We start from the raw sequence: 57,671 nt of genomic DNA, 5'->3' as shown, positions 1-57,671 counted from the left end.
TTCGCCAGGCACACGAAACGCTGGCCGTCAGCTTTGCACCGGAGGAAGAGCCCCCCGCTGCCTTGTTCGACTCCATCATGGACAAGATCGCGCAGTCCTCAACCGCAATGCCGTCCTCTGCGGAGCCTGTTGCTCCGTCCGCCGGAGAGCCGTCCGGAGGTGCGGCCGTCGCCGATCTCGCCAGTGCGCGGCTCAAGCGTAAGGAACGTCGCGGGATGGCAGGAGCGCGGGCATGGATCATCGGCGCTGCCGCCGCGGCCGCGATCGCGGTGGCAGGCGTCGGCGTCGGCGCCTATGTTTCTGCCCAGAACGATCCCATCAACCAGGTCCTGCAGGCACAGGACGTCCAGAAGAAGACTGCGGACGTTCCCGGAGGCGGCACCGCCACGATCTCCGCTTCCTCGGCAAAGGACTCGTTCGTGGTGCTCATGAACGGTGTGTCTCCTGCCCCGAGTGGCAAGGTCTATCAGTTGTGGACCCTACCGAAGGATGGTTCCGCGCCGGTTTCGCAGGGCACCATGGATGCCGAAAGCCTTTCAAAGCCTGCCGTTGTGAAGGGATTGTCATCGGCCTCATCGGTAGCCATCACGGTTGAGCCCGCGGGCGGATCCAAGGAGCCCACCTCCGCTCCTGTCGTGGTGGTTCCCTTGGGCGCCGCCTGAGTCCACCCGCGTTAAAGCCCGACGGCGGCCGTCCCAGCCACGGGACGGCCGCCGTCGTACTCTGCGTTGCGAAGGGCGTCGCTACAAAACGAGCGACAACAGCATCACGAAGCCGAAACCCACAACAGAGATCAGGGTCTCCATCACGGACCAGGTCTTGAAGGTTTGACCAACCGTCAGACCGAAGAGTTCCTTGACCAGCCAGAAGCCGGCGTCGTTCACGTGGGACAGGAACAGCGAGCCGGCACCGATCGCCAAAGCCAACAAGGCCGCGTGCGTCGGACTAAGGCTGCCTGCCAGGGGCGCCACGATTCCGGCGGCGGTCACGGTGGCCACTGTTGCCGATCCTGTGGCGAGGCGGAGCGCCACTGCGACGATGAAGCCCAGGACCAACACGGACATATTGGCACCTTCGGCCCATTTCTTGACGGCGTCCCCCACGCCCGCGCCGATCAGGGTCTGCTTGAAACCACCACCTGCACCCACGATCAGGAGGATGGCCGCGATCGGTCCCAGGCTGTCGCCAAGCTTGGCAGTGATCTTGCTGCCCGTGAAACCCACCGCGTACCCGAAGGTGACGATTGCCGCCAGCACGGCCAGCGTCATGGCAACAAGGGGCTGGCCCACGAAGTCGAAGAAGATCCTGATGGCCGGTGCAGTGGCAGCATCCGGCCAGATGATGCCGCCCAAGGCCTTCAACAGCATGAGGACCACAGGGAAGATGATGGTCAGCAGCGTTACAAGGAACGATGGCTGCCGTTTGACGTCGCTGAGGTCGGCACTGTGTTGGGTGTCGATGCCGCCGGCGACAGCGGGCGCGTCCACAGGTACCCATCGGGCAGCCAACCGGGAGAACAACGGACCACAAATAATCACCGTGGGGATCGCCACCAGGATGCCCAGGGCCAGGGTGGTCCCCAATTCGGCCTTCACGGCACTGATCGCGATCAGGGGTCCCGGGTGCGGCGGCACGAGTCCATGCAGCACCGACAGGCCGGCCAGGGCGGGGATGGCGATGCGCATCAGCTTCATCTGTGAACGCTGCGTCACCAGCACGATCACCGGGAGGAGGAGCACCAGGCCGATCTCGAAGAACATGGGCAGGCCGATGATGACCGCAACCAAGGTGATCATCCAGACCAGCTTGTTGCCGCTCGCCTTGGCGATGAGCGTGTCCACCACGCGGTTCGCTCCCCCGGAGTCGGCCAGGAGCTTGCCGAGCATCGCGCCCAAGGCAATCAGGAGCCCCACTTCCTTGAGGACCCCGCCCACGCCGTCTTCGAAGTTGGTGATGACCTTTCCGAGCTCAACGCCGGAGGCAAGGCCAACGAAGGCCGAACCCAGCACCAAGGCCAGGAAGGGGTGCAGTTTCAGTTTCGCGATCAGGACGACGATGAGCGCAATTCCCAGGGCCGCCACCACCAGGAGCTGTGTGTCGTGGCCGGTCCATCCCTGGACCTCTGCGGGCACCAGCGTTGCCGTCTTCAGCGCAATCATAGGGCAGTCGTTTCATTGCCCTTGGCGGCGGGCAGAAGCCCCAGCCGTTCGATCACTTCCTCCGCTTCCTCAGCGGGCGACGCCGAGACACACAGGGAGATGTAACTCTCCTCCTCGGTGGGCTCTTCGAGAGCCTCAAACTGGGATTCCAGGAGCGACGGCGGCATGAAATGGCCGTGGCGGGAGGCCAGGCGGTCCGAGATCTTGTCCTTGCTGCCTTGGAGGAACACAAAGACGACGCCTTCTCCGCGAAGCACGTCGCGGTACTTCTTCTTCAGGGCCGAGCACGTAATGATCGCCGGCGTTCCGCTTTCCGTGCGCTTCCGGATCCATGCGGCAATGATCTCGAGCCAAGGCCAACGGTCCTCGTCCGTGAGTGCCTGTCCGGAGTGCATCTTGGCTACGTTTGCCTCGGGGTGGAGATCGTCACCTTCGGCAAGGTCCCATCCGAGTTTTCCCGCCAGGACCCCGGCAACGGTTGATTTTCCCGAGCCGGAAACTCCCATGATTACAAGGACCGGCTGCTGTGCAGTCTTCGCCATCAAAGTCTGCCTTCCTCAAATAAATATGATTTAACCGAGGTCAAGCATATGGCAGGGGTTACAGGAGGGCAATACTAGAAGCCTGCGATGGTGGTGGAACCGTTGATCGCCACCACGTGGAACCTCTCCGCGCTCCGTCCTTCCGGAAGCCCTGCACGTTGTCCGTTGGCCAGCAGGTTTCCACGGACCACGCGCTCCATCCCCTCGATGTCCGGGTGCTGGCTCGCATGGATCCTGATGGCGTCCAGCTTGGCGTCAACGTGTTCAGTGATGTCTACTGCGTGATTCTCGAGGGCCTCCGGGCTGGAGATGAACCACAGCCACGGCAGCTTGAAAGCCCCCAGTCCGGCCTCTGCGAGTTCGGGGTAGGCGAAGGGGTTTTCCACGGCCGGGTAGACGGCGCGGGTCACGGCCTCTCCCGCTGCAAGGTGGTCCGGGTGGCTCTTCTGGATCCGGTCCCAGTTCCTTTCCGGATGCATGGTCAGCACAATATCCGGACGGATCTCGCGGATCAGCTTGACCACTTGCTTGATGACCTCGTGGGTGGGTTCCAGGTAGCCGTCACGTTCGTGGAGGTAGTGGATGTCATGCACGCCCACCAGCGCGGCCGCACGCTGCTGTTCTTCGGCCCGGAGCTCGATGATTCTTTCCCGGTCCACCGGATCGAAGCCACCGGCGTCGCCGTCGGTCATGATGCAGTAGCTGACCTGGACTCCCGCGGCAGTCCACGCAGCGATAGTCCCTGCCGCTCCAAAATCGATGTCGTCAGGATGGGCAGTAAAACAAAGCACCCGCTCAACACGCTCCGTGGAGGTGTTGAACGGGCTCTGTGCTGACGAAACGCCAGAAGTCAAAGGATCAGCCTTTCCGCTTCTTGATCTCGGCCGTAGCCTGCGGCAAGACCTTGAAGAGGTCCCCGATAATGCCGAAGTCCGCTATCTCGAACACGGGAGACTCGGCATCCTTGTTGACGGCAACAATGACCTTGGACGTCTGCATGCCGGCCTTTTGCTGGATGGCACCGGAAATACCAGCCGAAATGTAAAGCTGCGGCGAGACCGTCACACCGGTCTGGCCTACCTGCGCGTCGTGGCCGATCCAGCCCGCATCGGTCGCTGCGCGGGAAGCGCCGACTGCGGCGCCGAGCGCATCAGCCAACTCTTCGACAGGACCGAAGTCGCCGTCAACGCCTCGGCCGCCGGCCACCACGATGCGGGCTTCGCTCAATTCCGGGCGTCCGCTGACAGGCTTGTCCGACCGTGACGAGATCCGTGCAGAACCTGCCGCGGCGTCGCCAGGTACCTCCACCGTGGCCGTGGCGGGCGTTGCAGCAGCGGCCGCCGGCTCGGGTTCGACCGTGTTCGCCTTCACCGAGTACACGGACACAGGCGTGGTCGCCTTCGCCGTGGTGGTGTAGGAGCCTGCGAGGACGGACTTGTGCGCAGTGCCGTCCGCTTCCACGTCCACGACGTCCGTGATGACACCCGCGCTGAGCTTGATGCCGAGACGGCCGGCAATTTCCTTGGCCTCGGGCGAGTTCTCAAGCAGCACGGCGGTGGCACCGGAGGCTCCCACTGCCGCAGCCAGGTAGGCGGCCTTGGGTCCGGCAAGGTACTCGCCAAGATCGTCCGACGACGGCAGGAAGATCGTGGTGACGCCGTAGGCACCCAAGGCGCCGGCGACGTCGTCGGCCACGTCACCATTGATGGCGACGGCGGTCTCCCCCAGTTTCCGGGCAAGGGTCAGGAGCTCCAGGCTGCTCTTCTTGAGCGCAGCTCCGGGGTTGTCAATGAATACAAGTGCGTTTGCCATGGTTTGGGGTCCCCTTTAGAGCAGCTTCTGTGCGGCCAGGAAGTCGACCAGCTTGATGCCGGCGTCGCCTTCGTCGGTGATGATGGTTCCGGCGCTCCGCGGCGGGCGTGCCTCAGCCGATTCCACCACCGTCCAGGAACCCGCGGCCCCCACCTGCGAGGCCTCGACGCCGATGTCCGCGAGCGACAGGGAAGCGATCTTCTTCTTCTTGGCGGCCAGGATGCCCTTGAAGTTCGGGTACCGCGGCTCGTTGATCTGGTCCGTCACGGACACCACAGCGGGCAGCTGTGCCTCGATGGTCTCCGAGTGGAGCCCGGTATCGCGGCGGGCCACCACGGTGCGGCCGTTCACCTCCAGGCTGGAGGCGAACGTCACCTGGGGCAGGGACAAGCGCTCAGCGAGCTGCGCCGGAACCAGCGACGTCTCGCCGTCCGTGGAAGCCATGCCGGTGAGAACCAGGTCAACGGGCCGGCCGTCCGCGGACAGGTGCCGGATGGCGGCGGCAAGCGCCAGCGACGTGGCGGCCGCGTCTGAGCCCGCCAAGGCCTCGTCGCTCAGGTGGACGCCAGAGAAGGCACCGATTTGAAGCGACTTCTTCACGGCATTCACCGCTCCGGATGGGCCCATGCTCAAGGCAATGACCTCGTTGCCCGCCTTTGCGCCGCCGCGTTCTTCGGCCAGCTGCAGCGCTGCCTCCAGGGCGTACTCGTCAAGTTCGGACAAGATGCTCTCGTCACGATCGGTGGTGTTGCCTGGTCCGGTGATGTGCCGGTCGAACTGCGCGTCCGGGACGTGCTTGACCAGGACCACAATCTTCAATGTGTCTTCCACTGTCTTCGAAGCAGCCTTCCATGCTTGTGGACGGCCAACCTTCAAAGCGTGGCCGTGAAATTGCCCAACACGTGGGCTTCCCCTAGCTAAGCATATTGCCCGCAAAATTCCATGGCGGCGTTAACGCCTGTTTCGTCGCCTTGGGAAGCCCACTGGCCGGTAAAGCACGACGGCGGGCCGCACCTCTTGGGGTGCGGCCCGCCGTCGTTGGTTCGTTCGTGAGGTGCGGCTGAATCCGCAGGTGCCCGTTATTGCTGGGCTGCATCCAGGGTGACGTCGACATCCTGCGACTGTCCGTTCCGGACGATCGTGACCTTCACCTTTGCCCCCGCCGACTGCTCACGCACGGCAGCGGTCAACTGGTTGGGATCGCTGATGGCGTAGTCGCCGAACTTCGTGATCACATCGCCGACCTTGATACCCGCCTTGGCTGCCGCGGAACCGCTGGTCACGGAAGCAACTTCGGCGCCAACCGAGAAGCCAGAGTCGCTTCCCGTCGAGGACTTGGCCCGGACGGAGACACCGAACTGGCCGTGGCTGGCCTTGCCCGAATCGATGATTTCCTGCGCCACCCTCTTGGCGTGGTTGATCGGGATGCTGAAGCCAACACCGATGTTGCCGCTGGACGAAGAGGCGGAGCTGCTGCCAGCCGAAGCAATGGCCACATTGACGCCGATGATTTCACCCTTGCTGTTCACCAAGGCACCACCGGAGTTGCCCGGGTTGATCGCGGCATCGGTCTGGATGACGTTGATGGAAATCGACCCCTCGTTGCTGGTGCTCTGGCTCTGCCCGCCTCCCGGAGGAGCGAACTGGAAGCCCTGGTCACCGCCCTGGGAGTTGTCCGAACCGTCCTTGGGCGCTGCGGAAGACGCCACGCTGATGGTCCTGTTGAGGGTGGAAACGATGCCGTCAGTCACCGTTCCCGTCAGGCCGAGCGGCGCGCCGATGGCCACTGCGGTGTCCCCCACGTTGACCTTGGAAGAGTCGCCCAGAGTCGCAGGAACCAGTCCCGAGGCATCCGAAACCTTGATGACAGCGAGGTCGGACAGGGGGTCGGTGCCCACCACTGTCGCCTTGAGGACCTTGCCGTCGCTGGTACGGACCTCGATTGCTGCATTGGACGTAGCACCGTCCAGCGTGACCACGTGGGTGTTGGTCAGGATGTGGCCTTGGTCGTCAATGATGATGCCGGAGCCCGTGCCACCTTCGTTGCCGCTGGTGGCCTTGATGGTCACCACGCTGGGCGACGCTTTCGCAGCGGCCGCCGTAATGGCGTTGACGTCGTCCTTGTTATTGACGATGACCGTGCTGGACTGTCCGCTGCTCGAAGACGTGGTTGTTGGTTGATCCCACAGCATGTTGCTGCCGGCCACGACGCCGCCGCCCACCAGGCCTGCCGCAAGGATGCTGGCTACCAGGGTGCCCACGCCGAAGACGGGCTTGCGCTTGGTGGCTACCGCTGTGTGCTGGCCTGGAGCCTGGTGCATGCCCTGTCCCTGCTGGGCTCCGTATGGCCCGCCTGGGATGCTGTTGAAATGTGCTTGGCCCTGGGGCCCCGGAGCCTGGCCGCCCTGGGACTGCCCGGGCGTTCCTGGGTTCTGACCGGAACCGTAGAACGGATGGTGCTGTGGATAGTCCGGGCGCTGGCTGCCCCCTTGGTACATGTGGCCTGCATACGGCGGCTGTGGCTGACCCTGGTGCGCGCTCGTATGGGGGTGGGACGCAGTTGGCTCCCCGGACGCCGCATTTTGGTTGCGGTTGGCTTCCTGGCCGCCGTTGGGGTTCGGTTCCTGAGCCTCGGCCTTCGCAGCAGCCGGCGGCTGGAATGTCGGCATCGGCGTGGTGGGCTGGGACCCCGTTCGCTGATCGGAGTTCCAGGCGGGCTGCTGCTGTGTGGGAGTTGCATCCGAAGTGCTGGCGGCAGGATCGCGCGGCTCGTTCGGCTCGCGGTTTTCCGAAGCGGCGCCCTGTGCTGGGTTCTCCGTCATGGGACTTCCTTTCGTTCTCGTCTCCCCTAACTATGGCCCTATTTACTGGAACAATTTCGGACGTTCGCTGGGAGCTTCCTGAAAGCCTGGATGGGTTCGGCGGTGGGCGTCGCTGGGACCTGGATTCCTGCTTCAACGCGCGACCCTTCGGGCTTTCTCCTTCATTTCGCTGGTGGCATATTCACCCCGGTGGACGGGGTATCAGGTGCACCATAGAATCAAGAGGAATTGCCACAGCGACCTGCGGCTTTACACACCATGCGTGGGGGCGCTGAGCATTCTGTGACGATTGGTTCGCCCTGTTCCAGTCGCAGACGTGCTGAAGGGTTGCACATGCGGTCAATAGTGAAACGTGTACTCGCCGTGATTGGCGTGGCTGGAGTGCTGGCCCTCCCGGCCGGCGCGGCGTGGGCCGCTGATCCGGTCACCATACCATCGGGCCAAAACATCGTCGATGATGCCAACGTCCTCGGCAGCCGGAAGGGCGAAGTCCAGGACGCCATCCAGAAGACGCTGAAGGACCACAAGTACAACCTCTATGTGGTGACGGTGAACTCTTTCGAGAACCCGTCGGATCCTGCGCAGTGGGGGCAGGCTGTCGCATCGAACAAGAAGATGGGACCGGCGGACGTCATCCTGGCCATCTCGACCGCCGGACAATATTACTTTGCGTCCAACTCCGCGAGTTCCATCTACTCCAAGCGGACGAACATCACCCAGAACGCCATCGCAGCGAACCTTGGCGCCGGCAAGAAGGACTATGCCCAGGCTGCCATCGACACCGCGGCTGCCATTGGTGACGCGGCCGGCGGTGGCAGCGGAACCGTGCCGAGCGGCAACGCAGGCGCAGGCGTCCTGGTGGGTGTCGGCGTCGTTGCGGCCGGTGGCGTGGGCACGTACCTGTACCTCCGCAACCGGCGGAAGAAGTCCGGGCAGGCCTCCAGCGCCAGTTACGGACCCCAGGGCGAACAGCTCGATCCCCTGGCCGGCCTCAGCATCCCGGAACTCCGGCAGAAGAGCGGCTCGCTGCTCATCGAAGCGGACGATGCCATCAAGTCCAGCGAACAGGAGCTGGGCTTCGCGCAGGCGCAGTACGGCGACGCCGCGATCGGCAACTTCACCAAGGCCCTGCAGGAAGCCAAGGGCCACATGACTGAGTCCTTTAAGCTGCAGCAGCAGCTCGATGACCACATTCCGGACACCGAGGAACAGCAGCGGAGCTGGCTCGGCGAAATCATCCGCCGCTCCGAAGCTGCCCTGGCGTCGCTACGGGACCAGAAGTCCGATTTCGATTCGCTGCGCGAACTGGAAAAGAACGCGCCCCAGGCCCTGGCCGCGGTCACGGACGGCGCACGTGAGGCAGATGCGAAAATTGCGACTGCGGAACAGTCGCTGGAGACGCTCCGGGCCAAGTATGCCGACTCGGCCGTCGCCCAGGTCTCGGACAACATCATGCAGGCCAAGGAACGCCTGGCCTTCGTGAACAACGCAGCCGCAACAGCGCAGGAGAAGCTTGGCTCGGGCGAGAACAGCCTGGCCGCCGTTGCGGTTCGCGCCGCAGAAGAGAGCCTGCACCAGACCAACGTGCTGATCGACGCCATTTCCAAGACCGCAGGAAGCCTGGACGAGGCCCGCACGTCCTTGGAGAGCGCCGTTGCCGAAACAAGCCAGGACCTGGCCCAGGCGCGGGCCATGATCCAGTCCGGCCAGCACCCGGAACTTGCCGGGCCGGTAGCCGGCGTCGAAGCGGCCTTGGCGCAGGTCAAGACAGAAATCCAAGGCGGCAGGATCGATCCCCTGGCAACGCTCAACCGCGTGGAGACAGCACACCAGGCGTTGGACCAGTCCCTCTCCGGCATTCGGGACCAGGAAGAGCAGGCGCGTCGTGCCCAGGCATCCCTGCAGCAGACCATCATGGCAGCACAGGCACAGATCAGTGCCACATCGGACTACATCACTGCACGCCGCGGAGGGGTGGGGACCGAAGCCAGGACCCGTCTGGCAGAAGCCCAGCGGAACCTCGACTACGCGTTGTCGATCTCACGCAACGATCCTGTGACTGCCCTGACCTACGCCCAGCAGGCACACTCGCTTGCGGCGCAGGCGGCTCAACTGGCTCAGGCTGACGTTGACCACTTTGGCTATGCAGACCAAGGCTACGGCCGGGGCGGCATGTTCGGTGGAGGCGGCGGAGGCGGAGGCCTCGGCGGCGCCATCCTTGGCGGTATCCTCATCAACTCCATCCTTAACGGCGGCCACGGCGGCTGGGGCGGTGGCCACAGCGACGGCGGTGGAGGCGGCGGCTTCTTCGGCGGCGACTCAGGCGGCGGAGGCGACTGGGGCGGTGGCGGAGGAGACTTCGGCGGCGGCGACTCCGGCAGCTTCTAGGCACCACACTGGTTCCGGCCAGCACAAACTAGGTGGGGTTCCCGCCCCATGTAGAAGCGGTACAACAACTGATCACTGATTTCAGTGGGCTCCACTGAGCAGGACGAAAGGCAACACCATGGTTAAGCAGTCCATTTTCGGTCGGATCGCACAACTGGCCAAGGCAAACATCAACTCTTTGCTTGACCAGGCCGAGGACCCGCAGAAGATGCTGGACCAGATGGTCCGCGACTACACGAACAACATTGCCGAGGCCGAGTCAGCCGTTGCCCAGACCATCGGCAACCTGCGAATGCTGCAGGCCGATTACAACGAGGACGTCAAGAACGCCCAGGACTGGGGCAACAAGGCTCTCGCAGCCTCCCGAAAAGCCGATGAGTACCGCGCGGCCGGCGACGCCGCAGACGCACAGAAGTTCGACAACCTGGCGAAGGTTGCCATCCAGCGCCAGATGACGGCTGAATCCGAAGCCAAGGCGGCCGAACCGAGCATCGCTTCCCAGACCGAAGTTGTGGACAAGCTCAAGAGCGGCCTCGACCAAATGAAGAACAAGCTCAACCAACTCACCGCCAAGCGCAACGAGCTTGTGGCCCGCTCCAAGACCGCTGCTGCCCAGTCCCAGGTGCACGACGCCCTCAAGAGCATCGACATCATGGACCCCACCAGCGAGGTTGGCCGTTTCGAAGAAAAGATCCGCCGGGAAGAAGCCAAGGTCCTTGGACAGCAGGAGCTGGCGGCTTCAAGCCTCGACGCCCAGTTCAACCAGCTCGAAGACCTGGGTGAGCAGACGGAAATCGAGGCCCGCCTGGCAGCGCTCAAGTCCGGTGGCAGCAAGCCTGCCCTCGGTGCCGGGGCCCCTGCAGCCTCCGGTGCCACCATCGACGAGGCAGACTTCGACAAGCTCTGACTCCGCAAGTCCCATGCGTATGGCCGGGTTCTGTTGGACCCGGCCATTCGCCGTTTAAGAGGCCTGCGCTGGCCCTGCAACCGACCGCCGGGACTAGCTCGCGGGCACTCCTGCATTGTCCGCCCCGGGGCTTGCTTCCGTGGCAACTTCAGCCCGGATCTCAAACCCCTTGGGATGGAAGTACGTCACGGTACATTCCAGGACTTCGCCATCGGGTCCCAACGTGGTCCGCTCCAGGCGCGGCACCATGGGGAAGCCCCGCACGTTGAGGGCATCAGCAAGGTGCTCAGGGGGTGCATGCATGGTCACGGTGATTTCGGCCCGCTGGAGCGGCTTCAGGGTCCTGTCCTGGATCACCTGGTAGATGGAGTTCTTCTCCGCATCGGCGAGGCTGATGTGGCGGCCAATGTGGGATGGAATGAAGATCTCTGCAATCGCATAGGGCCATCCGGCGCTGGAGTACGATCGGCGAATAACCAGGACCAGGTTGTCGTCGGATACGAGCTTGGCTGGAACGGTCCGGTCCTTTTCCATCCACTTGTATTCGATCAAGCCCTTGACCGTCTTCATTCCGGCAGCAGTAAACGTCTCCATGAAGGGTGCCAGACGGTTCAGCATCCGCACGGGCCGCTGGGCCATGACAAAGGTTCCCTTACCCTGGCGGCGGACCAACAGGCCCTTTGCCACCAAGGTTTCGATGGCCTTCCGTACGGTGGTCCTGCTGATCCCGTACTGGTCCATCAACGACTCTTCGGTAGGGATGCGCGAACCCGGCTCCAGCCGGCTCACTTGATCTGTCAAAACGTCCGCTACCTGCTGGTACACGGCCACTGGGCTGTCCCTCTGCAGAACCTGGGGTTCGGGTACGTCGTCGTAGTCTTCTTTGACCATGCGGACCTTCCTGGCGTGACATGCCCCGTTGCCGGCGGGAACATGATGCCGGCACCAAGACTGTGCGGATAAAACAAAGGCCCGGACCAGTTAATACTGATCCGGGCCTTTCCCAGTTGCGGGGACAGGATTTGAACCTGTGACCTCTGGGTTATGAGCCCAGCGAGCTACCGAACTGCTCCACCCCGCGTCGCTCAAACAACTTTACCCTATGGCGACTGCGGTTTTGACCACTTCGGCGCCATCGTGCCGCAGATCACGTTTACCATCATTCAGCCCGACGATGTTCGAGGAGCATTCTCCACGCAAACAAAAAGTCCGGATCAGCATGTGCTGATCCGGACTTTTTCTCCAGTTGCGGGGACAGGATTTGAACCTGTGACCTCTGGGTTATGAGCCCAGCGAGCTACCGAACTGCTCCACCCCGCGTCGCAAGAACAACATTACCGTCCGGTGAATGGGAGACCAAATCCTGGCTACGTGATGTGCATCTCCCCCACATGCAGCAGGTGCCCGCTCCTGAGAGGAACGGGCACCTGCCTCAGTGAATCGTTGCCGGGCTAGTTGCTCGGCGAGGGAGACGGCGTCGCGCTTGGAGTGGCGCTGGGGGTAGCCGTCGGCGCGGGCGTCACACCCAGCCGGGTTTCAGCGTCAAGGGCCTTCTTAAGGGCCGCGGACAGCTTGTTCTGCTGGTCTCCGTAGCCCGCAAAGTCACCCTTGGCGAGGGCAGCCTGGCCATCCACGATTGCCTTGTTGGCCTCATCGAGGGCTGCCTTGAGGTCTGCCTTGGCATCCGTGCTGCCTTCCGGCGGGGTGGTTGTCCCCGGCGGAGTGGCCGGGGTCTGGCCGTTGTTGTCCGAGTCGCCGGCTGTGGCACCGGAGTTGCCTCCAAACAACTGATCCAGGGCTTCATCCAATGTCGGCGCAAAGCCGATCTTGTCGCCGAACGCCACCAGGACGCGCTGCAGCGTTGGGTAGGAGGTCTCACCGGTCGACTTCAGGTAAACCGGCTGCACATACAGCAAGCCGCCGCCAACCGGCAGGGTCAGCAAGTTGCCGTTCAAGACATCCGAGGCACCCTGCCGCAGCAGGTTCAGGGCCTGCGAAACTGTGGGATCGGAGTTGAACTTGTTCTGCGCCTGGCCCGGACCCGGGACCTGCGTGTCGGTGGGCAGCTGGAGCAACCTCAACTGGCCATAACTGTCGGCCTTGACCCCCTTGACGTTACCGGCGTCGGAATCAGCGGCAAGGAATCCGTACAAGATGTTCCGTGCACTGCCGTTCACCGTCTGCGGGATGAAGGAGGACGTCAGCTGGAAAGCAGGCTTGTCCTGGTCCGGCATCTGCAGGGACATGTAGAACGGCGGCTGCTTCACTGCTTCGGACACCGTGGGATCGTTCGGAACGCTCCACGCATCGTTGTTCTGGTAGAAGCTGTCCGCATCCGTGACGTGGTAGCGTCCCAGCAGTTCACGCTGGACCTTGAAGAGGTCTTCCGGGTACCGGACGTGGCTCATAAGGTCACCGGACATCTCAGTGAACGGCTTCAACGTGGTGGGGAAGACTTTCTGCCAGGCCTTGAGGATGGGGTCCTGGTCGTCCCACGCATAGAGCGTCACCGAGCCGTCATAGGCATCCACCGTGGCCTTGACCGAGTTGCGGATGTAGTTGACCGAACTGTTGGGCAGGGCAACAGTGCGTCCGGCACTCGTCTGCGAGTCGGCAGTAGCGTTCTGGAGCTGCTGTGGCTGGGAGTACGGGAAGTACTGGCTGGTGGTGTAGCCATCAACGATCCACTTGACGCGTCCGTCAACTACGGCAGGATAGGCATTTCCATCCACGGTGAGGTACGGTGCCAGCTTCTCGACGCGGTCGCGCGGGTTGCGGTCGTAAAGGATCTGCGACTTCTCATTAACGCCGTCGGAAAGCAGCAGGTCCGAAGACTGGAACTTGATGGAGTACAGGATCCTGTTCAGCCAGTTTCCGACGTTCGGCCCGCCGTTGCCGGTGAAGGTGTACTGGGTTTCACCGCTGCCTTCCCTGCCGGCCGGACGGTCCTGCTCACGGTGCGGGGCACCTTCCGGAGCACCCACGATGGAGTATTCCGGCGAGTTTTCACCGAAGTAGATGCGCGGCTGGTAGCTGGAGTCGTTACCCAGGACACCGCTGGAAGGAATTCCCGATTGAAGGAAATCCGGCTTGCCGTCCGCGGTGAACTTGTTGCCCTTTGCGGCCACCACGCCGTAACCGTGCGTGTAGACAATGTGCCGGTTGACCCAGGTTTGCTGGTTGGCGCTCAGGCCATCCGGGTTCAGTTCGCGAACAGCGATGACAGTGTCCTGCACCTTCCCGTCGACCGTGTAGCGGTCTACGTTGAGCGTCTGCGGGAACTGGTAGTAAGGGCGGTACTGCTCAAGCTGGGAGAACGCCGACGAGATCAGGTTCGGGTCCAGGAGACGGATGTTGGCGGCCGTCTGCGCGTCCTTGGCCAAGGCACCGCTCGTTGCAGTGGTGGTGGCGTTATAGGCCGATACATCGATCTTGTCCAAGCCATAGGCAGCCCGGGTCATGTTGATGTTGCGGCCGATGAATTCCCGCTCCAGCGTGTTTTCGGACGGGCGTACCTGGAACTGCTGGATGACCCATGGATAAACGCCTCCGGCAAGGATGGCCGTGATGATCAGCATGGCCGTTCCGATAACCGGAAGGCGCCAGCGGCCGATGACCGCTGCCACGATGAACAGGATGGCTACGAGGCCGGCGGCCACTGCGAGAATCGCCTTGGTGGGAACCACGGCGTTCACATCGGTGTAGAGCGCACCAGCCCAACGTCCCGAAGCACTCTGGACCGTCGTGTAACGGTCCAGCCAGAAGTTGACGCCGAGCAGCAGCAGGAAGAACGCGCCCGTTACGGCAATGTGGATCTGCGCAGCCCGGCTGGTGAAGATTCCCCGCTCCATGAGGCGGATGCTGCCGTAGAGGTAGTGCGTCAGGATGCCCGCGATTCCGGCAACCACCGCGATACTGATGAGGAATCCGGTGATGAAGCCCAGGAAGGGCAGGGACATGAGGTAGAAACTGATGTCCATGTTGAACAGCGGGTCAGTTTGGCCAAACGGTTCCTGGTTGAAGAACAGGAGGACCTTCTGCCACTGGCTGGCTGCGGCGCTCCCGGCAAAAAGGCCGAAGAGGATGGGCAGGCCGATCATGACCACGCGGCGTACCGGCTCGAGCTGCGCCTGGTACCGGTTGAGGTTGTCGCGCGACTCCGCGTCAGGGGCATAGACTGGGCGTGAGCGGTACGCGATGCGGATGGCGAAGAAGACGGCCGCGAACATCATGGCGAAGCCAACCAGGAACGTCAGGATCCGGGCAAGGTTCTCGCGGATATAAACCTCGAAGAAGCCCAACTGCTGGTACCACAGGACATCTGTCCACACGTTGGCGAAGAATATGAAACCGACGACCGCCACGGCTACGACGATCAGCGTCGAAGTCAGGGCACCTCGTCTCAGCGGCGATCTTCCGGGCGGGCTGGAGCTGGCGGGACGGGACAAACTCTGTACCTCATTGGTGGTCGTCAATTAAAAGTCGGTGTGCGTGTGCTTTGACAGCTTCACCGCTGGGTGCAGGCAGAGCCGTCATATATGCCACGAGTGGCGGTGGAGCTAAGTTCCACCGCCAGTCTAGTTGTTTGTGCAGGTGGGAAGGCTTGACGTGTCCTTGCCGCTGCCGAGCCGTTCCACGGCAGTGGTGGCATCAGCCAGTGTTTCCACCTTGACCACTTGGAGACCATCAGGCACATGACCAACCACGTCGGCGCAATTCGCCGCAGGGGCAAGGAACATGGTGGCCCCGTGGTCCCTGGCACCGATCATTTTCTGCGCGATCCCGCCAATGGCTCCCACGGCACCGTCCGCAGTGATGGTTCCCGTTCCGGCCACGTGCTTGCCGCCGGTCATGTCCCCCGGCGTCAGGCTGTCCACAATCCCGAGGGCAAACATCATCCCGGCACTCGGTCCGCCAACGTTGTCCAGCGAAATCTTCACATCGAACGGGAAGGTGAAATCACTGGAAAGAAGGACCCCCAGCACGTATCGGTCGTTGGAGTTCTTGGTTGGCGTCACGGTTTCCGTGACAACCGAACCGTTCCGTTCAACCACAACCGTTGCCGGAGCCCCGGCTCCCGCTGACAACTCCGCCTGGATGACGCTCATGGATGTGACCGGCTTGCCGTTGATGGAGACCAACCGGTCCCCGTCCTGGACTTTGCCGGCGGATGGTGACGCATCCGAAAGACCCGCGACGGTAAGACGCTGCTCGAACGGAATGTCCAACTCCCGCAGAGCTGCAGCAACGGCGTTTTCCTGGGACGTCTCCATGGCGATCTCGCCTTGTTGGACGGTCTGCTCCGCCGTTGTCCCCTTGGGATAGATCAGCTCCTCCGGGTAGATGGCCTTGGATTTGTCCAACCAGGCACGGAAGACGTCAAAGATGGTGGCCGGGCTCTTCGGACCTCCCGTCATCACCACGGTGGTGAGGTCCAGATTGCCCTTCGCCGGGAAGGACTCGCGTCCCGAGATGGTGATGACCTGCTTGTCGCCGTCCTGGCCCAAGGTATTGAAGGTGGGGCCGGCAGATTCCACCACGTAGGGAACAGGCAACGCAGCGGCTCCTACACCGAGCCCCAAGGCAAGGAGGCCGGACACGATCATGATCATGTAGCGGCTGCTGCCCGGCGGTGACGCTGGCGCAGAGGAGGGATCGGCGTCGGGCGTTTGACGCGGGTCAACCGAGCCCTCGGGACTGGGCGAAGTAAGCATTGAGGCCTCTCTCAGCCGGCACTGCGTGACGGCAGTTTCGCTCCTGCCGCCGGCAGCGGCACAGGGAACATACCAAGCATCCACACTACGCGGTCCGGACCTTGCAAGGCTGCTTTGCCTACAGCGAACTACGCCGCCCGCAGGCAGACAGCCCCTCCCCTGCGCGGTACGGTGAAAGTGATCACCAGCCAGTTCGACGATCGGCGGCACCATGTCTACCAACCCCAACAACCCGTCAAACGACGATGACAACCCCAAGGACCCTCTGGCAGAAATGCTGCAGAACCTGATGGGCGGCCAGGGAATGGGCAACATCGATCCCGCCGAACTCGCCAAAGCCGCCGGACTGCCCAACGATCCGCAACTGTTGCAGCAGATGTTCGCCCAGGTGCAGGCCATGATGAGTTCCACCTCCGAAGGACCCGTCAACTGGCAACTGGCCCACGAGAACGCCCGACGCGTCGCCGCCGCGGGCAGCGACCCCTCCGTGAACTCGACGCAAAAGCGCGAGATCGACGAAGCCCTCCGCCTGGCGGAACTCTGGCTCGACCCCGTGACGGACCTCCCCTCAACCGGCCTGATCGGCCGGGCCTGGTCCCGCGCCGAATGGGTCGAGGCAACCCTGGGCACCTGGAAGCGGCTGACGGAACCCGTAGCCAACAGCATCGCCAATGCCCTCTCCGGCGCCCTCAGCCAGCAACTGCCCGAAGAAATGAAGTCCATGATGGGTGGCGCATCATCCATGCTGCAAAACATGGGCGGAGCCATCTTCGGCATGCAACTGGGCCAGGCGATCGGAGCCCTGTCTGCCGAAGTGGTCAGCTCAACGGACATCGGGGTCCCGCTCGCCGACCTGGAAATGGCCTTGCTGCCTGCCAACGTTGCGAAATTCGGCGAAGGACTCAGCCTGCCCGAGAACGATGTCCGGCTGTTCCTGGCCGTCCGCGAAGCCGCCCACGCCCGGTTGTTCGTCCAGGTTCCCTGGCTCCGCGGACATTTGCTGGGCGCCATCGAAGCCTACGCCCGCGGTATCCACATCGATATGTCCCGGATCGAAGACCTGGCCCGTGACCTGGACCCCAGCAACCCCGAGGGTATCCAGGAAGCCCTGTCCCAGGGTGTCTTCACGCCCGAACGCACCCCGGTCCAGACGGCCGCCCTCGAAAAGCTCGAAACGGCGCTGGCACTGGTGGAAGGCTGGGTTGACGAGCTCACCGCGGAAGCCACCGAAAAGTTGTTGCCGTCCGCTTCTGCACTGCGCGAGATGGTGCGGCGCCGGCGCGCTACCGGCGGACCTGCGGAGCACGCGTTCTCTTCCCTGGTAGGACTGGAACTGAGGCCCCGACGGCTCCGTGACGCTGCGACGCTGTGGGCCACGCTCAAGGATGAACGCGGGATTGCCGGACGGGACGCCATTTGGCACCACCCGGACCTCCTGCCAACGGGCGAGGACCTGGACGACCCCAAGGGTTTCTCGGAACGCCGCCGCCTGGCGGAAGCGAGCGACAGTGAAGTGGACGATGCTCTGCAAAAGCTCCTGAGCGGTGGATACGACTCTTCGGATGAAGCGGGCAGTGACTCGCCGTCCGACGAACCTTCCGGCGGCGCCGGCCCTGATGAGGGAGAACCTGAAGCGCCCTCCAAATAGCGCCTGACAGTGGCCGCCCCGGAAAACCGGGCGGCCACTGCTGCTTAATCCTCGTCTGTGTCCACCGAGGCGGGGCCTTCGCCCAAGCCGCGGGAGGTGGCAAAGCTCACGCCTTCGAGGAACGCCTTCGCCCTTTCCGTTTCCGGGTAGGCCTCCAGCAGACGCCAAAACGCAGCGTTGTGCCCGGCCACCAGAAGATGCGCCAGTTCATGCAGCAGGACATAGTCGACAACCCACTGGGGCATGGGCTGCAGCTTGTGCGAGAGCCGGATGGTGCCCTCGGACGGGGTAGCCGAGCCCCAGCGTGAGTTCTGGTTGGTCACCCAGCGGACCGACGTCGGAACAGCGCGGCCACCGAGGTAGGTGCGGGACAACAGGGCAGCGTGCTGCGCCAAAGCAGAGTCCGACGACGGACGCCTTCTCCCGTCGCCGCTCCCCCGGCGTTCGCCCTTGGCCTTGAGCTTGGCCAACATCCGGCGAACCCATTCGCGTTCCTGCGCCTTGGTGAAACTGGCGGGGATGGCCACAACGGCATTGCCGTCCTCCCAAAAAGCTGCGACCGTGCGCCGACGGCGCGCGGAACGGCGCACTATGACGGGAGCCCCGTCATCGGTGCGAAGGGGAATCTCGTCCGCCATCAGGTCTCTGCGCTTTCAGTGAGTACCTCCAACACGGCCTCCCCATAGCGCTCCAGCTTTGACGGCCCCACTCCGGCGAGTCCCGCCAATTGCTCCAGGGTTTCCGGCCGCGCCTCCGCTATGGCCGTCAAAGTGGCGTCGGTGAAAACCACGTAAGCGGGCACGTCTGCCGATTGGGCCTCCTCGCGACGCCACTGGCGGAGCGCTTCGAAGGTCTGTTCCTGATAGCTGGGGGGACATTGCTTGCAGCGCCCCACTTTGCGTTCGGCTCCGGTGGCGAGCATGCTCCCGCAGACACGGCACGACGCCGGTGCAGCGGCTTTTCGACGAGGCGCACCCGCGCGGCTCCTGGCGTTCGCCGATGCGACAGAATCAGGGCGAAGGCCGTCAAGGAACCGAGACGGCTTGCGGTTGGCCCGGCCACCCGGTGTCCGGGCCGCAGACCACGACAGATTGAGGTGTTCCCGCGCGCGGGTGATTCCGACATACAGCAGCCGGCGTTCCTCATCCACGTCTTCGGGAGAATCCGCGAAGGATATGGGCATGAGTCCTTCGCTGAGGCCAACCAGGAAAACGGCATCCCATTCCAGGCCCTTCGCGGCATGCAAGGAGGCAAGAGTGACTCCTTGGACGGTGGGAGCATGCTGGGCAACGGAGCGTTCCTGCAGCTCATTGACGAACTCCGCCAAGCTGAAGGACTCCCCCCGGCTGACAGCAAGTTCGTCAGCCAAGGCCACCAAGGCAGCCAACGATTCCCAGCGCTCCCGGAGGGCCCCACCGCTATGCGGGGCTGTGTCCGTGTAACCAAGGGAGGCAATGATGTCCCTGACCAGCTGGCCCAGGGGTTCCGGGGTTCCTTCCTGGACGGCCCGGGTAGCGGCCCGCAACTGCAGGATGGCATCGCGGACCTCCTTTCGGGCGAAGAACCTCTCGCCGCCGCGGAGCTGGTACCCGATGCCGGCCGATGCCAAGGCCTGTTCATAGGCTTCTGACTGGCCGTTGGTACGGAAGAGAATGGCAATCTCGCTTGCCTTGACACCGGCATCCAGCAACTCCTGGATCTTGCCGGCAACCACAGCAGCTTCGGCTTCGTCGTCCGGGCATTCAAGGAAACGTGGCTCGGGTCCGGAAGGCCGCTGCGCGACAAGCTTGAGCGGCGGGGCCCACGCGGCATCTGCCACCGGCCCGCCGCTGCGCCGGGAACCGAGGAGGTCGTTTGCCAGTTTCACCACCTGGGGGGTTGAACGGTAATCGCGGACGAGCTTGACCACTGTGGCTTGTGGATACTGCGCCTTGAATCCGAGGAGATGCTTCGGGGAAGCACCCGTGAATGAATAGATGGTCTGGCTGGCATCACCCACCACGCACAGCTCGTCACGGCCCCCCAGCCAAAGATCCAGAAGCCGCTGTTGGAGCGGTGAAACGTCCTGGTATTCATCCACGACGAAATGCCGGTATTGTTCCCGGACCGTGGCCGCCACCTTCGGATCCTCTTGCAGGATGCCCACGGTAATGAGCAGCACATCTTCAAAGTCGATGACGTTGCGGTCCGTCTTGATGTCCTCGTAAGCCTGGAACACCCGGGAAACGGCCGTCAGGTCGAATCCGCCGGGGGCGCCCCTGTCCTTTGCGTTCTCAAGGTAGTTCGCCGGGGTCAGCATGGAAACCTTGGCCCATTCAATCTCTGCGGCAAGATCCCGGATGGAAGCACGGTCCGTGCTGAGCCGGAGCCTCCGCGAGGCCTCGGCGATCATGGTGGCTTTGTGGTCCAACAGGTTAGGCAAGGTTCCGCCAATTGCCTGCGGCCAGAAAAACTGCAACTGCCGCAGCGCCGCGGCGTGGAAGGTCCGCGCCTGGACGTTGGGAACGCCGAGATCCCGTAGCCTGCTGCGCATCTCGGCCGCCGCCCGTGCCGTAAACGTAACGGCCAGCAGCCTTTGCGGGGAGTACACCCCCGAGTGCACCCCATAGGCGATCCGGTGGGTAATGGCCCGCGTCTTGCCCGTGCCCGCACCGGCAAGGACACAGAGGGGGCCCGTCAAGGTGCCGGCGACTTCCCGCTGTTCCTCGTCCAAACCACCGAGTATTCGTTCTTCCAGCGAACCGTCGGTGTCAACCATGCCTTGGGTCACGGCTGGAGGTCTTCGATGACGCCGCCGTACCAATGCTCAATCAGGGACCGTGCGATGGACAGCCTGGTGGAAATGGTGATTTCACCGCTCAGCACGGCGGCCTGCAGTTCCTCGCGGCTGAACCACCGCGCACGGGTGACCTCGACGCCGTCGGGCTTGGCGACGGAATCGCTGGTGGTGGCCGTAAAACCCAACATGAGCGAAGCCGGGAACGGCCAGGACTGCGAGCCCAGATACTGGCACGCGGTCACGCGGACACCGACTTCCTCCCCGATTTCCCGGACCACGGCCTGCTCCAGGGATTCGCCCGGCTCGACGAATCCTGCCAGGGTGGAGTAGTTCTTCGCGTCCGTGGGACCGCCGCCGCCCAAGAGCAGACGGCCGTCCGGGCCCACCACCGTGACAATAATGGCCGGGTCCGTCCGGGGATAGTGCTCGGAGTTGTCCCTGGGGCAGCGCCTCACCCACCCGCCTGCTTCCAGGTCCGTAGGAGTACCGCACTGCGGGCAGTGTGTATGTGTTGCATGCCAGTTGCTGATGGCGCTGGCTTCGATGAACAAAGCAGTATCGCTGGCGTCGAGCCTTCCGGCGACTTCGCGGAAGCCCGCCCACTGAGCGTCAGCCGGTATGAGCGACGTGCCGGGCGCCGGGGGTTGAGCGACCGTGAACAGCAGCACTGCGCTGCCTTCCGGAAGGGAGGACGGACCCAAGGTGGTGCCCAGGTAGATTGCAGTCGCCGGGTTGTCTTCCGCCAGGTTCAGGGCCTCCCACAGGCGGAGCGCATCACCGAACCAGAGCCCCTGCTCCGTCACAAGGGCCTTGCGTTGCGAAATGACCATGGCCTGGGCTGTTCCCGAGGCGATCAGGTCCTCCACCATGCCAGGCTTGAGGCGGGCACCCGAGCCACGGTCCACCACGGCAGGACGCACTGGAAGGACAGTGTCCATGAGGTGATTGGCCGGCGCAGGAGACTCCGTGTAGCTCATGTATCTACCGTACTGACTCATGCCGACAAAGAACATTTGGCGGGCCCTTGATGTGGATACGGCCGGACAGTCGCTTCGAGGTGGCCTGAAGTCCTGTTTTGCTACGGATCTGGAGACTCGCCGCACTGCATCATGGCCATCGGCTCCGCTCAATCTACCGTTGGAGACGTGAGAAGAACACCGCTTGAACTGGCCGCTGTAGCAACTGCGGCGGTGCCTGGATTGGCGCCGACGGCTACGGCTCATTCTTCCGATGACGACGCCGACTTCGACTCGGCGCTGTTGCTTGACGCGGAAGGCAAGCGGTGGCGTGTCCGATCTCCCCGCCATCCCGAGGCAAGCACCCGGCTGGAATCTGAATTCATGATCCTCCGTGCGTTCGCCCCGGCCATCAGGGCTGAACTGCCGTTCCACGTGCCCACCATCGCCGGGACCGTGCGGCAAGGGGACCTGACGACGTTCGTCTATGCCCATTTGCAGGGTGCCACGCTCTCCATTGAGGAACTGTCCGCCGGCAACGCGGACCTCGCCCGGGACATCGGTTCTGCCCTGGCAGCGATCCATGACCTGCCGCTGGCGCTGGTCACAAGCGCCGATCTGCCCAGCTACTCGGCCAACGAGTTCCGTCAACGCAAGCTCAACGAGTTGGACCAGGCCGCAACCACCGGCAAGATCCCGGCGGCGCTGCTTCGGCGCTGGGAGCACGCCCTGGAGGACGTGGCGCTGTGGCGCTTCAATCCCTCGGTGGTCCATGGAGATCTGCACGAAGACAACCTGATGGTTCAACACGACGCCGTGACCGCTGTCACCGGCTGGACGGATCTCCGGATCGGAGACCCCGCCGACGACTTCGCCTGGCTGGTGGCCTCCAACGAAGCGCCGTTCATCGACGCGGTCCTGGCACGGTACACCCAGGTCCGACGCGAGACGCCGGACGGCCATCTGCTGCGGCGGGCGGCCTTGCTCGCCGAGTTCGCCCTGGCCCAATACCTGGTCAAGGCCATGGCCGCCGGGCACGAGGAGATGACCGCGGAGGCTAAGTCAATGCTCCAGTCCCTTGCCGACGACATCGAAGAACAGGCAAGGCTGGACGAAGCCGAACGCGCAGAGCGCGCGTCTGCCGAAGAGGCCATGCCCGTGGGATCATCCGACGGCGTTCTGCCGGCGGTCAGCGTCGCAGCCATTCCCGATGACGGTTCCGCCTCGGTGTCCGTGGCTCCGGTCCCGGAAGGGGAACAGCCAGCCAAGGCCGACGCAACGTCCGGCCACTCAGCAGTCGGGGACCCGGATGATGGTGCTGGTCCGGAAGACACGTCCACGGCCGCCATTAGCGTAGTGAACGTGACCCCACTGAGGGGCTGAAACCCACGTCACTTGCCAACTGGTTCAGGAGGCCCCGGCAGAACTGCCCGGCCTCCGCCTAGTGGGCCTCCGCTACTGGGTCTGCCCTGCTGGATGACCCGGGCCATGATGGTTGAGTGCGCGCGCGATGATTCCTTCAAGGTCGGCTGCCTGCCCAAGGTCATGTGGACGTACCACGGCATCTTCCGCGACGTAGTAGAAGGCTGCACTGACATCTTCCAGCGGCACGCCCTTGAGCCGTGACCAGGCCAGCCGGTAAACGGCCAACTGCACGGCCCGGGTAGCCAATTGCTTGCCGGCGGGCTGACGGCCGGTTTTCCAGTCGATCAGTTGCCACCGACCATCGGCGTCACGGAACACAGCGTCAATCCGTCCACGGACCACCACGTCACCGATTTTTGTCTCGACAGGTACTTCCACGAACGCCGGCGCCCGGTGGGCCCACTCGGACTGCTTGAAGGCTTCAACCATCTGATCAAGTCCGTAGGCTTCATCGATATGCGCGTCCGACCCGGGAGCCTCATCGAGATCAAGCATGCCGGTGGTGCCAAAATACTCCTCGACCCATGCATGGAAGGCAGTCCCCTTCCGGGCCGAGATGCCCGGTTCACGGGGAACCGGCCTGCGGAGCTGGGCAAGGACGGCAGCAGGGTCTGCTCCCAGATCGACAAAGAGCGAGGCTGAAATATGGCTCGGCAGATGAACGTCGCGATGGGTGCTGGATTGCCGTTGCCGGTCCATGAGGAGTTGCGCCTCATGGACCCAGCGGGCGGCCCTGCTGCCGGGGTCCACGGTGGGTGAGGCCGTTTCGGGTTGGTCCAGGTGGGCGCGGACAGCCGAGGCAGCGAGATCCATGCCGGCACGCCGACCGGGAACCAACCGCAGCCTCTTCCCCGTACGCGGGTCCGACGGCCCCTCAAGGGGATCGTAGGGATAGAGCGCCACCTCAACCGTTGCAGTCAGCGGGCTCGAATCCGGCAGGGACTCCTCCGCAACGGACTCAGGGTGAATGCTGGCCGGGCCGTTGTCCCCGGCCAGCGGCCCGAGCTCGGAAAGGAACGCGGACATCTCCGCAATTCCTGCCCTGGAGCCGTTCCACGCGGCGCTCGAGACCCACAGGACGAACTTTGCACGGGTGTATGCCACATACGCCAGCCTGCGTTCCTCGGCCTCACCATGGTGCTGGACCTCCGATTTGAACACCTTTTCAGCGTCCAGCCAGCCCTTTTGGTCGGGCTGGTCCAGGTCCCACTGCGGAAGGTCGGCGTGGTCGCCCCTGAGCGGCCAGGGCAACGCGGCCGCCCCGCTGCTCCACCGCGAGTCCCTGTTGCTGGGGAAAGCCCCGGCGTTGAGGCCGGGAACAAACACCACGTCCCATTCCAGCCCTTTCGAAGCGTGGACCGTCAACAATTGGACAGCCTCCCGGTTGGCCTCCACGGGAGCGACATCCAGGCCCCCTTCCTCCGAGGCAGCGGCCTCCAGCCAGGACAGGAACGCCAGGAGGTCGATGCGCTGTGAGGTCTGCAGGAAACCGGCGGCCGCATCCTGGAAGGCGTCCAGGTTGCGGCGTGCCTGATGGATGCTGGTTCCGGGTTTGGCGGCGACCTCGATATCAAGGAGCATTGCACGTTCCACTTCGCCCAGGAGCGTGGTGAGGTCGTCACCGATGTAGCTGCGCAACGAGCGCAATTCCGCGGACAATTTTTGCAAGCGGTGCAAGGCCACGTCAGTCAGCGAGCGGCCGTGCCCCGACGTCCACCCCGGCCGCGGCAGGAAGTCCAAGGCTTCCACCAAACTGGCGGCGTCGGTAATGTCGCTCTCCACTACGACAGCAGTCGGGTCTTCGTCATCGTCCGGATAGGCCGTGTGGATGTCCGGGTTGGAGCGCCTGCGGGCAAGGTATTTGGACCAATCCCCCAGTGCCATGAGGTCAGCCGGGCCAATCCGCCAGCGGGCGCCGGCCAGCAGGCGCATCAAGGAGTCGGAGCGACCCGGATCCGCCAGGACTCTGAGTGTGGCCACCAGGTCCACGATTTCAGGGGTATCAAGGAGACCGCCCAGGCCCACAATCTGGTAGTCAATCCCCTGGAGTTCGAACTCACGGCGAAGGGGCTCCATTTGGGCACGCCGCCGGCACAGGACAGCCATGGTGGGCTTGACAGGGGTACCGTCCTTTTCCTCTTCGAACACGGTCCGCTGATAGCGTCGGATATCCCTCGCGATCGTTGCGGCCTCGTCCTCGTCGGTCCCAAAGCGGCCAACCACCACGCTGCCTTCGGCAGCGAGAGGGCTGGGGACCAGCGAAGGAACCCGAACGACGGCGGAGGTCTCCCGATCGCCCGCCGGACCTCCCGTAACCGCAGCCTTGTTCAACGGCGCGGCGATGGTGTTTGCTGCCTCCAGGATGGTGCGGCCATTGCGCCATGCCGTAGTCAGGAAGGACGTGGGAGCGACGGTAAATGACGCGGCACCGGACACGGGATCCGTGGTCCGCACCGGGAATTCCTGCACGAAGTGGAACAGCTGCCCGGCCGAGGCACCCCGGAAGCCATAAATTGACTGGTTGGGGTCTCCCACCGCGGTCACCGCGTGGCCCTTGCCGAAAAGGCGGGAAAAAAGGACAAGCTGTGCGTGCGAGGTGTCCTGGAACTCGTCCAGCAACACCACCTTGTAGCGGGCCCGCTCCGTTGCGGCTGCCAGTGGAATGTCAGTAGCGATCCGCGCCGCCAGCGCAACGAGGTCGCCAAAGTCCAGGACGCCGCGTTGCCGTTTGGCCTGCTGGTAACGGACCACCATGTCGGCCACGCTCGCGCGGGTACGGAGCATCGACGAAAGCTCCCTGGCCCCCTGCGTTGGATTCTTAGCCGCGCCGGCAACATACGGAAGGTGCTCAAAACCGGACACGCGGTCCAAAATCCACTCGCGGACCACGCCGGGTTCCTGCAAGTGTTCGGCGCATTCCCCGGCCAACTGGATAACGGCGTTGACCAGCGTGGACTTGGCTGCCGTAAAGTGCTCGAAGTCGCCGTCGTAGGCTTCCACCACCTCGCTGGCCAACTGCCACGACTGTGCTCCGCCCAGCAGCACGACGTCGCGTTCGATCCCGAGTCGCAGGCCATGATCGGACACGATTCCGCTGGCGTACGAGTGGTAAGTGGAGACCTTCGGCTCAAGATCGTCGGCCTCGGCGAGGCCGGGTGGAAAGCCGATCCGGCCGTCGTCTGCCGCCGCAATGCGCTGGAGTGTGGCGAGCCTGGCACGGATCCGGCTGGCCAACTCCCCGGCAGCCTTCCGGGTGAACGTAACGCCAAGAACTTCCTCCGGACGAACCCAGCCGTTGGCCACGAGCCACACCACGCGGTCGGCCATGGTGGCGGTTTTGCCGGAACCGGCGCCGGCAATCACCAATCGGGGGGCCAGCGGGGACTCGATGATGCCAGCTTGCTCCGCCGTAGGCCGGTTCTTTTCACCGAGGATTCCGGCGAGTTCGTCCGGCGAAAAAAGAACCGGAAGTTGTTCGCCGGGGTTATCGATACCGCCGGCCTTGGAAGGACCTGCTCCGTCCAGGAGGTCGAGCGTCATTCCGTTACCTGCTTTCCTCGGGCGCACAGTGGGCACACATCGGGCAATCGGCAGCCGTGTCCGCCATGTCCACTCTTGCCGGGATCGTGCCTGGCCTCGAACGTAGCCCCCGCCATCAGGTGCGCGGCACCGGTGACCATGGGCTCAGCCCAATTGTCCTCACTGTCCAACGCCTCCTGTTGCTGGACCACCGGCGTCTTTGTTTTGGTGCCGAGTTGTGCGAGTACTGCTCCGCCGGGTGCGTTCGACCCGTCAGCGGCCATTTCCTCCCGGTCTTGGAAGGCCCCCATCAGCACCGCAGCCTGATAGGCCCCGAGTTGCGGGTGACGGGCCACCTCTGCCTTGCCAGGCTGACGTTTGCCGGTCTTCAAATCGACGATGACCAGGCGGCCCTCGGCGTCAATCTCCAAGCGGTCCACCTGCCCCCGCAGGACGGCATGACGAACAGCCGGCTCCTCGGAATCTGTCTCCTCGACTGGCAGGGTGAGATCCGGAAGCCGAACTTCGAAGTCGTGCTCAACACCTGCCAAGGACCGGCCTTCGCTCCTCATGACCAGCACGTACTGCGCCAACTTCCGGACCATGAGTTCGGCTCTCTGGAAGTCGAGCTTTCCCTCCCAGTTGTCCTTCATGCCCAAGGTTGGCCACCGGCGGACAAGCTCAGCGACATATTCGGCACCCGATGCCTCCGGGAACTCCTGCGCGATGCCGTGGACCAGTGTTCCGAGGCTGCGTGCGAAGTCGGTGGCAGCTTCCCCGCCGGCAGCCTGGACAAACCAGTCGAGGGGCGACTTGTGGACAGCTTCGACCTTTGACGGCGAGACACTGACGGTCCCGCCGACCGGAACGATGGCCTCCTCCGAACTCAAGGGGGCGAGCCCCCACCACGAATCCGGATGCGCCCCCGGAGCAGGCGGTTGGGCCGCCGCGAGTTGCGCCAGGACGCGCGCGGCGTCCTGTGCCGGGTGCGGTTCGCCCACCCCAGGTTCCGCGGCCTGCGCATGCTGCCGGAGTTCGGCCACGAGCGCCCGAAGCGTCATGGGCCGGTCCACGGGCGTGTACTCCCGCTGGAATTCCCCGGACGGCAGCGGTGCTGCGTAGTCCAAAAACGCTGAAGGCTGCTCGTCTTCCGACGAGACAGCCGTGCAGATGAGGACTTCGCGGGCACGGGATACCGCAGTGGAGAAGGACCGGAGTTCGTCGTAACGGATATCGCGGAGCCTGCTCAAGGGCCCTCGTCCCAGGGCGTACTCCACGCCGTGCTCCACGGCATCCGCATAAAGTGTGCTGCCCAGCAGCTCGCCGCGGAGGCGCGTGTTGGGCCAGACACCCTCCTGGAGCCCGGCGACGATGACCACGGGCCATTCGCGACCGGCAGCGCTGGCCGGCGTCAACAACTCAACACATTCTTCAAGCTGGGCACGGGCAGCGAGTGTATCCATAGGCAGCTCCTGGTTCATTAAGTACTCCAGGAATTGTTCGGGACCGGACCCAGGCAGCTGGTCAACGAACCGCTCCGCTGTATGGAACAAGGCCATCATGGCGTCGAGGTCCCGGTCTGCCCGGGCTCCGGCGTTGCCGCCCTCAAGCGCTGCTTCCGACCACCGCGAGGCGAGGCCTGTGGCGTGCCACAACGCCCACAGGACGGATTCGGCATTCGCGCCGGGTTCTTTGACAGCAGCGGTTCCTGCTGCCAGCATCCGGGCCAGGCGACGGGCCGCGCTGGCCTCGACGCCCAAGGTTGCGAGCGAGCCCGGCTGCAGCAAGGCTTCCACCAAAAGGGCATCGCTGGAACGCCCCCCGCCACCCTGCAGCTCTTCGCGTCGCAGGGATTGACGAAGCCGCCGCAGCTCGATGGCGGAGGCGCCGCCAAGACGGGAGGTCAGGAGGGATACAGCAGACTCAGGGGTAAGCGTGGCCGGATCGAGGACCACCGCAAAGGCCTGCAGGAGTGGGCGCACCGCAACCTCGTCCCGCACGGCGGAATCAGCTACCGGCACCCGCACGGGAATCCCTTGGCCGCTCAGGTACCGCTGCAGTTGCGAAATCTGTCCGCCATTGCGGACGATCACCGCGATGTGGCTGAACTCCCTGCCGTCCCGCAACTGGGCTTCCAGGATGCGCTGGGCGACATACCGGAGTTCGTGGACGGCCGACGGGAGTATGTGGCCTTCCACTGTGCCGGTTCCTCCAGCGCCCGGACGGTCTCCTGCCATGGACGCGGTGGGTCCGGCGGTTGGGGGCTGGTCCAGGCGGCGCGCCAGCCGGCCGCCGGAGCGCTGCGAAATCCGCGAAGCGACACGGTTCCAAGCCTCCGCCACATGGACGGAATGCCGGTGGGTGATCCCGAGCGGGCGAACCCGGACACTTTCGAGGGGACCGCCCACGAGTGACGGAAGATCAGCCACGAGGTCCGGACGCGCCCCACGGAAACCCTGCACGACGGTATCCGGCGAGTACGTCACCACGATGTCCTTGTTTTCACCGATATCGGCGAGGAGTTCGAATACAGCCGGGTTGGACTCCTGGGCGTCGTCCACCAGGATCAGGTGGAGGCGGTCACGCTCGGCGGCGAGGAAGGCCGGCGAATCCTGGAAGATCTGGCGCGCGGTGGTGATGATTCCCGCGGGGTCGAAGGCCTCGGGCATGCGCAAATCCAGCACGTCCCTGTACTCGCGGTAGAGTTCGGCGGCGGCAATCCAGTCCGGCCGTCCGCAGTCGTAGGCAAGTGCCGCCAGGTCCTCCGCTGTTCTGCCGGACTCGATGATGCGATCGAACAACTGCCGGATCTCGTGCCGGAATCCCCGGGTGGGAAGGGCAGCCGACAAATCGTCCGGCCAGGGCAGCTCGAAGCCGGGCCGGAGGTGCCCTTCCAGCAACTCCTTGATAATGAGGTCCTGCTCCGGACCGGACAGCAGCTTTGGTTGCCGCGGCAGGGGCAGGATGCCCTCCGCCTTGGCGCGCCGGATGACATCGAACGCGTACGACGCCCAGGTGCGTGCCGGCGTCGTACTCAAACTGCGGGCGAGCCGTCCCGTGAAGGTGTCCCGCAGCGCCGCGGCAGCATGCCTTCCGGGAGCAAGGATGAGGATGTTTTCCGGATCCAGGCCATCCTCAATGACACGCCGCACCGCCGCCTCGACGAGCACGGTGGACTTGCCCGTCCCGGGCCCACCGGGCACCAGGACCGGGCCGCTTCCCCTGGCCAACGACACGACAGCTTGCTGGTCCGCGGACAATGCCGGTGCCTCAAAGTGGACTTCGCGCGGCGGAAGCAGGCGCAGTGCGGACGGGTTCCCCCGGTTCTTGGAAGCTGTTGCGGTCACACAGTCATTTCATCATCGGGCACCGACAAAATATGGAGCTGACGCTCCAACTGGTCCGAGATCACATCCAGATGGTCGAAATCGGACTCCGTGGGCGACCACCTTGCAGAGGCGAGGTCTACCCGCCAGCGCCCCTCACCGGTCCGCAGGAATTCCCCGTGCGCACCGTGCAGCGGAGTGGACTCCTCAAGGTAGTGCCGCAACGCTTCCGACTCATGCCCGGGCGGAGCATCGCCGCTGGCCCGCAGGACCCGCCACCAGCAAACGGAGCTGCCGTAATGGCTCATCACGGCTCCAACCTGCCGCGGACCACCCGATCCGAGGAGCTCTGCGACGTCGCCGTAGGAAACCGCGGCACCCGGCGGAATGAGGTCCACCACGGCGAGAACCGCCGTCACGTACTCCATCCGCATGTGATCAGCCTAGCTGCAGGAGTGTCGTCCCCAATAGTGTCGGAGCCAGCCGGTAGCTTGAAACCATGAGTTCCTGGAATACCCTCCCCCGTGCAGCATTCGATCTCGAGACCACAGGGAAGAATTCCCGTTCCGCCCGCATTGTCACAGCATCCATCACCGTTGTTGACGAACATGGCGGGCTGGTCAAGGAACACGAATGGTTGGCCGATCCCGGCGTGGAAATCCCGGTGGAGGCCAGCGAAGTGCACGGGATCACCACTGCCAAAGCGCGCGCGGAGGGGCGCCCCGCAGCAGACGTCACCCGGGAAGTCGCCACCGTCCTCCAGGAACTTTTCGACGCCGGCACCCCGGTCATCGCCTTCAACGCCAGCTACGACTTCACGGTCCTCGCGGCGGAGTCGGCACGCCACGGCGTGCCCCAATTGAGCCGCTTCCCGGTGCTGGATCCGTACGTCATGAACAAGCAAGTGGACCGCTTCAGGAAAGGCAAGCGGACGCTGACTGCTCTGTGCGAGGAATATGGCATCGACCTGGACAACGCCCATACCTCTGCCGCGGATGCCCTGGCCACCCTCCGGGTCCTGGATGCCATGGCCGGGAAGTTCCCCAAGTTGCACATGCCTGCGTCGAAGCTGCACCATTTGCAAGTGGACTGGGCTGCGTCGCAAGCAGCGGACTTCCAGCAGTACCTTCGGCGGAGCAAGCCCACTGCGGTCATCGAAGGCGAGTGGCCGGTCCTGCCGCCGGAGGACGCCAGCCGCGGCGGGTTCTAAACCGGAGCCCAGCGGGCAGGTTAAGACTTGCGACGCAAGTCACATGATTTTCGGGAACTCCGGAACACGCAGCGAACCGGCGCCGATTTCCCAGACTGGCCAACAGTGTGAACACACCAGGGCCAACACTGCAATCATCGATGCTTATATTCGGCACAAGTGAATTGGAGCAATCACTTGTTCGATTCACGGCCTCCTAGCGGCGTGGTGACATAATTAAGTTTGGCGGGTTGAAGTCTGCTAGGGCAGCCAACATCCAGACGCTGCCACGTTCCCCGCCCACCGCGTAACGTCTCCGTGACCATCGATGAAAGTGATTTCTTCATGAAATTCAAAGCCCCCAAGTGGCTGGCTGCCGCCCCCGTCGCAGCAGCCCTGGTGATCTCCCTCGCAGCCTGTGGCGGAGGTTCTTCCCAGCCCAGCAGCTCAGCTACGGACGCCCTTGCGGGCAGCGACCAGCAGACGCTGGACAAGTACACCACTGCGGACGTTACCCCGATCGATAAGATCGACAAGTCCAAGCTCGGCCTCATCACCGACGGAACGCTCCGCGTGGGCACTCTCTCCGACGCTCCGCCGAACATCTTCATCGACCCGTCCGGTAAGTTCACCGGCTACGACAACGAGCTCCTGCGCGCCATCGGTGACAAGCTGGGCCTCAAGGTCGAGTTCGCGTCCACCGACTTCTCCGCGCTCCTCTCCCAGGTGGCAAACAAGCAGTTCGACGTCGGATCCTCCTCGATCTCCACCACCGACGCACGCCGTAAGACGGTTGGTTTCACCAACGGCTACGACTTCGGCTACATGGCAGTTGTCACCAAGAACGACGCGAAGGTCACCGGCTTCGCCGACCTCAAGGAAGGCCTTCGCATTGGTGTCGTCCAGGGCACGGTGCAGGATGACTACGTCACCAACACCCTGAAGATCGAGCCGGTCCGCTTCCCGGACTACAACACCGTTTACGGCAACGTGAAGAACGGCCAGATCGACGCCTGGGTTGCTCCCTCGCAGCAGGCCGACGGCCAGGTCAAGGAAGGCGACAACACCAAGATCGCCGAAAAGGTTGTCAATACCCAGAACTTCACCGCCTACGCAGTGAACAAGGACAACAAGGCCCTCATGGACGCGCTTAACGCCGGTTTGGACGCCGTGATCGCCGACGGCACCTGGACCAAGCTGACTGCTGAGTGGTACAAGGACCGTCCGACGGCTGCCGAGCAAACCCCGCAGGGCTGGAAGCCGGGCAGCAAGGCCGTCCAGCTCCCCGCCAAGTAAACCGGACGTTCCATGGATATCCTCAAGCAATTAGCTGACACCTTTTTCAACTGGCAGTTGATGGGCGAAGTCATCCCCAAGATGTTCGCCGTTGGCCTGCCCAACACGATCGTTTTGGCCGTCGTCTCCGGAATCATCGGGACAGCGATCGGGATGCTGCTTGCCCTCATGGGGATTTCCCGGAACGCAGCAGCCCGGTGGGTTGCCCGCATCTACACGGACATTCTCCGCGGGCTCCCGCCGGTACTGACCATCCTGGTGATCGGTTTTGGTTTCGGACCCATCATCCGGCAACTGACGGGCTCCACCAGTCCTTATCCCATGGCCATCGCCGCGTTGTCGCTGATGTCCGGCGCCTACATTGGCGAAATCTTCCGCTCCGGCATCCAGAGCGTGGACAAGGGACAGTTGGAAGCCTCCCGTGCCCTGGGATTCGGCTACGGCGCATCCATGCGCCTGGTGGTGGTCCCACAAGGCATCCGCAGGGTACTCCCGGCCCTGGTCAACCAATTCATCTCCCTGATCAAGGAATCGTCCTTGGTGTTCATGCTGGGCCTGCTGGCCAGCGAGCGGGAAATCTTCCAGATCGGCAAGGACCTGGCAGCCAACAGCGGCAACCTGTCTCCCTACGTGGCCGCAGCCATCTTCTACCTGGCCATGACCATTCCGCTCACGCACCTGGTGAACTGGATTGACGCCCGCCTGCGTTCAGGCCGGCCTGAGAAGAAAGAACCGGACGACGCAGCCGCCGTCGTCGGGAAGGGAGCCCACGCATGAGCGAGTTCACCTCGGGGTCACTGACCGCGAAGAACATCCACCTTTCCTTCGGCAGCAACCACGTCCTGCGGGGAATCGACCTCCACGTCGAAAAGGGCACCACGGCCTCGGTCATTGGACCATCCGGCTCCGGTAAGTCCACGCTGCTGCGGGTGATGAACCGACTGATCGAACCCGATCAGGGAGACATCCTGCTTGACGGGAAGTCCGTGCTGAAGGACAACCCTGACGAGCTGCGCCGCCGCATCGGCATGGTGTTCCAGCAGTTCAACCTTTTCCCGCACAAGACCGTCGCGGAGAACATCACGTTGGCTCTGCGCAAGCTCCGCGGCATGTCCAAGGACCAAGCTCGCGTGGAGGCCTTGAGCCAACTGGACCTTGTGGGTTTGAAGCATAAAGCCGACTCCCGTCCTGCCAACCTTTCAGGTGGGCAACAACAGCGCGTGGCCATAGCCCGTGCACTGGCCATGAAGCCCGAGGTCATGTTCTTCGACGAGGCCACGTCCGCCTTGGACCCGGAGCTCGTGAAGGGCGTCCTGGCACTCATGACGGACCTGGCCCAGGGCGGCATGACCATGGTGGTGGTGACCCACGAAATGGGGTTCTCCCGGAACGTCTCGGATGTGGTGACCTTCATGGATGCCGGCGTTGTCGTTGAGTCTGGTCCACCGGAACAGCTCTTCACTGATCCACGGACGGAACGCCTGCAGGGCTTCCTCTCGGACGTGCTCTAAACGCAGCCGGCGCACACACAGCGAAATCCCCGTCCTCCGCGGCGGTCCCCCACGGACCAGCGGAGGCCGGGGATTTGCCGTTTAAGGCCTGGCCGCGGCCTTGACCTGCAGCACAGCCAGGGCTGCGGCATCCACCTTGGCCCCGAACGCAGGATCCGCCTGAGCCCTGCGGACCACAGCCTCATGCATCGCGGGGATCCGCGCAGGGTCAGCACAGACCATCATGGTCCCACCGGCACCAAAGAAGGCGGTGGCCCGCTCTGCGCTGGTCCATGGTTCCAGCTGCGCGGCACTGCACATGTCATCGGAAAGGATGATTCCTTTGAACCCTGCGTCCGTCCGGAGCATCGTTTCCATCACCACCGGTGAAAACGGCGCAATATTGGCAGGGTCAATGCGGTCGTAGTAGGCGTTGGACAACATGACCCACTGGGCACCGCCACGGATGGCTGCATTGAAGGGCGCCAAGGCGGGGTCCGTACGGGTCGTTTCGGTATCGCGCACGTCCTTGCTGACGTCCGTGTTGGAAACCACCCGGCCCAGTCCAGGATAGTGCTTCACGACGGGGGCCACCCCGGCATCGGCCAAGCCTTGGGCAAAGGCGTTCCCGAGCACCGACACTTGGTCAGGCGTGTAGCCGTACTGGCGCTGGAAGCGGCCGATCGGACCGTTGGATGGTGCAAACTCCGCGCTCTTCACCGTGTCAAGGACAGGTGCCAGGTCCACGTTGACCCCGGCGCTTCGAAGTTCCCTCCCCCACTGGGCCGCGCTGGAACGCAGCTTGTCCGGCCCGAGTCCGGCCTGGGCCACGGCCGACGGTATGGCGGAGAACCCGGGACCGGAGAGAACCTGCACGTTTCCGCCCTCCTGGTCCGTGGCTACGAACAAGGGCAGGTTTCCGGTGGTGGCCGGCGAGACCGTGGCGTTCAAGGAAGCCACCACAGCGGCCGTCGCGGCTGCTCCGGCTTTGCTGCGTCCGCTGAGGTAGACGTTGCCCACGTGGTACTTGGCCAATGCCTCCATGGTCGCAGGCTCGGGACCCGTGGCTTTGGCCGCGACCATGAACAGCTGCCCTACCCGCTGCTCGAGGCTCAGGGAAGAGAGCTGCCGGGTAGCTGCATCCTGGGTTCCCGGAGGCGATACGGCCGACACGGAGGGGGTCGGCTGCGGGGACGGCGCCGTGCCGGACGGTGCAGCGGCTGAACCAGTGGGCGGGGCCGAAGACGTCGATGAGGGACCAGGTGATTCCGATGGAGCGGGACTGCCCCCACTGACGGTGCATCCCGAGGCCAATACCGCGACCACTCCTGCCGCCGCAAGGATAGAGCTGAGCGATGCAATGGTCTTGGTGGTACGCATGGTAAACCGTTGATTCGTTGGGGTTGGGTTTCCCTTACGAGCCTACCCCGCCTACGCAAACGGCGCCTTCGAAAGCTGCTGCCTGCAACTTTCGAAGGCGCCGAAGTCCCAGCCTAGGCTTGGGCGGAGGCAGCAGCCTTGGCTGCAGCCGGAAGCGCGTCAAAAATACGGTTCATCGCAGCATCGTCGTGTGCCGCGGACAGGAACCAGGCCTCAAAGACGGATGGCGGCAGGTACACGCCGGATTCCAGCATGGAGTGGAAGAACGGCGCGTAGCGGAAGACTTCCTGGGCCTGCGCGTCCGCGTAATTGTGGACTCCGTTGGCCGAGGTGCCGAAGGAGACAGAGAACAGGTTTCCTGCCCGCTGGATGGAATGGTCGACTCCGGCGGCGTCCAACGCAGACGAAAGGGCCGCCGAGAGTTCCAGGGAGCGCGCATCAACGTGGGCATAGACCTCGGGTGTTGCGTGGGTCAACGTGGCGACACCGGCTGCCATGGCAACAGGGTTCCCGGACAACGTTCCGGCTTGGTAAACGGGACCCAACGGTGCCAGGTAGTCCATGACATCCGCGCGGCCGCCAAGAGCCGCCGTCGGCATGCCGCCACCAATCACCTTGCCAAAGGTGAGCAGGTCCGGTGCCCAACCCTCCTGGCGACCGGTCAGGCCCCAGTAGCCGGCGTAGCCAGTGCGGAAGCCCGTCAGGACTTCGTCCAGGATCAGGAGGGCCCCGTGTTCCTTGGTAATCCGGGACAGTCCTGCGTTGAAGCCTTCGGCCGGAGTAACGACGCCCATGTTGGCCGGCGCTGCCTCGGTGATCACAGCGGCGATGTGGCTGCCGTGCGCTGCGAATGCCTCCTCAACTGCGGCGAGATCGTTGTAGGGCAGCACCAGGGTCTCCGCGGCGGCCGCGGCCGTGACGCCGGCAGAGCCGGGCAGGGCAAGAGTGGCCACCCCTGAACCGGCGGATGCCAGGAGGCCGTCCAAGTGGCCGTGGTAGCAGCCGGCGAACTTGATGATGAGGTTGCGGCCGGTGAAACCGCGGGCCAGGCGGACGGCCGTCATGGTCGCCTCGGTACCGGTGGAAACCATGCGGAGACGCTCGACGGCGGATACCCGTTCCTTGACGAGGGCCGCCAGGTTGGCCTCGTCCGGAGTGGAAGCGCCGAAAGAGAGGCCACGGTCCACGGCCGCGTGCACGGCATCCAGCACAGCCGGGTGCGCATGGCCGAGGAGGGCAGGACCCCACGAGCAGACCAGGTCCACGTATTCCTTGCCATCGGCGTCCGTAAGGTAGGCGCCCTTGGCCGAGACCATGAACTTCGGTGTTCCGCCCACAGAGCCAAAAGCACGGACCGGCGAGTTGACCCCGCCGGGCATCAGCGACTGGGCGCGGTCGAACAGCTGGTCGGACACAGGGGTGTTTGAAGTCATGGTTCCTATTCTTTCAGTGATGATGGAGCTGCCTGCTGGATCGGCGCCAGGCTTCAGCCCGCGTCTGCTTCCGCTTCGTCCAGGAGTTCGGCGACGCGGGGCGCAACTTCCGTCCCGTACAACTCGATGCAGCGCAGCATGGACTGGTGCGGCAGTGTTCCGTTGCTGTACTTGAGGTCGAACCGGTCCACGCCGAGGTTGCTCTTGAGCAAGGCGATCTTCCGGGCCACAGTTTCGGGGGAACCCACGTACAGTGCGCCTTCCGGGCCGCACATGGCGTCGAACTCCCCCCGGTTTCCCGGTCCCCAGCCTCGCTCGGCGCCGATCCGGTTGCGTTGTTCGAGCCAGTGCGGAAACAACTCCTCGCGGGCGGCTTCATCGGTGTCGGCGATGAAACCAGGCGAATGCGTCGCGATCTGCCGCATGGGGTGGCCGTATCGGGCCATGGCGTCCCGGTAGAGGTTCACCAGTGGCGCGAATCGCCGCGGCTCTCCGCCAATGATGGCAAAGATGATCGGGTAGCCGTATTCGGCGCACCGCACCACGGATTCGGGAGTCCCGCCCACCCCGATCCAGGCCGGCAACAGATGGTGCTGCAGGCGGGGATAAACCTGGAGTCCATTGACGTTGGGCCGGGTGCGACCTTCCCAGTGCACGGGCTTCTGCGCGCGGACTTTGTGGAACAAGTCCAGCTTTTCCTCGAACAGGACCTCGTAATCGGCCAGATCGAGCCCGAACAGGGGGAACGATTCGACGAACGATCCCCTGCCGAGCATCACTTCGGCGCGTCCGTTGGAAAGGGCATCAACCGTGGCAAAGCGCTGGAACACCCGGATGGGATCGTCGGAGCTCAGGACCGTCACGGCGGTTCCCAGCCGGATCCTCGACGTCACCGCGGCGGCCGCCGCCAGGAAGACTTCAGGTGCTGACACCGCGAAATCGCGGCGGTGGTGCTCTCCCACGCCAAACGCATGGATTCCGACGGCGTCCGCCAGCTTGGCTTCTTCCAGAAGCTCGCGCAGCACCTGGGCGTGTTCCTTGGGATTTCCCTCGGCATCAAGCCCAGCGTCGCCAAAAGTGTTCAGGCCCAGGAGGATGCGTCCAGCACCCACCGGCGCCGTGGGATCGGACGGTGTGAGGGTCATCAGGACTCCTTCAGCCAGCCTGCCAGTTCGGAGGCCCAGTAGGTCAGCACGGTATCGGCACCGGCCCGCTTGATGCCGAGCACGGATTCCGTGATGGCCCCACGCCGGTCGATCCAGCCGTTCGCGGCGGCCGCTTCGATCATGGCGTACTCGCCGGAGATTTGGTAGGCCGAGACAGGCACCGGGCTCATGGCCGCTACGTCGGCAAGGATGTCGAGGTAGCTCATGGCAGGCTTCACCATGACCATGTCGGCTCCTTCTTCGAGATCCAACTCCACTTCGAGAATCGCTTCGCGTCGGTTCGCGGCGTCCATCTGGTAGGTGCGGCGGTCGCCCTTAAGCTGGGAGTCGACGGCTTCCCGGAAGGGGCCGTAGAAGGCGGACGCGTACTTGGCGGCGTAGGCCAGGATGGCAGTGTTCTTGTGGCCGGATTCCTCGAGCGCCTGGCGGATCACGGCGATCTGGCCGTCCATCATTCCGGAAGGGCCCAGCACGTGTGCGCCGGCCTCCGCCTGCGCAACGGCCATCTGTCCGTAAATCTCCAACGTGGCATCGTTGTCCACGTAACCGTTGGCGTCCAGGACTCCGCAGTGGCCGTGATCGGTGAACTCGTCCAGGCACACATCGCCCATGATCACCAAAGCATCGCCCACCTCGGCTTTGACGTCCCGGATGGCCTTGTTCAGCACGCCTTCGGGATCCAGCGAAGCAGTTCCCCTGGCATCGCGCACGGCTGGGACTCCGAACAGCATGATGCCGCCAACGCCCAATTCCACGGCCTCTGCTGCCGCCCGCTTGAGGGTGTCGGTGGTGTGCTGGACGACCCCGGGCATCGAGGTGATGGGGCTGGGCTCTGTCAGGCCCTCCCGGATGAAGGCGGGCAGGATGAGGTCTGCAGGCGCCAGACGGTTCTCGGCGGTGAGGCGTCGCATGGCGGGGGTGGTGCGCAAGCGGCGGGGGCGGTGGTTTGGAAAACTCATTGGGGGTTCCCTTCGTTGGCGAAGATGGTTTCCAGGGCGGTCGCAATGCCCGCCGGCGTGGGTTCGTTGGCGGTTGCTGCCACCGGCAGGCCAACCCGGGCGGCCTCGGCGGCGGTGGGGCGGCCGATCGCAACCAGGCGGCAGGCCCCAAGCGGCAGCAGGGCTTGGGCGATCCGGCGCACCGCGCTCGGGGAGGCAACGACGATCGCGTCCAGTGCCCCGGCGCCGAGCCGCGCCTTCACGGCTTCAGCCGTCAGTTGCGGCGGCAGACCGTCACCGGAAAGTCCGACGGCGGCAGGCAGTTCCGCTGTCAGCCGCCGCGAATCATGGGCCGGGTACTCGACCGTGTGATAGGCAGTAACTGCGTCAACGGAGGCACCCTTCATTGCCAGTCCCTCCCGCAGGCGTGGCGAGGCGATATCCGCTTGGGGCAGGAAGATCCGCGCATTTGGCGAGTCCCACACCTCGAGAAGGCCTTCGGCGGACTGTTCTCCGGTGGGGCAAAGGTCAACGGGAAGCCCAGCGGCTTCGAGTGCCCGCCGTGATGACAAACCAACGGTGGCCACTTTCGTGCCGGCAGGCACCAGTTGCGAAGCCGTGGTGCCGCGCTCGGCTGCCTTCCCGATCAGGACACGCAGCGTGGTGGTACTGCTGACCACCAGCCACTCGTAGCCGCCGGCGGCGAGCGTGTCCAAGGCAGAATCCAAGGAGGCCTGGTCGGTGGCCTGCTCAAAGTCGATCAGGGGAAGGACCAACGGTATGGCCCCTTTGCTCCTCAGCAGGGCAGCAAGCGTGCGGGCACGGTCGGCGCTCCTGGTGATCAGGACACGCCGACCCCGCAAGCCCGCGGCAGCCATGGGTTCAGGAGGCAGCAAGGTCCGCAATTTCAGCGGCACCGGCCGCGAGCAGTTGTTCGGCAACCTCGATGCCCAGCAACGTGGCGCCTACCTCGGTCAGGCCATCGGTGGCCTTCTTTTCGCGCACAGTACGGGTCCCGTCCACGGCGCAGACCACGGCTTCCAAGTGCAACATGCTGCCCTTGCGGTACGCATAGGCACCCACGGGGGCGGCACATCCGGCCTCGAGCCTGGCCAGTACGGCACGTTCGGCCGTGACCGCAAGCCGGGTGTCGTCGTCGTTCAACGCCGCCAGGGCCTGGGCCAGCACCACATTGCCACCGTCCACGGAGGCGTCACGCTGTGGCGCGTCGGGCGTGCGGCACTCAATGGCAAGGGCACCCTGGCCTGGGGCAGGCAGCATCACGGAGGTATCGAAGAATTCGGACACCGTATCCAGCCGCCCCATGCGTTCGAGTCCGGCGGCGGCGAGGACTACTGCGTCAAGGTCGTTCGATTTGCCCTCCACCACCTCGTCCACGGCATTGCCGGGCAGCCCGGGTACCCGGTTGAGGCGGGTGTCCACGTTTCCGCGGATATCCAGCACCTCGATGTCCGGACGGGCGGCACGAAGCTGCGCTGCGCGCCGCGGCGATCCAGTGCCCACTTTGGCGCCACCGGGAAGTTCCGCCAGCGTCAATCCGTCCCGGGCGCACAGGACGTCCCGCACATCCACGCGCGGCGGCGTAGCGGCGATGCTCAATCCAACGGCTGCCCCGGTGGGGAGGTCCTTGAGGGAATGCACGGCTACGTCGCAGCTCTCAATGAGCAAGGCATCGCGCAACGCGGCAACGAAGACCCCGGTGCCACCCATCTGGGACAGCGATCCGGTCCTGACGTCGCCTTCGGTCCGGATGTGGACCAGCTCCACGGGGAAGCCCCCGACGGCGGCCAGCTGGTCCGCCGTCTGCTGGGTCTGCGTCAGGGCCAGCTTGCTGGCTCTGGTGCCGATGCGAACAGTCACTTGCTGGCCTCCGGGGCGGGGTAGGCCTCATGTCCGATCCCAATGCTGGAGCCGACCTCGGCGATGACCGGCTTGGCCCCGCGGAAGTTTTCGCAGCAGTTGGGACGGCACACGTCGTACCAGGGTCCGAGATCCGTCACGTGCGGTCGGTCGGCGATGTTGTTCTCAAGGGTGCGTTCGCAGATCAGGTCCACGAGTCCTGACACAAAGGCTGCGTGCGTTCCCGGTGTGGGAACGCGGGTGGCTTCGATGCCCAGGTTCTTGCAGGTTTCCAAGGCTTCCGTGTCCAGGTCCCACGCAACTTCCATGTGGTCGCTGACAAAACCAAGGGGAACAATGACCACGCCGCGAACACCCTCGGGCGCGATTTCCTCAAGGTGGTCATTGATGTCCGGTTCGAGCCAAGGGATGTGGGGTGCACCCGAACGCGACTGGTAAACGAGGTCCCAAGCGACGTTCGGAGCCACGGTGTCCATGATGGCCTTGGCGTTGGCCAGGTGCTGGGCGGCATAGGCGGAACCTTCCGCGAAGTCGCGGGGCTCGTCCTCGGAGCGGCCTGCGGCCTCCGCGTCCCTGGTAGGAATGGAGTGCGTGGCGAACAGGACACGGATGCCGGAGTCGGGATCGGCAACGCCTGCAGCGGAAAGCTTGGCACGGATCTCCTCGAGGCCGGCGGCCGTCCCCTCCAGGAATGGCTGCACCACTCCGGGGTGGTCGAAGTACTGGCGGATCTTGTCCACTTCCAGTTTTCCGTCCAGGCCTGTTTCCGTCAGGGCGATGCCGATATCTTCGCGGTACTGGCGGCAGCTGGAGTAACAGGAGTAGATGCTGGTAGTGAGCATCAGGATCCGGCGGTGGCCGGCGTCGTAGGCGTCCTGCAAAACCGGCGCGATGTACGGGTCCCAGTTCCGGTTGCCCCACAGAACCGGCAGCTCGATGCCGCGCTTGGCGAGTTCGGCTTCAATGGCTGCCTTCAACTCGCGGTTCTGCTGGTTGATGGGGCTGATGCCGCCGAAGGCCCGGTAGTGGTGCGACACCTCTTCCAGGCGCTCGTCGGGGATGCCGCGCCCGCGGGTGACGTTGCGCAGGAAGGGAATGACGTCTTCCTGGCCTTCGGGCCCACCGAAGGATGCGAGCAGGACGGCGTCGTAGTGCTTCGCTTCCTGGCGGCCGCGTTCGGTGACCTGGTTCAGTTCGGTGGAGACGGACAGCCCGCTCATGCGAGGACCTCGGCGATCTCGGCAGCCGTGACGCGGCGGCCGGTGTAGAAGGGAATCTCTTCGCGCACGTGGTTACGGGCGTCGGTGGCGCGCAGGTGGCGCATCAGGTCCACCAAGTCAACCAGTTCGGGCGCCTCAAGGCCGAGGATCCACTCCCAGTCCCCCAGCGCGAACGAGGACACGGTGTTGGAAATGACCTGCGGGAATTCACGGCCCAGGAGGCCGTGGTCGCGGAGCATCTTGCCCCGCTCTTCGGCGGGCAGGAGGTACCACTCGTAGGAGCGGACGAACGGGTAGACGCAGAGCCAGGTGCTGGGTTCGACGCCACGGGCATAGGCAGGAACGTGGCTCTTGGCGAACTCGGCCTCGCGGTGCACGCCCATTGCCGACCAAACGATCTCGGTACCGGCGAACAGCGTGCTGCGGCGGATGGAACGGACGGCGGCCTGGAGGTCTTCGGGCTTGGCGCCGTGGAGCCACACCATGATGTCCGCATCCGAGCGCATGGCGGAGACGTCGTAGCTGCCCCGCAGGACCACGCCGTTCGCGGCGAGCTTTTCGACCAGTGTGTCGAATTTCTGCGCGGCATCGCCGCTGCGCAGGACGTCGGCTGAGCGCTTGAAGACGGTCCAGAGCGTGAAGAACTGTTCTTCGTTTTCAGAAGTTTTAGTGACAGATTCGGCAGAAGTGTGGCTCATGGTTTCAAGTTTGCCCCGCGCGGGCCGCTAAGTCGAAATGGATTTGTTCTACAAGGCGTAGAAGTGACATAAATCACGTAATAGTGGGATCCTCGGCCCGCGGCGGCGCCACCTGCGCGCGCGTGTCCGCGACCACCGCGGCGAGGCCGTTGCCAGCCAGCCAGCCGCCGACCACCGTCAATCCGTCGACAGAGCCAACCACTTTGCGCACCTGGGCTACGCGCTGTTTATGACCGACGGCGGCAAACGGCAGCGCGCCCGCCCAGCGCACTACATCCCAATCGAGGATGTCCGTCCGGGACACCGGAACCGTGAGAAGTGCTGAGGCATCCTCCAGGGCCGCCGACAACAGGTTCTCGTCATCCAGCGCCGCCTCCGGCGCTCCGGAATCCTCCATCCGGCCGTAAGAGAGACGCACCACGTGGGTTCCAGGGCCGGCCTCCTCAGCCAGCCAGTCCCATTTCGCCGTGGCATGGGTGAGGGCTTTCGCACGGATTCCCGCGGTCTGCGGTGCCACCAGGATTCCCGTGCCCCTGGGCCGCCCATCCAGTTCCGGGAGATCCACCACGAGCGTCACCAGGCTGACCAACGGCCCGGGCCCAGGGCGCAGGGCGGTCAGGCCGGGCAATGAATCCTCCAGCAGCCCGACGGCGGCCGGACCATCGAGGGCGACCACCAGCCGATCGGCGTCGTACGCCTCCCCGCCCGCGGTGACCTGCCAACCGTGGGAGGTTTTTCGGGCGGAGGCCACGCGCTTGTCCGTAAGCAAGTCCACGCCACGGCCCCGGAGGTCCTTGACCAGCGCGGTCACCAACGTGTGCATCCCACCGGTCAGGCCTCCGACGGCGGAACCCGCCTTGGCGGGCACGGAACCGGTCCCACGGGCGGCTTGGCGCTGGCTGGCCACGGCGGCGGCCAACGAACCATGCTTCCGGAGTCCGGCGCGCAGGCCCGGGGCCACCATGTCCACGTCCAGCAGCGCGGGGTCTGCCGAGTGCACGCCACCCACCACCGGCGCTACCAGCCGTTCGAGGACCGTCTTGCCCATGCGGGCACGGACCAACTCCGAAACGCTGGTGACATCGGAAGAAGTTCCCACCGAGGCGGGCATCCACCGGTCAAGGGAGGCACGGAGCGCCCCTGCGAAACCAAGGGAACGCCTGACCTCGGGATCCCACGGATTCGCGGGAATTCCCAGCACACCGGTCTTGGGGAGTTCACGGGCACCCTCGGGCAGTTGCACCCAGGCTCCCCCGGGATGGGGAGCGACTATCCGCGATTCCAGGCCAAGCTCCCGCGCAAGATCCGCCACGGCCGTGGAGCGTGTGGCGAAGGACTCGGCTCCGCTGTCCAACGACAGGCCAGCCACCGTGTGCCCGCCAACGCAGCCACCCCACGACCCAGTAGCTTCAAGAACGGTGACCGCAGTCCCCGCCACGGCGAGTTCCCTCGCGGCCACCAGCCCTGAGATTCCGCCGCCAACGACGACGGCGGACGGGCCCAGGGATTTAGCGTGTCCCCCGCGCATAAGGTGCTACTTGGCCGGGATGGAGTGGATGAGTTCCACCACCCGCGTCAGAACGGTGGGGTCGGTTTCGGGCGGAACACCGTGGCCCAGGTTCAGCACATGGCCAGGCGCATGCGAGCCCGCCTCGATGACCTCGCGGACGTGGGCTTCCAGGATCTCCCACGGCGCGGAGAGAAGGGCGGGATCAATGTTGCCCTGCAAGGGAATCGTGCCACCGAGGCGGCGGTTGGCCTCGTCGAGCGGCAGGCGGTAGTCCACGCCAACCACGTCCACGCCAACGTCCCGCATGGCCACCAGGAGTTCCGATGTTCCCGTTCCGAAGTGCACCAGCGGCGCACCCAGTCCCCGGACGTGGTCCAGCGCCCGGGCGGATGCCGGAGCAACGAATTTGGAATAATCGGCCAAGCCCAAGGAGCCGGCCCAGGAATCGAACAGCTGTCCGGCGGAAGCGCCGGCTTCGAGCTGGGCCTGGAGGAACAGGCCCGAGGCGTCGGCGGCCCAATTCGCCAAGGCCTGCCAGGTCTCGGGGTCCGCGTGCATCATGGTCCGCGGGCCGAGGTGGTCGCGGGACGGGCGGCCTTCAACCATGTAGGCGGCAAGGGTGAACGGCGCGCCGGCAAAACCGATCAACGGGGTCTTGCCCAGTTCGGCGACCGTCAGGCGGACGGCTTCGCGGATGGGCTCCAGGGCCTCCCATGTCAGCTCCGGGAGGGCCGCGACGTCCTCAGCGGTCCGGACCGGCTTGTCCAGGACCGGACCCACGCCGGGAACAATGTCCACGCCAACGCCGGCGAGCTTGAGCGGAATCACGATGTCCGAGAAGAAGATGCCGGCGTCCACGTCGTGGCGGCGGACGGGCTGCAGGGTGATCTCGGCGGCGAGTTCCGGTCGCAGGCACGAGTCCAGCATGGCCACGCCTTCGCGGACCTTCAGGTACTCGGGCAGCGATCGGCCGGCTTGGCGCATGAACCACACCGGCCTGCGGGACGGCGTGCCGCCGCGGTAGGCGGTGATGAGCGGCGAGTCTGAGGTACGGCCGTCATTCAACGGGTGCCCGGGGCCGAGGTTGCCCGCAGGAGCATTGAGGGCCGTATTGTTGGATGCTGCCGCGCTAGAAGTCATGCCTTCGATTGTGCCGAAAATCCGGGGCAAAAGATAACGACAGGCTGTCATGTCCCAAGCGTTGCGCCCCACAGTGGTGGGAGTCACCCCTGATGGTGTGGATCGCCACGGCGGTACATTGTTCTACCGGGCTACGAAAAAGCTATGATTGGGTTGCTGTGGTTCTTTTCTCATTGGTGGCTACACACGCCGACATCGATCTTGAGACCGTCGCTCAGTTGAGCAACGGTTCATCCGGTCTTGCCTCCGCTGCGCTCACCGGATCCCCCGTTGTGTCCGGCGCCGTAGTCCTGGCTACCTGCAACCGCTACGAGATTTACGGCGAAACCAGCCATGGTGCTGACGTCGAAGCCGCACGCTCGGCCCTCGTCTCGCAGATCAGCGAACTCAGTGGCCTCAACGAGCAACTCGTCTCCCGTTCTTTCAGCACCCACGCCGGCCCTGACGTCACGCGCCACCTGTTCGCAGTGAGCGCGGGCCTTGACTCGGCAGTGGTGGGCGAGCGCGAGATCGCCGGGCAGGTCCGCCGCGCCCTGATCACCGCCCAGCAGGAAGGCACCGCAAGTTCCGGCCTTGTCCGCCTGTTCCAGGCCGCCTCCAAGACCGCCAAGGACGTCGGAGCGCAGACTGCCCTTGGCTCGCGTGGGCTCTCGATCGTCTCCGTGGCCCTCGATCTCGCAACTGATCTCTCCGACACCGACGACTGGACAGCCAAGAAGGTGGTGGTCTTCGGTACCGGAGCCTACGCGGGCGCCACCATGTCCCTGCTTCGCGAACGTGGTTGTACCGACGTTTCGGTCTACTCATCCTCCGGCCGAGCCGAGGGCTTCGTGGCAACCCGGGGTGGAACAGCGCTCGACGCCGACACCCTCCCCGCTGCTGTCGCGGCGGCTGACGTCATGATCGGCTGCAGCGGCTCGGACACCCGCGTGGAGGCCGCCGACCTCGCCAGGGTCCGCGCCTCTTCCGGCAAAACCTTGATCGCCATCGACCTCGCCCTCACCCATGACTTCGATCCCGCTGTGGGTGAACTCGACGGCGTGGAACTCCTGACGCTTGAATCGGTCCGTCTCGCAGCACCCCAGGAACAGGCCGAATCCCTGACCCAGGCAAGTGCGATTGTCAGCGGAGCGGCCAAGGCTTTCGAAGCCGAACGTGAATCGCGTTCCATCGATTCGGCCATTGTCGCCCTCCGCCGCCACACCATGAACGTGCTCGACTCCGAGATGGAGAAAGTCCGTGCCCGGCACGGTTGCACAGCCGCAGCCGAGGAGGTGGAGTTCGCCCTCCGTCGGATGGTCAAGCAACTGCTGCACGTTCCCACGGTCCGCGCCCGCGAATTGGCAGCCAACGGCCAGCAGGATAATTACGTGGCCGCACTGGAGGCCCTGTACGGCATCCAGGTGGAGCAGCCGCAGGCCGCCCCGGCCGCGGCCGAGTGCCCCGTGGATCACCAGCAACTGCGCTCCGAAAGCGCCTGAACAAAGTCCGCCGCACCCGGGTTCTCCGGAATCAGGCGAAGGCGTTGACTCCGGTCAACCCGGCCGACCTCTCCCACAGCTTCCGCGCAGCTTCCCGGTCAACGGCATGCGCGTCAACACCTTGGTACCGGGCCAGCGGCGAGTGGTGGTCGGTGGGCTCGGCCACATCGCAGTCCTCGCAGTACACGCCACCCTTCCCAGCCAGCAAGGGTGAGGTGGCTGCCCACACCGAGGTGGCGGCGCCTTGTTCCGGGGTCTTGAATCCCTCGCGCAGGTTTCCCTCGGCGTCCATCCAGCCCGCCGCCACCATTTCTTCCCTGGGCAAGTGGCGCTGGAGTTCTGTCATGATCCCGCCCGGATGCACAGCGAACGCGCGCACCCCGAACGCCCGGCCCAGGCGGTCCAGTTCCACGGCAAAGAGGGCGTTCGCGGTCTTCGCCTGGCCATACGCCTTCCATTTGTCATAGCCTCCGGCGAAGTCCATGTCATCGAAGCGGATAGGGGATAGCTTGTGGCCCGTTGAGGACAAGGAGACAACCCGCGCAGATCCTGCTGCCGCCAGAGCCGGCCATAGGAGGTTCACCAGGGTGTAGTGCCCCAAGTGGTTGGTGGCGAACTGCGCCTCCCACCCGGGTCCCACGCGCTGTTCCGGGCTGGCCATGATCGCGGCGTTGTTGATGAGGATGTCGAGAGTGTGGTGATCTGCCAGGTAGTGCTTGGCGAAGGCCTTGACGCTCTCTTGGTCAGCAAGGTCCAGAGGGGCAACGGACACGCCATCCAGGCCGGCCTCGGCGAGCACCGACCGGGCGTGTTCCACGCGCCGGGCAGGGACCGTGACCTGTGCGCCGGCCGAAACCAGGGCCCGTACGGTTTCCAGACCGAGTCCCGAGTATCCTCCCGTAACGATGGCGGACTTACCCGAGAGGTCGATCCCTGAAATCACCTCTGCCGCGGTGGAGTAGTGGCCGAAAGCCGAGCCGAGGTGGTGTTGCTGCGTCTGCGTCGCTTCTTCGCCCATGCTTGAGCTTCCCAGACATGGGAGCGCTCCGGCAATGCTCAGTAGACGGGCTTCTCCGGCTCGACGTCCCGAACCCAGGCGAGGATACCGCCGTCGAGATGGCTGACGCGGTCGTACCCGGCCTTGCGGGCAGCCTCCAGGACTGTTGCGGAGCGTGTTCCTGCCTTGCAGTGGAACACGATGTCCCGGTTCTGCGGCAGGTCCACCCAGGCTTCGCCCGAGAGGATGCGGCCCTGCGGGATCAGTACGGCGCCGTCGATGTTGACGATGCTGTATTCGCCGGACTCCCGGACATCCACCAGGTCGAAGTCCCGTTTACCTACCTCGCGGTCGGCCAGCATCTGCGCCAATTCCGTGGCCGTCACCGTGTGCGCCTGGTCGGCGGGCGCCGGAGGGGTAACACCGCAGAAAGCCTCGTAGTCGGTCAGTTCGGTGATCGGCTCGGCTTCCGGGTCCTTGGACACTTTGATTTCGCGCCAGCTGCCACCCAGGGCGTCAAAGAGCGCCACGCGGCCCAGAAGGGAACGCCCGACGCCGGTGATCAGCTTGACTGCCTCGGTGACCATAAGGGAGCCAACGGCTGCACAGAGCATGCCGAAGACACCGCCTTCGCCGCAGGACGGCACGGAGCCCGCTGGCGGCGCTTCAGGGTACAGGTCGCGGTAGGTAGGGCCGTGCTCGCCCCAAAAGACGCTTACCTGTCCGTCGAACCGGAAAATGGAACCCCAAACATAGGGCTTGCCCAGGATCGCGGCGGCGTCATTAACGAGGTACCTGGTTGCGAAATTGTCCGCGCCATCCAGGATGAGGTCGTATTGCGCAAAGAGGTCCAACGCATTCGAGGAATCAAGGCGGTCATTGTGCAGCACTACCTTGACCAGCGGATTGAGTTCGGCAATGGCGTTGCGCGCCGATTCTATTTTGGGGATGCCAACGTCCTTGACTCCGTGGATCACCTGGCGTTGCAAATTGCTGAGGTCCACCACGTCGTCGTCGATAATTCCCAACGTACCGACGCCCGCTGCGGCCAAATACAGGAGGGCCGGCGAACCGAGCCCACCGGCGCCTATGACAAGAACTTTCGCATTCTTAAGCCTGCGTTGGCCCAGGGCTCCAATTTCCGGAATGATGAGATGCCGGGAGTACCGTTCCACCTCGGCCGGCGACAGTCCGGCGGCAGGTTCAACGAGGGGCGGCAGGACCGCGGGCGCAGTGTGGGCGGCAAGAATTGAGGCCATACCCCAATGTATGCCTGCCGATGCCGCCCGGTCATATTACCCACCGGTACAGTGGTCATAACTGCAAAGGAAAGGCGGCAGACTGTGGCTGACGGCGCACGGGCAAACGATGGGGCAGCAGCAAAGCAGGAACGGACTGGTTCACCGCGCTCAGCAAGGTTGCCGCGGGACGAACGCCGCGCGCAATTGCTCAACGCTGCCCTGGAAGTTTTCGTGTCCAACGGCTTTCACGGTGCCGCCATGGATGAGATCGCTGAGACCGCCCATGTGAGCAAGCCGGTGCTCTACCAGCACTTCCCCTCCAAGCGGGAGCTGTACATGGCGCTCCTGGACAGCCACCTCGCCGCGCTGACCGAACTGATGCTCACCGCCTTGAATTCCACCTCGGACAACAAGGAGCGCGTCAAGGCCGTGATGCGCGCGTACTACAAGTTCATCGCGGACGACGACCAAGCGCACCGGCTGGTCTTTGAATCGGACCTCATTAACGATCCCGATGTGAGTTCCCGACTGGAAACGTTCAACAAGACCTTCGCCGATGCCGTAGCCCATGTCATTGCCGAGGACACCAAGCTACCCCCGCTCGAGGCCCAGCTCCTGGGCCGGGGGCTGGCCGGAATGGCCCAGGTCAGCGCGCGTTACTGGCTTGAAACGGACGGAAATCTGGATCTCGATGTGGCCAGCGATCTGATCTATCGTTTAGCTTGGCGCGGAATCAGTCGATTCCCCAAAGAGTCCTAGGCTACAAATAAAGGACTGACCTAATTCTTGATTGGCTTGGAGGCCTTGCTGTGGAAGTAAAGATCGGCATTCAGAACGTCGGCCGTGAAATTGTGCTCGAATCCGCATTGGACGCTGACGCGGTCGCCAAGCTCGTTGCGGACGCCCTCTCCAAGGGTTCCGAGTTGCGGCTGACGGACGACAAGGGCCGCCAGGTGATCGTTCCCGGCAGCGTCCTGGGCTACGTCGAAATCGGCGCCGAAGAAGTCCGGCGCGTGGGCTTCGGCGCCCTCTGACACTTTGCCCTGACTACTGCCGCTAAGGAGTCCCCATGCTTTCACTCGTCGTTGTTGCGTTTGCGACTGTCGCCACCGGCTTCCTGGTGTGGGCAAATGACAAACGGCACGGCAAGTACGGCATTGCCCTGCCGGCCGGAGTTTCGTTGGGCATCGGCGCACTGGCCTGGGTGGCTTTCATCGCGGCCGGCCTGGGCTACCAGCCTGGGCTGACGTGGATTCCCTATGTGCTGCCCATCGTGCTGGGTACAGCTGCCGCGGCAGGCGCCGTGGTCTACCTGGGCCGTACGCGCACCTCGCGGGATACTACGGCCCTGACCAAGGCCCTGCGCCTCTAGGCAGTCCCGGACGTTCCGGTCCCATAAAGTTCCGGTTCCTTAAACTCGTGTGGCCACCGCCGTTGGGCGGTGGCCACACGTGTTTCCACGTCAGAGGAACTCTGCGCGGCCCTCCATGGCAGAGGACGCCAGGGCATGCTCCCGCCGGGGAATCCGTCCGGCCTGACGGGCGAACCGGCCGGACAGGACGGCGTGTTTGAAAGCCTCACCCATCAGGGCCGGGTTCTGGGCCCGGGTCACGGCGGTGGCCAGGAGGACGGCGTCGCACCCCAACTCCATGGCAAGCGCCGCGTCGGAGGCCGTGCCGATGCCCGCGTCCAGGACCACCGGAACAGAAGCGCGGGAGACGATGACCTCAATGTTGTGCGGGTTGAGGATACCCAGGCCTGTTCCGATCGGCGCGCCAAGCGGCATGACGGCGGTGGCACCAAGGTTCTCCAGGCGCAGGGCCAGCACCGGATCGTCGTTGGTGTACGCGAAGACCTTGAAGCCCCGGTTCACCAACTGTTCCGTGGCCTCCACGAGTTCCACCGCGTCGGGAAGGAGCGTGTGTTCGTCCGCGATGACCTCAAGCTTGACCCAGTCGGTCTCCAATGCCTCGCGGGCCAGTTCGGCCGTCAGCACCGCGTCCTTGGCCGTAAAGCAGCCTGCAGTGTTGGGGAGCACCCGGATGTTGTTGTCCACCAGGAGCTGGAAGAGCGACCCTGCCTCCGCTGGAGAGTAGCGCCGCATGGCCACGGTGGTCAGTTCCGTCCCGGATGCCAGGAGTGCGGCTCCGAGGCCTTCAAGGCTGGGAGCGCCTCCCGTTCCCATGATGAGACGGGACGAAAGCTCAACACCGTCAATGACCAACGGGTCAATCCGGGTTTCAGTGCTTGTTGTGGTCATGGTTCAGCCTCCTTGGACTGCGGTAACGAGTTCCAGTTCATCGCCTTCGGCGAGGTCCGTGGCGGCCCATTGGCTGCGCGGCACCACTTCCGAGTTGCGTGCGACGGCGACGCCCAACTTGCCGCCGTCGGCCGCCTGTCCGCGGTGGTCCAGTGCGCGGCCGGTGACGGACGTCACGAGGGTGCTGACGGAGGCGCCGTCCACTACTGCGTGGTCTGCTCCGTTGAGTTTGATGTTCATGCTGATTCCTTGGTGAATGGTCCGGTATGAGCGGAGGTATGGATGGCGGGTGCACTTCCCTGCGGGGCAAAGCGGTCCGGCCTGAAGCGTGACCACCTGGGATCGGCCGGGCCGGTCATCAAACCGCCCACGATGGCCGCAGCCACGGGCGTCAGGAGAACTCCGTGCCGGAAGAAGCCCGTGGCGACAATCAGGCCCTGGACCTCCCCCCCGGCACCGGCCACCCGTCCCAGCAACGGTGCATTGTCCGGAGTTCCCGGCCTGGCGCGGGCTGTCGCTTCGAGGAGTTCCAGTTCTGCGACGGCGGGCACAAGGACCTGGGCATCGCGCAGGAGTTGGTAGACGCCGCCGGCCGAGACGGCGTTGGAACTGGCAGACAATCCGTCTTCGCGTTGGGTGGCCCCGACTACCACGGTCCCGTCCTCCCTGGGAACGATGTAGACGGGCACACCCCGCACCATTCCGCGGATGGTCGACGTGACAAGGGGCTGCAGGGATTCCGGGACACGGAGCCGGAGGATGTCCCCGTAGACCGGCCGCAACGGGAGATGGAGCTGCTCCGGGAGGCCGTTGACGGTTGCAGCGTCCAGGCCATTGGCAAGGACTGTTTCCTTGGCCGAGACCCGCCTGCCGCTGCTGGATTCAACGCCGGCTACGCGTCCTTCGTCCCAGAGCAGGCGGACGGCCGTTTCCCGGAGGTGGAAGCCGGAATCGGTCCCCTCGATCCAACTGGTATCGGCGGGACAGTGGGCAGCCAAACCGGCCAGAAGCCTCGCCGCCAGCTTGCGGGGATCCACTTGATGGTCCGCCGGTATGTGGAACGCGCAGGATACCTGCGGACTCAACAACGGCTCCCGCCCACGGGCATCCCTCAGCAGGAGTGGCTCCACCTGGAGTCCCGCAGCCACCTGGACTGCCCGGAGGTCCGCGAGCGCACGGCGGTCGGCGGCGTCGGCACCCACGGCGATGGTCGCCGTCGTGCGGTATCCGGCGGCTTCCCTCGACCCGGCGAGGCTGTCCACGAAGGCGGGCCAGCGCCGCGACGATTCCAGCATGAGTTCCAGGAGATCTTCCTCCTGGTAATGGAGCTCGCTGACGGGAGCCAGCATGCCGGCAGCGGCAAAGGTTGCTCCACTTGCCGGTGCCGGATCGATGAGGACCACCGAACGGCCCAGGCGTCGCGCCTCATGCGCGATTCCGAGTCCAATGACGCCGCCGCCGATGACGGCGACGTCTGCGTGAATGGCTTGTGCCATGGATTCCCTTCCCTACGCCGGTACTAGCCGGATCAGGTCAAGCGGTCGGCGCTGAAGCCCTCTCAGCCGGACAGTCATAAAGACGATCGTCGCGGCTCCCGCAGTACGTGCCCAGTTTAGAGGAACTACTCTGGTTTGCATGACCCAGCCTGATCTCCTTTCCCCTGCCCGCCTGTATTTGTGCACCGACGCCCGCCGGCGGCAGGACGACTTCGAAGACTTTGTGGACGCCGCGTTCGAGGGCGGAGTGGACATTATCCAGCTCCGCGACAAGACGCTCGAGGCTGCCGAAGAACTGGAACTGCTGGAGGTCCTGAACAAGGTTGCCAGCCGCCACGGACGCCTTTGGGCCGTCAACGACCGCGCCGATGTTGCCCGTATTTCCGGGGCTCCGGTGTTCCACATCGGCCAAAAGGACATCCCTTTGGGGGCGGCCCGGGAGCTGCTCCCGGTCGAGGAAACAATCGGCCTCTCCACCCACTCGCCCGAGCAGGTGGACGCGGCTGTGGCCGCTTCCCAGGGACCTGGTGGCCTGGACTACTTCTGCGTAGGCCCGCTCTGGGCGACACCCACCAAACCGGGCCGCGCTGCTGTGGGGCTGGACTTGGTCACATATGCCGCGGAGGCCGTAAAACAAGCCGGGGTGGACCTGCCCTGGTTCGCCATTGGTGGGGTTGACCTTGGAAATGTGGAGCAAGTAGTTGCCGCCGGTGCCAGCCGCATCGTGGTGGTCCGCGCCATCACCGAGGCGGAGGACCCGACGGCGGCCGCGCGGGCGCTGCTTTCGGCGCTCGACGCGGCCTAGGCCGTCAGCCCAAGCCCCGTCATGCGGCGCCCGTGCCGTTCGGCCAGCTCTGCGGTGAGCTGATGGACTGCGGCACGGGATCCGTGTCCATCGCGCAACAGTGGTCCCAGGTCCGGGTGCTCCAAGCCCACCCGCTGGGCCTGGGTGAGGGCCTCCCCCACAATCCGGCGGCCCCAGAGCGAGAGCCGCGAAGCCAGCCGGGGGTCATCCCGCAGGGCCCGGCGCAGCAGGATCCGCAGGGCTTCGGTAGCTTGATCGGCCGAGCAAACCTGCTGGACGAAATGCTGGATCCCGGAATCGAGGAACCCGGCGACCGTTCGGTAAAAGTCCGCCGATACGGTGTCGATGACATAAGCCTTCGTCACCGACTCGAACCAGTCTCCCGGCGGGGTCCGCTCGTGGAAATGGTCGAACGAACCCTGGAACGGGAGCATGGCGTCCTCAGGGTCGTTCCCCATTTCGGTGAGCCTGCCACTGATCACGGCATAGTTTCCGAAGGCGCCAACAGCGATCTTCGCCAGCATGGCCCGTTCGCGAAGCGTCGGTGCCAACCGGGAGTCGGAGGACAACCGGCCAAAGGCGGACAACTCCCCGTAGGCCATGGCACCCAGCAGCCCGGCGGCGAGCTGTCCCGGGGAGTCGTTGCGGCCTGTGGAGGTGCCCATGTTCCAAGACTATCCGTCGAATTCGGGCTAGTCTGACTTTCGTGTCACATCATCGGATAGCGCCCAACGTCGACGATTCTTCCGACCAGCTCGCGGAGTCCCTGGCTGCGCTCAGGACCGAGCTGGAACTGCCCGGCGAGTACCCCGGCGATGCGTTGGCTGAGGCTCGCGCGGCCGTTGAACACCATCAACTCCCCGCCCGGGATTTGCTCGACGTTCCTTTCGTCACCATTGATCCCGCCACTTCCACCGACTTGGACCAGGCCCTTTTCATCGACCATTCAGGCGAAGGCTACAAAGTCCTTTACGCCATTGCGGACGTCCCCTCTTTTGTTGTGCCCGATGGAGCCTTGGACGCGGAAACCAGGCAGCGCGGCCAGACCTACTACGCTCCCGACGGCCGGATTCCCCTCCACCCGGAGGTGATCAGCGAGCATGCCGGCAGCCTGCTGGCCGGGCAGGATTGCGGGGCGTTCGTGTGGGACTTCGACCTTGATGCAAAAGCGGACGTCGTGTCCGTCTCCGTCGCGCGCGCCAAGGTCCGGAGCCGCGCGAAGCTGAGCTACAAGGGTGCCCAGGAGCAGATAGATTCCGGCTCGGCCCTTCCTGTCCTCCAACTGCTGAAGGAGGTCGGACTGAAACGAGTGGAGCTGGAACGCAAGCGTGGTGGTGCCAGCCTCAACATGCCTGAGCAGGAGATCGTCCAGGCGACTGGTGGCGGCGGGTACCGGATTGTGGCTGCCCCTTCGCTTCCCGTGGAGGATTGGAACGCCCAGATCTCCCTCATGACGGGCATGGCCGCGGCCCGCATGATGCTCGACGGCAAGGTAGGGATCCTGCGCACCATGCCCGCGCCGGACGAGCGCTCCTTGCTTCATTTCAAGCGGCAAACCCAGGCCTTGGGCAAACCGTGGGACGGCGACATCACCTATGGCGAGTACCTGCGTACCCTTGATGCTTCCGATCCCAAGCAACTGGCCATCCTGCACTCCGCAGGCACGCTGTTCCGGGGCGCCGGGTACACGCCATTCGATGGCGAGGTCCCGGAGGATGTCATCCAATCGGCCATCGGGGCGCCGTATGCACACACCACCGCTCCGCTTCGCCGCCTGATCGACCGCTTTGTCCTGGTGATCTGCGAAGCGCTGAGCGGCGGACACGACATCCCTCAATGGGCCCGCGAAGCACTTCCTACGCTCCCGGAGATCATGGCGTCCTCGGACCAACTGGCCGGGAAGCTGGAACGCCTGGCCCTGGACACGGTGGAGGCTGCCCTGGTGGCCAACCACATCGGTGAAGAATTCGATGCCGTGGTGATCTCCGGATCCAAACCATCCAACGGAAACGGCAACGGGAACGGCAACGGACCGTACGGCACCATCCAGATCCAGGAACCGGCCATCACGGCCCGGTGCGACGGTGAGCTTGAGTCCGGCACCCAGGTCAGGGTGAGGCTGGTGAAGGCCGATATTGCCAGCAGGGAAATCCGTTTCGCCCTGGTCGCGTGAAGCCGCCACGGTGCCGATCCGGGGTTTGGGACGGCCAGAGGATAGACTTGGCCTGTAGTAATGGATGCCCGGTCGTTGATTCAGTTAATTTTTGAACTCAACAAGCCCGCCCCTACGCGATCTTGAGATGTGCCCGCTGGTCACCAGTGCCAGTACTTAGATAGCCCGCGATCGGCTTCCACTGGAATTGCTTGCGCGCCCGTTCGTGCTCCGGTACGGCTTCGCCGCCGCCGTTGAGCATGCAGCGCCAATGCCCAAATGAATAAGGAAACTCCCTGTGAGTGAATTGCACACCCATGAAGTCCTGACGGACTCCACCGGAACCGAATCAATCGAACCCGAGGAAACGATCACCTCGGATGAGACGCCCCACGAGATCGAAGAAAAATCGTTCGCCGACTTCAATGTGCGTGCGGACATTGTGGAGTCCCTCTCCGATGCCGGGATTACCCACCCCTTCCCCATCCAGGCCATGACGCTGCCTGTGGCGCTGGGGGGCCACGACATCATCGGCCAGGCAAAGACCGGTACGGGCAAGACCCTCGGCTTCGGCATCCCGGTCCTGCAGCGGATCGAAGGCAAGGAAGATCCCGGATACGCCAAGCTGGCAGTTCCGGGCGCACCCCAGGCCCTGGTCATCGTGCCGACGCGTGAACTCGCGGTCCAGGTGGCCAACGATCTCCAGACGGCTTCCCGGAAGCGCAACGCCCGCATCGCCACCATCTATGGCGGCCGTGCCTATGAGCCCCAGATCGAAGCCTTGCAGAAGGGCGTCGAGGTCGTCGTTGGTACCCCCGGCCGCCTGATCGACCTCTACAAGCAGCGCCACCTCAGCCTGAAGAACGTCAAGATGGTGGTCCTGGACGAGGCCGACGAGATGCTGGACCTCGGCTTCCTGCCGGACGTTGAAACGATCATCGCCGGCACTCCGGCAGTACGACAGACCCTGCTGTTCTCCGCAACGATGCCTGGCCCCGTGATCGCCATGGCGCGCCGCTACATGACGCAGCCTACGCACATCCGGGCAGCGGATCCCAACGATGAGGGCCTGACCAAGCGGGACATCCGCCAACTGATCTACCGTGCGCACAGCATGGACAAGACCGAGGTGGTAGCCCGCATCCTCCAGGCCAAGGGGCGCGGCCGAACGGTCATCTTCACCAAGACCAAGCGCACCGCCGCGAAGGTTGCCGAGGAACTCGTCGACCGTGGTTTCGCCGCCGCCGCCATCCACGGTGACCTCGGACAGGGCGCCCGCGAACAGGCTCTGCGAGCCTTCCGCAACAACAAAGTGGACGTCCTCGTGGCAACGGACGTTGCCGCCCGTGGCATCGACGTGGAAGACGTCACCCACGTGATCAACTACCAGTGCGTTGAAGACGAGAAGATCTACCTCCACCGCGTTGGCCGCACCGGCCGCGCAGGCAACAAGGGCACCGCCGTGACCTTCGTGGACTGGGATGACGTACCCCGCTGGGCATTGATCAACAAGGCACTGGGACTGAACGTTCCCGAGCCGGTGGAAACCTACTCCTCCTCGCCGCACCTGTACACGGACCTGGACATTCCCGAGGGCACCAAGGGCCGCTTGCCCCGCGCCAAGCGGACGCTGGCCGGCGTCGACGCTGAAGTCCTGGAGGACCTCGGCGAGACCGGCAAGAAGAACTCCCGTTCCCGCGGCCAAGGCCGCGAAGGTGGCCGGGACCGCAGCCGCTCCGGCAAGTCCGGCGAAGGCAAGTCCGGCGATGCCGCGTCGGCCGAAACCAAGGGCGAGGGCGGACGCAACCGCACCCGCCGCCGTCGTACCTCAAACGGCGACACGTCCACCAGCGCCCCGGCAGGCAACGAAGCAGACAGCACCTCGGAGAAGCCCGCACGGA

General features: G+C 64.4%; 47 protein-coding genes, 2 tRNA genes and 1 riboswitch (2 of these 50 running past the window's edge). Of the genes, 16 read left to right on the top strand and 33 right to left on the bottom strand.

What is annotated here, in order from left to right; translation table 11 throughout:
• Positions 1–662, top strand: partial view of an anti-sigma factor domain-containing protein gene (locus tag ACIQTZ_RS01145; RefSeq protein ID WP_400329791.1) — the 3' portion only. Its footprint begins 190 nt before the window's first position; the window shows 662 of its 852 coding nt (coding positions 191–852); the start codon falls outside the window, past its left edge; it ends in the stop codon at positions 660–662.
• A gap of 81 nt (positions 663–743) precedes the next feature.
• Here the strand turns inward: ACIQTZ_RS01145 and ACIQTZ_RS01140 are convergent, their stop codons facing one another.
• The 6 genes from ACIQTZ_RS01140 to ACIQTZ_RS01115 all read right to left on the bottom strand — a co-directional run bounded on the left by ACIQTZ_RS01140 (position 744) and on the right by ACIQTZ_RS01115 (position 7,335).
• A complete protein-coding gene (locus ACIQTZ_RS01140; RefSeq protein ID WP_402976772.1) occupies positions 744–2,159 on the bottom strand; it encodes a gluconate:H+ symporter in 1,416 nt (471 codons plus the stop codon).
• Positions 2,156–2,701: a gluconokinase gene (locus tag ACIQTZ_RS01135; RefSeq protein WP_402976769.1), complete on the bottom strand. Its 546-nt coding sequence runs from the start codon at positions 2,699–2,701 to the stop codon at positions 2,156–2,158. The genes ACIQTZ_RS01140 and ACIQTZ_RS01135 overlap by 4 nt, the downstream gene beginning before the upstream one ends.
• Positions 2,702–2,775: 74 nt before the next feature.
• Positions 2,776–3,555, bottom strand: a complete 780-nt coding sequence (locus ACIQTZ_RS01130) for a PIG-L deacetylase family protein (protein WP_400329783.1) — start codon at positions 3,553–3,555, stop codon at positions 2,776–2,778.
• Between the two features lie 4 nt (positions 3,556–3,559).
• Complete coding sequence (locus ACIQTZ_RS01125) at positions 3,560–4,513, bottom strand: electron transfer flavoprotein subunit alpha/FixB family protein (RefSeq protein ID WP_402976766.1); 954 nt, start codon at positions 4,511–4,513, stop codon at positions 3,560–3,562.
• Between the two features lie 15 nt (positions 4,514–4,528).
• Positions 4,529–5,344, bottom strand: a complete 816-nt coding sequence (locus tag ACIQTZ_RS01120) for an electron transfer flavoprotein subunit beta/FixA family protein (RefSeq protein WP_400329778.1) — start codon at positions 5,342–5,344, stop codon at positions 4,529–4,531.
• Between the two features lie 248 nt (positions 5,345–5,592).
• A complete protein-coding gene (locus ACIQTZ_RS01115; RefSeq protein WP_402976763.1) occupies positions 5,593–7,335 on the bottom strand; it encodes a trypsin-like peptidase domain-containing protein in 1,743 nt (580 codons plus the stop codon).
• A gap of 333 nt (positions 7,336–7,668) precedes the next feature.
• Between ACIQTZ_RS01115 and ACIQTZ_RS01110 the strand changes: the two genes are divergently transcribed.
• Together ACIQTZ_RS01110 and ACIQTZ_RS01105 are read left to right on the top strand one after the other, a co-directional pair.
• Positions 7,669–9,723 carry a TPM domain-containing protein gene (locus ACIQTZ_RS01110; protein WP_402976760.1) on the top strand — a complete coding sequence of 685 codons (2,055 nt, stop codon included), beginning with the start codon at positions 7,669–7,671 and terminating at the stop codon, positions 9,721–9,723.
• Between the two features lie 118 nt (positions 9,724–9,841).
• Positions 9,842–10,630, top strand: coding sequence for a PspA/IM30 family protein (locus tag ACIQTZ_RS01105; protein WP_400269764.1), 789 nt, complete (start codon positions 9,842–9,844; stop codon positions 10,628–10,630).
• Positions 10,631–10,723: 93 nt separating this feature from the next.
• On the opposite strand, the gene ACIQTZ_RS01100 is transcribed toward ACIQTZ_RS01105, so the two are convergent.
• The 5 genes from ACIQTZ_RS01100 to ACIQTZ_RS01080 all read right to left on the bottom strand — a co-directional run bounded on the left by ACIQTZ_RS01100 (position 10,724) and on the right by ACIQTZ_RS01080 (position 16,344).
• Positions 10,724–11,521: a GntR family transcriptional regulator gene (locus ACIQTZ_RS01100; RefSeq protein ID WP_402976757.1), complete on the bottom strand. Its 798-nt coding sequence runs from the start codon at positions 11,519–11,521 to the stop codon at positions 10,724–10,726.
• Between the two features lie 116 nt (positions 11,522–11,637).
• Positions 11,638–11,711: transfer RNA gene (locus ACIQTZ_RS01095), tRNA-Met, on the bottom strand.
• A gap of 165 nt (positions 11,712–11,876) precedes the next feature.
• Positions 11,877–11,950 (bottom strand) — tRNA-Met (locus tag ACIQTZ_RS01090).
• 131 nt (positions 11,951–12,081) lie between these two features.
• On the bottom strand, positions 12,082–15,078 hold the full coding sequence (locus ACIQTZ_RS01085) for a UPF0182 family protein (RefSeq protein ID WP_402977255.1): 2,997 nt from the start codon (positions 15,076–15,078) through the stop codon (positions 12,082–12,084).
• A gap of 129 nt (positions 15,079–15,207) precedes the next feature.
• The gene (locus ACIQTZ_RS01080) at positions 15,208–16,344 is read right to left on the bottom strand and encodes a PDZ domain-containing protein (RefSeq protein WP_402976754.1); all 1,137 of its coding nucleotides are present in this window, start codon (positions 16,342–16,344) and stop codon (positions 15,208–15,210) included.
• 211 nt (positions 16,345–16,555) lie between these two features.
• Here ACIQTZ_RS01080 and ACIQTZ_RS01075 point away from each other — a divergent pair, with 211 nt between their 5' ends.
• Entirely contained in the window at positions 16,556–17,992 is a 1,437-nt protein-coding gene (locus ACIQTZ_RS01075; protein ID WP_402976751.1) for a zinc-dependent metalloprotease, read from the top strand.
• 44 nt (positions 17,993–18,036) lie between these two features.
• On the opposite strand, the gene ACIQTZ_RS01070 is transcribed toward ACIQTZ_RS01075, so the two are convergent.
• The 3 genes from ACIQTZ_RS01070 to nudC are packed head-to-tail and all read right to left on the bottom strand — an operon-like array spanning position 18,037 to position 21,748.
• Positions 18,037–18,630, bottom strand: coding sequence for a M48 family metallopeptidase (locus ACIQTZ_RS01070; protein ID WP_400329586.1), 594 nt, complete (start codon positions 18,628–18,630; stop codon positions 18,037–18,039).
• Complete coding sequence (locus tag ACIQTZ_RS01065) at positions 18,630–20,750, bottom strand: ATP-dependent DNA helicase UvrD2 (RefSeq protein ID WP_402977252.1); 2,121 nt, start codon at positions 20,748–20,750, stop codon at positions 18,630–18,632. The genes ACIQTZ_RS01070 and ACIQTZ_RS01065 overlap by 1 nt, the downstream gene beginning before the upstream one ends.
• 8 nt (positions 20,751–20,758) lie before the next feature.
• A complete protein-coding gene (gene nudC / locus ACIQTZ_RS01060; protein ID WP_400329583.1) occupies positions 20,759–21,748 on the bottom strand; it encodes an NAD(+) diphosphatase in 990 nt (329 codons plus the stop codon).
• 168 nt (positions 21,749–21,916) lie between these two features.
• On the opposite strand from nudC, the gene ACIQTZ_RS01055 reads away from it, so the two are divergent.
• Positions 21,917–23,110, top strand: coding sequence for a macrolide 2'-phosphotransferase (locus ACIQTZ_RS01055; protein WP_402976747.1), 1,194 nt, complete (start codon positions 21,917–21,919; stop codon positions 23,108–23,110).
• A gap of 72 nt (positions 23,111–23,182) precedes the next feature.
• Here ACIQTZ_RS01055 and ACIQTZ_RS01050 read toward each other — a convergent pair whose 3' ends face one another.
• Genes ACIQTZ_RS01050 through ACIQTZ_RS01040 form a run of 3 tightly spaced genes read right to left on the bottom strand, consistent with a single transcriptional unit; the run spans position 23,183 to position 30,431 of the window.
• Positions 23,183–26,692: an ATP-dependent helicase gene (locus ACIQTZ_RS01050; protein WP_402976744.1), complete on the bottom strand. Its 3,510-nt coding sequence runs from the start codon at positions 26,690–26,692 to the stop codon at positions 23,183–23,185.
• Entirely contained in the window at positions 26,689–30,018 is a 3,330-nt protein-coding gene (locus tag ACIQTZ_RS01045; protein ID WP_402976741.1) for an ATP-dependent helicase, read from the bottom strand. Before ACIQTZ_RS01045 ends, ACIQTZ_RS01050 begins: the two co-directional genes overlap by 4 nt.
• Complete coding sequence (locus ACIQTZ_RS01040) at positions 30,015–30,431, bottom strand: MGMT family protein (protein ID WP_400329571.1); 417 nt, start codon at positions 30,429–30,431, stop codon at positions 30,015–30,017. The genes ACIQTZ_RS01045 and ACIQTZ_RS01040 overlap by 4 nt, the downstream gene beginning before the upstream one ends.
• Before the next feature lie 65 nt (positions 30,432–30,496).
• On the opposite strand from ACIQTZ_RS01040, the gene ACIQTZ_RS01035 reads away from it, so the two are divergent.
• The 4 genes from ACIQTZ_RS01035 (at position 30,497) to ACIQTZ_RS01020 (ending at position 33,993) form a co-directional block, all read left to right on the top strand.
• Positions 30,497–31,207: a 3'-5' exonuclease gene (locus tag ACIQTZ_RS01035; protein WP_402943688.1), complete on the top strand. Its 711-nt coding sequence runs from the start codon at positions 30,497–30,499 to the stop codon at positions 31,205–31,207.
• Between the two features lie 324 nt (positions 31,208–31,531).
• A complete protein-coding gene (locus ACIQTZ_RS01030; protein ID WP_400330593.1) occupies positions 31,532–32,482 on the top strand; it encodes a substrate-binding periplasmic protein in 951 nt (316 codons plus the stop codon).
• Between the two features lie 12 nt (positions 32,483–32,494).
• Positions 32,495–33,259 (top strand): amino acid ABC transporter permease, encoded by a 765-nt coding sequence (locus ACIQTZ_RS01025; protein WP_400329565.1) that lies wholly within the window; start codon positions 32,495–32,497, stop codon positions 33,257–33,259.
• The gene (locus ACIQTZ_RS01020; protein ID WP_400329562.1) at positions 33,256–33,993 is read left to right on the top strand and encodes an amino acid ABC transporter ATP-binding protein; all 738 of its coding nucleotides are present in this window, start codon (positions 33,256–33,258) and stop codon (positions 33,991–33,993) included. Before ACIQTZ_RS01025 ends, ACIQTZ_RS01020 begins: the two co-directional genes overlap by 4 nt.
• An 81-nt stretch (positions 33,994–34,074) precedes the next feature.
• Here the strand turns inward: ACIQTZ_RS01020 and ACIQTZ_RS01015 are convergent, their stop codons facing one another.
• From ACIQTZ_RS01015 to hemE, 10 genes are all read right to left on the bottom strand, one after another.
• Positions 34,075–35,145, bottom strand: a complete 1,071-nt coding sequence (locus ACIQTZ_RS01015; protein ID WP_402976738.1) for a glycoside hydrolase family 3 N-terminal domain-containing protein — start codon at positions 35,143–35,145, stop codon at positions 34,075–34,077.
• 320 nt (positions 35,146–35,465) lie between these two features.
• Positions 35,466–36,785 carry a glutamate-1-semialdehyde 2,1-aminomutase gene (gene hemL, locus ACIQTZ_RS01010; protein WP_400329556.1) on the bottom strand — a complete coding sequence of 440 codons (1,320 nt, stop codon included), beginning with the start codon at positions 36,783–36,785 and terminating at the stop codon, positions 35,466–35,468.
• Positions 36,786–36,838: 53 nt separating this feature from the next.
• Positions 36,839–37,930 carry an LLM class flavin-dependent oxidoreductase gene (locus tag ACIQTZ_RS01005; RefSeq protein WP_402943696.1) on the bottom strand — a complete coding sequence of 364 codons (1,092 nt, stop codon included), beginning with the start codon at positions 37,928–37,930 and terminating at the stop codon, positions 36,839–36,841.
• Positions 37,930–38,910, bottom strand: coding sequence for a porphobilinogen synthase (hemB, locus tag ACIQTZ_RS01000; protein WP_400329550.1), 981 nt, complete (start codon positions 38,908–38,910; stop codon positions 37,930–37,932). The genes ACIQTZ_RS01005 and hemB overlap by 1 nt, the downstream gene beginning before the upstream one ends.
• Positions 38,907–39,785 carry a uroporphyrinogen-III synthase gene (locus tag ACIQTZ_RS00995; RefSeq protein WP_402976736.1) on the bottom strand — a complete coding sequence of 293 codons (879 nt, stop codon included), beginning with the start codon at positions 39,783–39,785 and terminating at the stop codon, positions 38,907–38,909. Before ACIQTZ_RS00995 ends, hemB begins: the two co-directional genes overlap by 4 nt.
• A complete protein-coding gene (gene hemC, locus ACIQTZ_RS00990; RefSeq protein ID WP_402976733.1) occupies positions 39,772–40,770 on the bottom strand; it encodes a hydroxymethylbilane synthase in 999 nt (332 codons plus the stop codon). Before hemC ends, ACIQTZ_RS00995 begins: the two co-directional genes overlap by 14 nt.
• Entirely contained in the window at positions 40,767–41,990 is a 1,224-nt protein-coding gene (locus ACIQTZ_RS00985; protein WP_400329541.1) for a ferrochelatase, read from the bottom strand. The genes hemC and ACIQTZ_RS00985 overlap by 4 nt, the downstream gene beginning before the upstream one ends.
• Entirely contained in the window at positions 41,987–42,688 is a 702-nt protein-coding gene (gene hemQ / locus ACIQTZ_RS00980; protein WP_402976731.1) for a hydrogen peroxide-dependent heme synthase, read from the bottom strand. The genes ACIQTZ_RS00985 and hemQ overlap by 4 nt, the downstream gene beginning before the upstream one ends.
• Before the next feature lie 73 nt (positions 42,689–42,761).
• Entirely contained in the window at positions 42,762–44,216 is a 1,455-nt protein-coding gene (hemG, locus tag ACIQTZ_RS00975) for a protoporphyrinogen oxidase (RefSeq protein ID WP_402976728.1), read from the bottom strand.
• A gap of 6 nt (positions 44,217–44,222) precedes the next feature.
• Positions 44,223–45,338, bottom strand: a complete 1,116-nt coding sequence (gene hemE, locus ACIQTZ_RS00970; protein ID WP_402976726.1) for a uroporphyrinogen decarboxylase — start codon at positions 45,336–45,338, stop codon at positions 44,223–44,225.
• A gap of 158 nt (positions 45,339–45,496) precedes the next feature.
• Here hemE and ACIQTZ_RS00965 point away from each other — a divergent pair, with 158 nt between their 5' ends.
• Positions 45,497–46,819, top strand: a complete 1,323-nt coding sequence (locus tag ACIQTZ_RS00965) for a glutamyl-tRNA reductase (protein ID WP_402976724.1) — start codon at positions 45,497–45,499, stop codon at positions 46,817–46,819.
• 31 nt (positions 46,820–46,850) lie between these two features.
• Here the strand turns inward: ACIQTZ_RS00965 and ACIQTZ_RS00960 are convergent, their stop codons facing one another.
• Both ACIQTZ_RS00960 and moeB read right to left on the bottom strand, forming a co-directional pair.
• On the bottom strand, positions 46,851–47,837 hold the full coding sequence (locus tag ACIQTZ_RS00960; RefSeq protein ID WP_402976721.1) for an SDR family NAD(P)-dependent oxidoreductase: 987 nt from the start codon (positions 47,835–47,837) through the stop codon (positions 46,851–46,853).
• 38 nt (positions 47,838–47,875) lie between these two features.
• A complete protein-coding gene (gene moeB, locus ACIQTZ_RS00955) occupies positions 47,876–49,075 on the bottom strand; it encodes a molybdopterin-synthase adenylyltransferase MoeB (protein WP_402976719.1) in 1,200 nt (399 codons plus the stop codon).
• Between the two features lie 84 nt (positions 49,076–49,159).
• Here moeB and ACIQTZ_RS00950 point away from each other — a divergent pair, with 84 nt between their 5' ends.
• Genes ACIQTZ_RS00950 through ACIQTZ_RS00940 form a run of 3 tightly spaced genes read left to right on the top strand, consistent with a single transcriptional unit; the run spans position 49,160 to position 50,429 of the window.
• Positions 49,160–49,816 carry a TetR/AcrR family transcriptional regulator gene (locus ACIQTZ_RS00950; protein ID WP_402976716.1) on the top strand — a complete coding sequence of 219 codons (657 nt, stop codon included), beginning with the start codon at positions 49,160–49,162 and terminating at the stop codon, positions 49,814–49,816.
• A 50-nt stretch (positions 49,817–49,866) separates the two neighbouring features.
• Positions 49,867–50,091 carry a DUF3107 domain-containing protein gene (locus ACIQTZ_RS00945; RefSeq protein WP_397322213.1) on the top strand — a complete coding sequence of 75 codons (225 nt, stop codon included), beginning with the start codon at positions 49,867–49,869 and terminating at the stop codon, positions 50,089–50,091.
• 35 nt (positions 50,092–50,126) lie between these two features.
• A complete protein-coding gene (locus ACIQTZ_RS00940; protein ID WP_400269738.1) occupies positions 50,127–50,429 on the top strand; it encodes a hypothetical protein in 303 nt (100 codons plus the stop codon).
• A 90-nt stretch (positions 50,430–50,519) separates the two neighbouring features.
• Here ACIQTZ_RS00940 and ACIQTZ_RS00935 read toward each other — a convergent pair whose 3' ends face one another.
• The 3 genes from ACIQTZ_RS00935 to thiO form a co-directional block, all read right to left on the bottom strand.
• Positions 50,520–51,317, bottom strand: coding sequence for a thiazole synthase (locus tag ACIQTZ_RS00935; RefSeq protein ID WP_400329517.1), 798 nt, complete (start codon positions 51,315–51,317; stop codon positions 50,520–50,522).
• A 3-nt stretch (positions 51,318–51,320) separates the two neighbouring features.
• Complete coding sequence (gene thiS / locus ACIQTZ_RS00930; protein WP_400329514.1) at positions 51,321–51,557, bottom strand: sulfur carrier protein ThiS; 237 nt, start codon at positions 51,555–51,557, stop codon at positions 51,321–51,323.
• Entirely contained in the window at positions 51,554–52,813 is a 1,260-nt protein-coding gene (gene thiO / locus ACIQTZ_RS00925) for a glycine oxidase ThiO (RefSeq protein ID WP_402976713.1), read from the bottom strand. The genes thiS and thiO overlap by 4 nt, the downstream gene beginning before the upstream one ends.
• Positions 52,806–52,925, bottom strand: a riboswitch (TPP riboswitch). (Overlaps the previous gene by 8 nt.)
• A 27-nt stretch (positions 52,926–52,952) precedes the next feature.
• Between thiO and thiE the strand changes: the two genes are divergently transcribed.
• Positions 52,953–53,618, top strand: coding sequence for a thiamine phosphate synthase (gene thiE, locus ACIQTZ_RS00920; RefSeq protein ID WP_402943720.1), 666 nt, complete (start codon positions 52,953–52,955; stop codon positions 53,616–53,618).
• Here the strand turns inward: thiE and ACIQTZ_RS00915 are convergent.
• Positions 53,615–54,283: a ferritin-like fold-containing protein gene (locus tag ACIQTZ_RS00915; protein WP_400329505.1), complete on the bottom strand. Its 669-nt coding sequence runs from the start codon at positions 54,281–54,283 to the stop codon at positions 53,615–53,617. The genes thiE and ACIQTZ_RS00915 overlap by 4 nt on opposite strands.
• Before the next feature lie 41 nt (positions 54,284–54,324).
• Between ACIQTZ_RS00915 and ACIQTZ_RS00910 the strand changes: the two genes are divergently transcribed.
• Both ACIQTZ_RS00910 and ACIQTZ_RS00905 read left to right on the top strand, forming a co-directional pair.
• Positions 54,325–55,791: an RNB domain-containing ribonuclease gene (locus tag ACIQTZ_RS00910; protein WP_402943724.1), complete on the top strand. Its 1,467-nt coding sequence runs from the start codon at positions 54,325–54,327 to the stop codon at positions 55,789–55,791.
• Between the two features lie 277 nt (positions 55,792–56,068).
• On the top strand, positions 56,069–57,671 hold the 5' portion of the coding sequence (locus ACIQTZ_RS00905; RefSeq protein WP_400329500.1) for a DEAD/DEAH box helicase. The gene runs 86 nt beyond the window's last position; the window shows 1,603 of its 1,689 coding nt (coding positions 1–1,603); the start codon lies at positions 56,069–56,071; its stop codon lies beyond the right edge, outside the window.

Origin of the sequence: Paenarthrobacter sp. NPDC090520 (assembly GCF_044769205.1) — a bacterium.
In the GTDB taxonomy this organism is placed as follows: domain Bacteria; phylum Actinomycetota; class Actinomycetes; order Actinomycetales; family Micrococcaceae; genus Arthrobacter.
The sequence above is the reverse complement of the archived record's forward strand: the minus strand, read 5'-3'. Positions and strand labels throughout refer to the sequence as shown.

Coding starts and splice junctions, on each gene's coding strand:
- ACIQTZ_RS01025 (WP_400329565.1), top strand. CDS start 32,495: ATGGATATCCTCAAGCAATTAGCTGACACCTTTTTCAACTGGCAGTTG.
- ACIQTZ_RS01030 (WP_400330593.1), top strand. CDS start 31,532: ATGAAATTCAAAGCCCCCAAGTGGCTGGCTGCCGCCCCCGTCGCAGCA.
- ACIQTZ_RS01115 (WP_402976763.1), bottom strand. CDS start 7,335: ATGACGGAGAACCCAGCACAGGGCGCCGCTTCGGAAAACCGCGAGCCG.
- ACIQTZ_RS00985 (WP_400329541.1), bottom strand. CDS start 41,990: ATGAGCGGGCTGTCCGTCTCCACCGAACTGAACCAGGTCACCGAACGC.
- thiO (WP_402976713.1), bottom strand. CDS start 52,813: ATGGCACAAGCCATTCACGCAGACGTCGCCGTCATCGGCGGCGGCGTC.
- ACIQTZ_RS00940 (WP_400269738.1), top strand. CDS start 50,127: ATGCTTTCACTCGTCGTTGTTGCGTTTGCGACTGTCGCCACCGGCTTC.
- ACIQTZ_RS01135 (WP_402976769.1), bottom strand. CDS start 2,701: ATGGCGAAGACTGCACAGCAGCCGGTCCTTGTAATCATGGGAGTTTCC.
- ACIQTZ_RS01040 (WP_400329571.1), bottom strand. CDS start 30,431: ATGCGGATGGAGTACGTGACGGCGGTTCTCGCCGTGGTGGACCTCATT.
- ACIQTZ_RS00960 (WP_402976721.1), bottom strand. CDS start 47,837: ATGGGCGAAGAAGCGACGCAGACGCAGCAACACCACCTCGGCTCGGCT.
- ACIQTZ_RS00915 (WP_400329505.1), bottom strand. CDS start 54,283: ATGGGCACCTCCACAGGCCGCAACGACTCCCCGGGACAGCTCGCCGCC.
- ACIQTZ_RS01070 (WP_400329586.1), bottom strand. CDS start 18,630: ATGGCGGACGAGATTCCCCTTCGCACCGATGACGGGGCTCCCGTCATA.
- thiS (WP_400329514.1), bottom strand. CDS start 51,557: ATGAACATCAAACTCAACGGAGCAGACCACGCAGTAGTGGACGGCGCC.
- ACIQTZ_RS01100 (WP_402976757.1), bottom strand. CDS start 11,521: ATGGTCAAAGAAGACTACGACGACGTACCCGAACCCCAGGTTCTGCAG.
- ACIQTZ_RS01140 (WP_402976772.1), bottom strand. CDS start 2,159: ATGATTGCGCTGAAGACGGCAACGCTGGTGCCCGCAGAGGTCCAGGGA.
- ACIQTZ_RS01050 (WP_402976744.1), bottom strand. CDS start 26,692: ATGACGCTCGACCTCCTGGACGGAGCAGGTCCTTCCAAGGCCGGCGGT.
- ACIQTZ_RS01080 (WP_402976754.1), bottom strand. CDS start 16,344: ATGCTTACTTCGCCCAGTCCCGAGGGCTCGGTTGACCCGCGTCAAACG.
- hemG (WP_402976728.1), bottom strand. CDS start 44,216: ATGCGCGGGGGACACGCTAAATCCCTGGGCCCGTCCGCCGTCGTCGTT.
- ACIQTZ_RS01075 (WP_402976751.1), top strand. CDS start 16,556: ATGTCTACCAACCCCAACAACCCGTCAAACGACGATGACAACCCCAAG.
- ACIQTZ_RS00935 (WP_400329517.1), bottom strand. CDS start 51,317: ATGACCACAACAAGCACTGAAACCCGGATTGACCCGTTGGTCATTGAC.
- ACIQTZ_RS01110 (WP_402976760.1), top strand. CDS start 7,669: ATGCGGTCAATAGTGAAACGTGTACTCGCCGTGATTGGCGTGGCTGGA.
- thiE (WP_402943720.1), top strand. CDS start 52,953: ATGACCCAGCCTGATCTCCTTTCCCCTGCCCGCCTGTATTTGTGCACC.
- ACIQTZ_RS01065 (WP_402977252.1), bottom strand. CDS start 20,750: ATGGTTGACACCGACGGTTCGCTGGAAGAACGAATACTCGGTGGTTTG.
- ACIQTZ_RS01005 (WP_402943696.1), bottom strand. CDS start 37,930: ATGACCCTCACACCGTCCGATCCCACGGCGCCGGTGGGTGCTGGACGC.
- ACIQTZ_RS01035 (WP_402943688.1), top strand. CDS start 30,497: ATGAGTTCCTGGAATACCCTCCCCCGTGCAGCATTCGATCTCGAGACC.
- ACIQTZ_RS01020 (WP_400329562.1), top strand. CDS start 33,256: ATGAGCGAGTTCACCTCGGGGTCACTGACCGCGAAGAACATCCACCTT.
- hemE (WP_402976726.1), bottom strand. CDS start 45,338: ATGACTTCTAGCGCGGCAGCATCCAACAATACGGCCCTCAATGCTCCT.
- moeB (WP_402976719.1), bottom strand. CDS start 49,075: ATGGCCTCAATTCTTGCCGCCCACACTGCGCCCGCGGTCCTGCCGCCC.
- nudC (WP_400329583.1), bottom strand. CDS start 21,748: ATGAGCTACACGGAGTCTCCTGCGCCGGCCAATCACCTCATGGACACT.
- hemB (WP_400329550.1), bottom strand. CDS start 38,910: ATGAGTTTTCCAAACCACCGCCCCCGCCGCTTGCGCACCACCCCCGCC.
- ACIQTZ_RS01105 (WP_400269764.1), top strand. CDS start 9,842: ATGGTTAAGCAGTCCATTTTCGGTCGGATCGCACAACTGGCCAAGGCA.
- ACIQTZ_RS01125 (WP_402976766.1), bottom strand. CDS start 4,513: ATGGCAAACGCACTTGTATTCATTGACAACCCCGGAGCTGCGCTCAAG.
- hemL (WP_400329556.1), bottom strand. CDS start 36,785: ATGACTTCAAACACCCCTGTGTCCGACCAGCTGTTCGACCGCGCCCAG.
- hemQ (WP_402976731.1), bottom strand. CDS start 42,688: ATGAGCCACACTTCTGCCGAATCTGTCACTAAAACTTCTGAAAACGAA.